Source organism: Kitasatospora sp. NPDC043949 (genome assembly GCF_056435365.1).
Window position 1 is genome coordinate 3,345 of the sequence record NZ_JBWKEQ010000040.1, and the last position, 45,568, is coordinate 48,912.

41 protein-coding genes are annotated in these 45,568 nt (G+C 72.3%); 21 read left to right on the forward strand and 20 right to left on the reverse strand.

The window, feature by feature from the left end; genetic code table 11:
* Positions 1 to 124: 124 nt before the first annotated feature.
* The 7 genes from AC07AL_RS27735 to AC07AL_RS27765 are packed head-to-tail and all read right to left on the reverse strand — an operon-like array spanning position 125 to position 8,408.
* A complete protein-coding gene (locus AC07AL_RS27735) occupies positions 125 to 2,377 on the reverse strand; it encodes an MMPL family transporter (RefSeq protein ID WP_478318569.1) in 2,253 nt (750 codons plus the stop codon).
* The gene (locus tag AC07AL_RS27740; RefSeq protein WP_478318570.1) at positions 2,349 to 3,572 is read right to left on the reverse strand and encodes a beta-ketoacyl-[acyl-carrier-protein] synthase family protein; all 1,224 of its coding nucleotides are present in this window, start codon (positions 3,570 to 3,572) and stop codon (positions 2,349 to 2,351) included. Before AC07AL_RS27740 ends, AC07AL_RS27735 begins: the two co-directional genes overlap by 29 nt.
* Positions 3,569 to 3,841 (reverse strand): acyl carrier protein, encoded by a 273-nt coding sequence (locus AC07AL_RS27745; protein WP_350876141.1) that lies wholly within the window; start codon positions 3,839 to 3,841, stop codon positions 3,569 to 3,571. Before AC07AL_RS27745 ends, AC07AL_RS27740 begins: the two co-directional genes overlap by 4 nt.
* 34 nt (positions 3,842 to 3,875) lie before the next feature.
* Positions 3,876 to 4,871 carry an NAD-dependent epimerase/dehydratase family protein gene (locus AC07AL_RS27750; protein ID WP_363581103.1) on the reverse strand — a complete coding sequence of 332 codons (996 nt, stop codon included), beginning with the start codon at positions 4,869 to 4,871 and terminating at the stop codon, positions 3,876 to 3,878.
* Entirely contained in the window at positions 4,868 to 6,568 is a 1,701-nt protein-coding gene (locus tag AC07AL_RS27755) for an AMP-binding protein (protein ID WP_478318572.1), read from the reverse strand. Before AC07AL_RS27755 ends, AC07AL_RS27750 begins: the two co-directional genes overlap by 4 nt.
* Complete coding sequence (locus AC07AL_RS27760; protein WP_478318574.1) at positions 6,565 to 7,530, reverse strand: 3-oxoacyl-ACP synthase III family protein; 966 nt, start codon at positions 7,528 to 7,530, stop codon at positions 6,565 to 6,567. Before AC07AL_RS27760 ends, AC07AL_RS27755 begins: the two co-directional genes overlap by 4 nt.
* A gap of 53 nt (positions 7,531 to 7,583) precedes the next feature.
* Positions 7,584 to 8,408: an alpha/beta fold hydrolase gene (locus AC07AL_RS27765; protein ID WP_478318576.1), complete on the reverse strand. Its 825-nt coding sequence runs from the start codon at positions 8,406 to 8,408 to the stop codon at positions 7,584 to 7,586.
* Between the two features lie 418 nt (positions 8,409 to 8,826).
* Here AC07AL_RS27765 and AC07AL_RS27770 point away from each other — a divergent pair, with 418 nt between their 5' ends.
* Together AC07AL_RS27770 and AC07AL_RS27775 are read left to right on the forward strand one after the other, a co-directional pair.
* Entirely contained in the window at positions 8,827 to 9,501 is a 675-nt protein-coding gene (locus AC07AL_RS27770; protein ID WP_363581095.1) for a hypothetical protein, read from the forward strand.
* Positions 9,502 to 9,536: 35 nt separating this feature from the next.
* On the forward strand, positions 9,537 to 10,229 hold the full coding sequence (locus AC07AL_RS27775; RefSeq protein ID WP_363581093.1) for a hypothetical protein: 693 nt from the start codon (positions 9,537 to 9,539) through the stop codon (positions 10,227 to 10,229).
* A gap of 225 nt (positions 10,230 to 10,454) precedes the next feature.
* On the opposite strand, the gene AC07AL_RS27780 is transcribed toward AC07AL_RS27775, so the two are convergent.
* Positions 10,455 to 11,501 (reverse strand): DUF4190 domain-containing protein, encoded by a 1,047-nt coding sequence (locus AC07AL_RS27780; RefSeq protein ID WP_478318578.1) that lies wholly within the window; start codon positions 11,499 to 11,501, stop codon positions 10,455 to 10,457.
* A gap of 631 nt (positions 11,502 to 12,132) precedes the next feature.
* On the reverse strand, positions 12,133 to 13,260 hold the full coding sequence (locus AC07AL_RS27785) for an FAD-dependent oxidoreductase (RefSeq protein WP_478318580.1): 1,128 nt from the start codon (positions 13,258 to 13,260) through the stop codon (positions 12,133 to 12,135).
* A gap of 125 nt (positions 13,261 to 13,385) precedes the next feature.
* On the opposite strand from AC07AL_RS27785, the gene AC07AL_RS27790 reads away from it, so the two are divergent.
* On the forward strand, positions 13,386 to 13,979 hold the full coding sequence (locus tag AC07AL_RS27790; RefSeq protein WP_363622051.1) for a TetR/AcrR family transcriptional regulator: 594 nt from the start codon (positions 13,386 to 13,388) through the stop codon (positions 13,977 to 13,979).
* A gap of 22 nt (positions 13,980 to 14,001) precedes the next feature.
* On the opposite strand, the gene AC07AL_RS27795 is transcribed toward AC07AL_RS27790, so the two are convergent.
* Positions 14,002 to 15,393 (reverse strand): sporulation protein, encoded by a 1,392-nt coding sequence (locus AC07AL_RS27795; protein ID WP_478318582.1) that lies wholly within the window; start codon positions 15,391 to 15,393, stop codon positions 14,002 to 14,004.
* Between the two features lie 334 nt (positions 15,394 to 15,727).
* Between AC07AL_RS27795 and AC07AL_RS27800 the strand changes: the two genes are divergently transcribed.
* The 5 genes from AC07AL_RS27800 (at position 15,728) to AC07AL_RS27820 (ending at position 20,844) form a co-directional block, all read left to right on the forward strand.
* Complete coding sequence (locus AC07AL_RS27800) at positions 15,728 to 17,041, forward strand: UDP-glucose dehydrogenase family protein (RefSeq protein WP_400988917.1); 1,314 nt, start codon at positions 15,728 to 15,730, stop codon at positions 17,039 to 17,041.
* A 456-nt stretch (positions 17,042 to 17,497) separates the two neighbouring features.
* The gene (locus tag AC07AL_RS27805; RefSeq protein ID WP_478318583.1) at positions 17,498 to 17,887 is read left to right on the forward strand and encodes a hypothetical protein; all 390 of its coding nucleotides are present in this window, start codon (positions 17,498 to 17,500) and stop codon (positions 17,885 to 17,887) included.
* Between the two features lie 413 nt (positions 17,888 to 18,300).
* On the forward strand, positions 18,301 to 19,599 hold the full coding sequence (locus AC07AL_RS27810) for a glycosyltransferase 87 family protein (RefSeq protein WP_363581079.1): 1,299 nt from the start codon (positions 18,301 to 18,303) through the stop codon (positions 19,597 to 19,599).
* 157 nt (positions 19,600 to 19,756) lie between these two features.
* A complete protein-coding gene (locus AC07AL_RS27815; RefSeq protein WP_363581077.1) occupies positions 19,757 to 19,939 on the forward strand; it encodes a hypothetical protein in 183 nt (60 codons plus the stop codon).
* 332 nt (positions 19,940 to 20,271) lie between these two features.
* Positions 20,272 to 20,844, forward strand: a complete 573-nt coding sequence (locus AC07AL_RS27820) for a hypothetical protein (protein ID WP_478318585.1) — start codon at positions 20,272 to 20,274, stop codon at positions 20,842 to 20,844.
* 46 nt (positions 20,845 to 20,890) lie between these two features.
* On the opposite strand, the gene AC07AL_RS27825 is transcribed toward AC07AL_RS27820, so the two are convergent.
* The gene (locus AC07AL_RS27825) at positions 20,891 to 21,523 is read right to left on the reverse strand and encodes a peptidase inhibitor family I36 protein (RefSeq protein ID WP_363581075.1); all 633 of its coding nucleotides are present in this window, start codon (positions 21,521 to 21,523) and stop codon (positions 20,891 to 20,893) included.
* Between the two features lie 394 nt (positions 21,524 to 21,917).
* On the opposite strand from AC07AL_RS27825, the gene AC07AL_RS27830 reads away from it, so the two are divergent.
* Together AC07AL_RS27830 and AC07AL_RS27835 are read left to right on the forward strand one after the other, a co-directional pair.
* Positions 21,918 to 23,051, forward strand: a complete 1,134-nt coding sequence (locus tag AC07AL_RS27830) for a DUF4185 domain-containing protein (protein WP_363581073.1) — start codon at positions 21,918 to 21,920, stop codon at positions 23,049 to 23,051.
* A gap of 170 nt (positions 23,052 to 23,221) precedes the next feature.
* On the forward strand, positions 23,222 to 23,602 hold the full coding sequence (locus tag AC07AL_RS27835) for a VOC family protein (protein ID WP_363581071.1): 381 nt from the start codon (positions 23,222 to 23,224) through the stop codon (positions 23,600 to 23,602).
* Positions 23,603 to 23,874: 272 nt separating this feature from the next.
* Here the strand turns inward: AC07AL_RS27835 and AC07AL_RS27840 are convergent, their stop codons facing one another.
* The 4 genes from AC07AL_RS27840 to AC07AL_RS27855 all read right to left on the reverse strand — a co-directional run bounded on the left by AC07AL_RS27840 (position 23,875) and on the right by AC07AL_RS27855 (position 28,316).
* A complete protein-coding gene (locus AC07AL_RS27840) occupies positions 23,875 to 24,666 on the reverse strand; it encodes a nucleotidyltransferase domain-containing protein (RefSeq protein ID WP_400988977.1) in 792 nt (263 codons plus the stop codon).
* 310 nt (positions 24,667 to 24,976) lie between these two features.
* A complete protein-coding gene (locus AC07AL_RS27845; RefSeq protein ID WP_478318586.1) occupies positions 24,977 to 25,747 on the reverse strand; it encodes a hypothetical protein in 771 nt (256 codons plus the stop codon).
* 248 nt (positions 25,748 to 25,995) lie between these two features.
* Positions 25,996 to 27,024, reverse strand: a complete 1,029-nt coding sequence (locus AC07AL_RS27850) for an SDR family NAD(P)-dependent oxidoreductase (RefSeq protein WP_363622064.1) — start codon at positions 27,022 to 27,024, stop codon at positions 25,996 to 25,998.
* Between the two features lie 74 nt (positions 27,025 to 27,098).
* Positions 27,099 to 28,316 (reverse strand): UDP-N-acetylglucosamine--N-acetylmuramyl-(pentapeptide) pyrophosphoryl-undecaprenol N-acetylglucosamine transferase, encoded by a 1,218-nt coding sequence (locus tag AC07AL_RS27855; RefSeq protein WP_478318589.1) that lies wholly within the window; start codon positions 28,314 to 28,316, stop codon positions 27,099 to 27,101.
* Between the two features lie 181 nt (positions 28,317 to 28,497).
* On the opposite strand from AC07AL_RS27855, the gene AC07AL_RS27860 reads away from it, so the two are divergent.
* Together AC07AL_RS27860 and AC07AL_RS27865 are read left to right on the forward strand one after the other, a co-directional pair.
* A complete protein-coding gene (locus tag AC07AL_RS27860) occupies positions 28,498 to 29,184 on the forward strand; it encodes a response regulator transcription factor (protein ID WP_478318591.1) in 687 nt (228 codons plus the stop codon).
* Positions 29,181 to 30,581, forward strand: a complete 1,401-nt coding sequence (locus AC07AL_RS27865; RefSeq protein WP_363581062.1) for a sensor histidine kinase — start codon at positions 29,181 to 29,183, stop codon at positions 30,579 to 30,581. Before AC07AL_RS27860 ends, AC07AL_RS27865 begins: the two co-directional genes overlap by 4 nt.
* Positions 30,582 to 30,674: 93 nt before the next feature.
* Here AC07AL_RS27865 and AC07AL_RS27870 read toward each other — a convergent pair whose 3' ends face one another.
* Positions 30,675 to 31,100, reverse strand: a complete 426-nt coding sequence (locus tag AC07AL_RS27870; protein ID WP_363581061.1) for a hypothetical protein — start codon at positions 31,098 to 31,100, stop codon at positions 30,675 to 30,677.
* Positions 31,101 to 31,403: 303 nt separating this feature from the next.
* Between AC07AL_RS27870 and AC07AL_RS27875 the strand changes: the two genes are divergently transcribed.
* The gene (locus tag AC07AL_RS27875) at positions 31,404 to 32,327 is read left to right on the forward strand and encodes a hypothetical protein (RefSeq protein ID WP_478318593.1); all 924 of its coding nucleotides are present in this window, start codon (positions 31,404 to 31,406) and stop codon (positions 32,325 to 32,327) included.
* Positions 32,328 to 32,610: 283 nt separating this feature from the next.
* Positions 32,611 to 33,282, forward strand: coding sequence for a DUF4232 domain-containing protein (locus AC07AL_RS27880; RefSeq protein ID WP_478318595.1), 672 nt, complete (start codon positions 32,611 to 32,613; stop codon positions 33,280 to 33,282).
* Positions 33,283 to 33,355: 73 nt separating this feature from the next.
* Here AC07AL_RS27880 and AC07AL_RS27885 read toward each other — a convergent pair whose 3' ends face one another.
* A complete protein-coding gene (locus AC07AL_RS27885; protein WP_363581055.1) occupies positions 33,356 to 33,682 on the reverse strand; it encodes a nuclear transport factor 2 family protein in 327 nt (108 codons plus the stop codon).
* A 56-nt stretch (positions 33,683 to 33,738) separates the two neighbouring features.
* The gene (locus AC07AL_RS27890; RefSeq protein ID WP_478318597.1) at positions 33,739 to 34,923 is read right to left on the reverse strand and encodes a M20 metallopeptidase family protein; all 1,185 of its coding nucleotides are present in this window, start codon (positions 34,921 to 34,923) and stop codon (positions 33,739 to 33,741) included.
* Positions 34,924 to 35,073: 150 nt separating this feature from the next.
* Between AC07AL_RS27890 and AC07AL_RS27895 the strand changes: the two genes are divergently transcribed.
* The 3 genes from AC07AL_RS27895 to AC07AL_RS27905 all read left to right on the forward strand — a co-directional run bounded on the left by AC07AL_RS27895 (position 35,074) and on the right by AC07AL_RS27905 (position 38,240).
* Positions 35,074 to 36,120 carry an Lrp/AsnC family transcriptional regulator gene (locus AC07AL_RS27895; protein WP_363630853.1) on the forward strand — a complete coding sequence of 349 codons (1,047 nt, stop codon included), beginning with the start codon at positions 35,074 to 35,076 and terminating at the stop codon, positions 36,118 to 36,120.
* Positions 36,121 to 36,360: 240 nt separating this feature from the next.
* On the forward strand, positions 36,361 to 37,209 hold the full coding sequence (locus AC07AL_RS27900; protein ID WP_478318599.1) for a PLL family lectin: 849 nt from the start codon (positions 36,361 to 36,363) through the stop codon (positions 37,207 to 37,209).
* A 176-nt stretch (positions 37,210 to 37,385) separates the two neighbouring features.
* A complete protein-coding gene (locus AC07AL_RS27905) occupies positions 37,386 to 38,240 on the forward strand; it encodes a PIG-L family deacetylase (protein WP_363581047.1) in 855 nt (284 codons plus the stop codon).
* A gap of 178 nt (positions 38,241 to 38,418) precedes the next feature.
* On the opposite strand, the gene AC07AL_RS27910 is transcribed toward AC07AL_RS27905, so the two are convergent.
* Positions 38,419 to 39,174, reverse strand: a complete 756-nt coding sequence (locus AC07AL_RS27910) for an SDR family oxidoreductase (RefSeq protein ID WP_363581045.1) — start codon at positions 39,172 to 39,174, stop codon at positions 38,419 to 38,421.
* Between the two features lie 376 nt (positions 39,175 to 39,550).
* On the opposite strand from AC07AL_RS27910, the gene AC07AL_RS27915 reads away from it, so the two are divergent.
* Together AC07AL_RS27915 and AC07AL_RS27920 are read left to right on the forward strand one after the other, a co-directional pair.
* Positions 39,551 to 40,429 (forward strand): oxidoreductase, encoded by an 879-nt coding sequence (locus AC07AL_RS27915; protein WP_363581043.1) that lies wholly within the window; start codon positions 39,551 to 39,553, stop codon positions 40,427 to 40,429.
* A 195-nt stretch (positions 40,430 to 40,624) separates the two neighbouring features.
* Complete coding sequence (locus AC07AL_RS27920; RefSeq protein WP_363581041.1) at positions 40,625 to 41,452, forward strand: lipase family protein; 828 nt, start codon at positions 40,625 to 40,627, stop codon at positions 41,450 to 41,452.
* A gap of 330 nt (positions 41,453 to 41,782) precedes the next feature.
* On the opposite strand, the gene AC07AL_RS27925 is transcribed toward AC07AL_RS27920, so the two are convergent.
* Entirely contained in the window at positions 41,783 to 42,760 is a 978-nt protein-coding gene (locus AC07AL_RS27925; protein WP_363581039.1) for an alpha/beta hydrolase, read from the reverse strand.
* A 110-nt stretch (positions 42,761 to 42,870) separates the two neighbouring features.
* On the opposite strand from AC07AL_RS27925, the gene AC07AL_RS27930 reads away from it, so the two are divergent.
* Positions 42,871 to 43,929 (forward strand): helix-turn-helix domain-containing protein, encoded by a 1,059-nt coding sequence (locus AC07AL_RS27930; protein WP_478318603.1) that lies wholly within the window; start codon positions 42,871 to 42,873, stop codon positions 43,927 to 43,929.
* Between the two features lie 259 nt (positions 43,930 to 44,188).
* Positions 44,189 to 45,424 carry an epoxide hydrolase family protein gene (locus AC07AL_RS27935; protein ID WP_478318605.1) on the forward strand — a complete coding sequence of 412 codons (1,236 nt, stop codon included), beginning with the start codon at positions 44,189 to 44,191 and terminating at the stop codon, positions 45,422 to 45,424.
* The last annotated feature ends 144 nt before the right edge of the window (positions 45,425 to 45,568 follow it).

The following is a 45,568-nucleotide window of genomic DNA, read 5'->3' on the forward strand; positions in this document are numbered from 1 at the left end:
GGGGGGGGAACCGGGGTGTTTGCTTTTGGTTTCCGCACGCCCCCCCCAGAAAAACACCACCAGTGCTCCGAGCCCGCTCCGCACGCCTCCCAGCGCCAGGCCCGCCCGGAACCCACTCGTACGCTCACTCCACCGCTTCCAGGCCCGGCAACGGCGCCGGACGGGGCCCGCTCGGCGCCGCCGGCCGCCGCAAGCGCGGTGTCCACCAGTTGAGTTCGCCGAGCAGGCGCATGGTGGCGGGGACCAGCAGCATACGCACCACGGTGGCATCGACGGCCACGGCCACCAGGACACCGAGGGCGATCTCCTTCACGGTGACGACGGGGCTGGTCGCGAAGGCCGCGGCGACCAGCACGATCAGGGCCGCCGCGGCCGAGATCAGCCCTCCGGTGCGCCCGAGGCCGGTCACCACGGCGCTCGCGTTGTCCATGCCGCCGCGGTGGAGCTCGCGGATCTGCGCGATCAGGAAGAGTTCGTAGTCGACGGAGAGCGCGAAGACGAACATCAGCATGATGGCGGCCTCCAGCGCGCCGACGTATCCGGTGGGTCGAAGGCCGAGCAGCCGGGCGCCGTGGCCCTCCTGGACGGTCCAGGTGACGGCGGAGTAGGCGATGCCGAGGGACATCGTCGTGGTGATGACGGCCTTGACCGGGACCAGCAGCGATCGGAAGGCCAGGAAGAGCAGGCCGAGCGTGACCACCAGCAGGTACCCGACCAGCGCCGGGAGCCTGGCCCCCAGGGCGTCCAGGACGTCGACGTTGGCGGCGGCCGGTCCGCCGACCAGGACCAGGCCGCCGTCGGGCGGGTCGAGCGCCCGCACGGCGCGCACCAGTTGCTCGGCGGCGGGAGCGTCCGGAGCCTCGTCGGTGGCCACGGTCAGCAGCGCGCTGTGCGCGGTGCTGACCCGCAGCCGGACGTCCTGGGCGTCCGGCAGTCCGGCGAGCCGCTCCTGCCAGCGGGCCAGTTCGGCCTTGCCCGGCTCGCCGCCGATGTCGTCCCGCAGGTGGGCGACGACCTGGAGTTGGTCGAGCGCGGCCGCCGGGAAGTCCTCGTGCAGCAGCTCCTGGGCCCTGCGGCTGGCCGCCCCGGCGGGCAGGGTCCGCTGGTCGCTCGCCGCGAGGTGGAGCCCGACGACCGGCGCGCTCAGCACGGCGATCACCGCGACGGCGGCGGTGAGCCAGGCCCACGGGTGGGTGACGGCGCTCCGGCCCAGCCGGTACCAGAACCCCGTCTCCTGGTCCGCCGCCCAGGCCCGTCCGAGACCGGCCCGTCCGAGGCCCGGCAGCCGGATGCGCCCGGCGTCGACCCGAGGGCCGAGCACGGCCAGCACTGCGGGCAGCATGGTGAGGCTGACGGCGCCGGCCAGCGCGACGGTGACGGCGGCGCCGATGCCGAGGGAGCGGGTGATGGGGAACGGAAGCAGGGTCAGGCCCAGGACGGCGAGCGAGATGGCCGTCGCGGAGTAGAGCACGGTGTGCCCGGCGGTGGCCATGGTGGCGGCGACCGCCCGGTGCCGGTCGCCCCGGTGGCGCAGCTCACGCCGGAAGCGGACGACGACGAACAGGGCGTAGTCGACGGACAGCCCGAGAGCGATCATGACGACGACGTTGCGGGTGACGTAGCTGACCGGCACCAGCAAGGCGAGGAGCCGCAGCACCCCGAAGGCCATGGTGAGGCTCGCGCCGGCCACGGCCAGCGGCAGCAGGGCCGCGGCGAGGCTGCCGAAGAAGAGCAGGAGCAGCAGGAACAGCAGGGGGAAGACGTAGAGTTCGGCCCGGGTGAGGTCGTCGTCGACGGTGCGGTCCAGGTCGGCCTCGAGCGGGACCTGCCCGGCGTAGGTGACGGTGAACCCATCGGCGTGCAGTAGACCGCGCATCCGCTCGTAGGAGGCGGCCTTGGCGTGGTCGCCGGTTCCGGCCAGTCCGACGACCACGCAGGCCGCGTGCCCGTCGGTGGAGACGAGTTCCCGCTTGCCGGTGTTCCAGTAGTGCTGGGCACCCGCCAGCACGGTCCTGGGCACGGTGGCGAGCGCGGACCGCACGGCTTCGCCGAACTCCAGGTCGTCCACGGTGAGGGTTTCGCTGCGGAAGACCACGATCGTGCTGGTCCCGCCCGCGTTGTAGTGGTGTTCGATGGCTTCGAGCGCCCGGCCGGACTCGGCCCCGGGGTTGGTGAAGCCGCCGTGGGACAGTCGCGCGGGCAGCCCGGCCCCGACGACCGCGGCGACGGCCAGTAGCAGGGCGGTGGTCCACAGCACCGCCCAGCGGTGGCGGGCGACGAGTGCGCCGAGCCTGGCCCCGCTGCCGCCGGGCGGCGCCGGGGTGGTTCGGACCGTGCCCGCCCGGGGGTCAGTCCCGGCGCAGGGCGAGGACGACATTGTGGCCTCCGAAGCCGAAGGAGTGGCTGAGCGCCGCGTCGATGCGCTGCCGGCGCGCCGTCCCGGTGACGCAGTCGATGTCGAACTCGGCGATGTCGGGGGTGAGGTTGGCGACCGGCGGCACCAGTGCGCGTTCGATGGTCAGCACGGTGAGCGCCGCCTCGATCGCACCGGCCGCGCCGAGGCTGTGGCCGAGCACGCCCTTGGGGGCGGTGACGCTGGGCCGGTGCGGCAGGGTGCGGGCGATCAGGCCGGCCTCGGCGGCGTCGTTGAGCGGGGTGGAGGTGCCGTGGGCGTTGACGTGGCCGATGTCGCCGGCGCCCAGGCCCGCGCTGCGCAGCGCCGTACGCAGCGCCTGTTCCGCACCGGCGGCGCCCTGGGGCGGCGCGGTCGGGTGGTGGGCGTCGTTGCTGGCGCCGTGTCCGGCGAGCACGGCGCGCGCCCGGGCACCGCGCGCCTTCGCGTCCGCGGCGCGCTCCAGGACGAGCACGGCGGCGCCCTCGGCCAGGACGAAGCCGTCCCGGTCGGCGGCGAACGGCCGGGAGGCGCCCGGCACGTCGTGCCCGCGCGCCGACAGGGTGCCCATCCGGTGGAACCCGGTCGCCACCAGCGGGCTGAGGGCGGCTTCGGCGCCACCGGCCAGGACGATGTCGCAGGACCCGGCGACCAGCAGGTCGTGGGCGATGGCCAGCGCCGTGGCACCGGAAGCGCAGGCGGTGGCGCAGGCGAGCGTGGGACCACGCGCGCCGAACTCCTGGGCCACCTCGCCCACGGCCATGTTTCCGATGACCATCGGGATCACCGTCGGCGAGACGTGGGCCGGCCCGCGCTGATGGAGTCGGCGCAGCTGGTCCTCCCAGTGCGGCGCGCCGCCGAAGCCCACCCCGAGCACGACGGCGACCCGGGCGCCGTCCCACCCGCCGGTGTCCAGTCCCGCGTTCTGGACGGCCTCCCGGGCCGCGAGCAGCGCGAGCTTGCTGAACCGTCCGATCCGCCATGCCTTCTTTCGCCCGACCGCCGTGTCCAGGTCCATGGCGGGGATGCGGCAGGAGAACGTCACCGGGGCGGCGTCGAGGTCCGGGTCCGGTGACGCGGTGGGTGTGCCGGCGCAGACCCGCTGCCAGGTCTCCTCGGCGCCGAACCCGGCCGGGGTGACGAGCCCCAGGCCGGTGACGGCGATCTCGGGGCGGTTCACGCGACGGGTTCGGTCGCGTCGCCGAGTCGGGCCTGGACGATCCGGGCGACGTCGATGAGCGTGCTCTGCCGGTCGGCGTCCTCCTGGCTGATCAGGATGCCGAACTCGTCCTGGAGCACGAAGGCGAACTCGGCCAGCGCGAGCGAGTCGACGTCCATCTCCTCGAACGTGGCGTCGGGGCTGATGACGTCGGCGGATACGCCGAACCGCTCGACGAGCAGGGTCTGGGCGGTGTCGCAGACGTCGTCCACGGAGAGCGTCGTGTCCATCGTGGTTCCTTTCCGGAGTGTGAGGGGGGCGGGCTCAGCCGCCGGTGGTGCGGTGGTGACGGGTCAGCTCGGCCATGGCCTGGTCGAAGGTGGTGGGCGGCTCGAAGCCGAGGTCGCGCCGGGCCGCCGTGAGGTCGAACCAGTGCGGCCGAGTGAGCTGGTGGAGCAGGAACCGGCTGAGGCCGTGGTCGGTGTGGCGGCGGAGCACCGTCGTGGTGGCGTCGGCCAGTACGGCGGCGGCCAGGGCGACGGGGTAGGGCACTGGGCGCCAGCTCGCGCGGCGTCCGGCCGCGGTGAGGAGCCTGGCCACCACCTCGCGCAGCGGCCGCGGTTCGCCCTGGGCGATGAAGTAGGCCCGCCCTGCCGCCGGGTGGCCCGGTCGCAGCCGGTCCAGCGCGAGCAGGTGGGCGTGGGCCGCGGTGGCGAGGTGGCAGGTGTCGACGAGGTTGGTGCCGCGGCCCGGCATCAGCAGTCGCCCGGTTTCGGTCGCCCGCAGCAGGGCGGGCAGGAAGTGCGGGTCGCCGGGCCCCCAGATCAGGTGGGGCCGCAGCACCGTGGTCGCCAGGTCCGGGCCGTTGGCGGCGAGGACGGCCGCCTCCGCCTCGGCCTTGGTGCGGGGGTAGGCGGCCGAGTGGCTCCGGGGCCCGGGCAGGGACTCGTCCGCTCCCGTGACGCCCTCGGGGGTGAAGGCCACGCTCGCGGTGGAGGTATAGACCAGTTGGCGAATGCCGAGGGCGCGGCAGGCGGTCAGCACGTGCCGGGTGCCGTCGACGTTGACCGCGCGGTACGGCCGCTCGGGGCCCCGGACGCCGGCCAGGGCCGCGTTGTGGATCACCGCCTCGCACCCGTCGAGGGCTCGCCGGACCGTATCCGGGTCGGCGATGTCGCCCAGGTGCTGACGGACCCCGAGGCGCTCCAGCTCCGGACTCCAGCGGCGGTTCAGCGAGACCGCCACGTCGCCGCGCCCGGCGAGGCGGCGGCACAGCTCCAGGCCGAGGAAGCCGCTGCCCCCGGTGACCAGGATCCTCATCGCCCGCCTCCCAGCACGCCGCCCGGGCGTCGTCGGCGCAGCCGGCGGCGGGCCCAGCGGGCGAGGCGGTCGCGGTCGACGCGCGAGTTGTGCCTCGGGTCGGTGGGCAGCCGGTGGTGGAGCAGGACGGTGGAAACCCGGTGGCCGCCCGGCACCGCCGACAGGGCGTGCCGAAGCCCCTGGAGGACGGCCGTCGCCGAGTTGGCCCCCGATGGCGCCAACTCCACGCACAGCACCGGCCGTTGACGGCCTGCGGGCCCGAGGCCGATCAGCGCGGTGCGGCCGATGCCGGGCACCGCGTCGGCGATCCGCTCGACCACGGCGGTGTCGAGCGCGAACCCGGCTCCGTGCACCCGGTGCGCGGAGCGCCCGAGGAACCACAGCCGGCCGCTCTCGTCGAGCCAGCCGAGATCGCCGGTGCGGTGCAGTACGTCCTCCCCGGTGCCGACCTTGGCGGCCGCGTTCGCTCCCGGGCGGGCATGGTAGGCCCGGCTGACCTGCGGGCCGCCGACCGTGATCTCCCCGTAACTCCCTTGCGGCACTGTCCGGTTGTACGACACGGGGCCGACCGGCACCAGGACGTGGGCCGCGATGCCGGGCACCGGGCGGCCCAGGCAGACCCCGCGGTGGGCGTGCAGCGGTTCCGCGTGCGCGGCGGCCAGTTCGGCGCTGTCGATCACGCTGACCGGCAGGCATTCGGTGGCGCCGTACGCGCTGAGCAGCGTCGCCTCCTCCGGCAGCGCCCGGCGCAGCGCACGCACCAGCCGTTCGGACGGCGGGGCGCCGAAGGAACAGGCCAGCCGCACCGGGGCGAGCGACAGCCGGCCGTGCTCGCACTCCCCGGCCAGGGCCCGCAGCACCGCCGGGGAGGCACACACCACCGAGGTGAAGTGTTCGGTGACGGCGCGCGCCAGGTCGGCGCCCCGGGTGCGGGCCGGTCTGAGGTGGTCGATGGCCGGGACGACGGTGGTGGCGCCGGTGGCGGGCCCGAACAGGGCGAAGGGCAGGAACCCGGCGAGCAGCACCTCGCCCGGGCCCAGCCCCAGCAGCCCGGTGAGGGAGCGGACCTGGGCGGCCAGCTGCCGGTGCTCGTACTCCACGCCCTTGGGCACTCCGGTGGAGCCGGAGGTGAAGGCGATCAGCGCGAGCGAGGCGGCGGGCGGCGGGCTCGGCCATGACGGTTCCGGCCGCTCCGTCTCCAGCTCCGTCTCCAGCTCCGGCCGACGCGCGCACCACGCGCGCCACGCGCGGCCCGTGAGCAGTGAGACGGTGACGTGCGGGCGGGCCCAGCCGAGCAGCAGCCGGGCCAGCTGGGCGAGCGGGTCGCCGATGAACACCTCGGGCCGCGTCTCGTCCAGACAGGCCCGCAGCGCCGGACGGGGCAGCGCCGGGTCGATCAGCACCGGCACCGCACCGAGGGCGAGCAGCCCGTACACGGTGGTCACCAGGTCGTACGGGTCGCGGGCCATCACCACGGCCTTCTGCCCGGCGCCGACGCCCGCCTCGCGCAGTTCGCGGATGCGCGCCCGGCAGGCGGCCTCCAGCGTCGCGAAGTCGACGGTGTGCCACCGGCCACGTGGAGCGGTCCAGACGAGCGCGGTGCGGTCCGGCTGCAGGCCGGCCCAGCCGGCCAGGTGGGCGGCGAGCGTCTCCGGCCAGGCGTCCCGTTCCTCGGTCGCCCCGGGGACCGCGCTCACCACCGCAGGGCCATGACGCCGAGGCTGGTGCCGCTGGCCAGGCCGAGGATCCCCACCAGATCGCCCTCGCGCAGCCGGCCCCGCTCCTGCGCGAGGACCAGCTGCAGCGGGATGGTGGCGGTGGCGACGTTGCCGTAGTCGGGAAAGGTGGGGATCACGGCCTCGGCGGGGATGCCCGCGGATGAGCAGAGGTCGCGGGTCATGGCCGCCGAGGGCTGGTGGACGCAGAACAGCGCACAGTCGGCCACGGAATCGATCAGTTCGCCCGCGGCCTTGAAGGCCTGTCCCCGCAGCTCCGCGAAGGAGGCCGTCAACGCGGCGTCGTCGACCTCCAACTCGTGCATCCGGCCGGTGGCGTACGGGCTGCGCAGTACCGCGCTCGGCCACGCGGCCGGGTTGGCGAAGAAGCGGCTGCCGAGGATGCCGGGCCGTTCGCTCGCCTCCACCAGCACGGCCGCCCCCATGTCGCCCAGCGTGAGACTGGCCAGCGCCGATGCGAGCCGACCGCGGTCCGGAATGCGCCAGCGGGTCATCCGGCTGGGCACCTCCCCGGTGACCACCAGCACCCGCCGGTAGGAGCCGAGCCTGATCAGCGCATCCACGCTCTCCAAGGCGCTGAGCACGCCGTTGCAGGCGTTCATCAGATCGAAGACCGGTGCCGTGACACCGAGCTTGGCGGCCACCACGTTCGCGGTCGCCGGCTCGTCGAGGTCCTTGCTGATCCCGGTGTAGACGAGCAGGTCGATCGCCTCGGGCGGGAGGCCGGCGTCGCGCAGGGCGGCGGCGCCCGCCCGGGCCGCCAGGTCCGAGGGCATTTCCTCCGGCGCCGCCACGCACCGCTCGCGCAGCCCGAACATGTGCTCCAGCAGTCCCGCCGGCAGCGCGGCCCCGGGGCTCTGCCGGCGCAGCTCCTCCTCGATCTCGCGGGAACTCTGGCGGGCCTCGGGGACATGGACCCGCACGAGACTGATCCTGCTGTGGGGCGAGGGCATGGGCACCTTTCCGTGATGGTTCGTCATCGTGTGGACAGGAAGCGCCGAAGCGGCCTGATCAGGGAATCGCCGGCGTCCTCCAGGACGAAGTGGCCCGCGTCGGCGAAGGCGTGCACCTCGGCGTGCGGGAGTCTGCGCCGCCACTCCCGCAGGACGAGCGGGGTGAACACCGGGTCCCGCAGGCCCCAGCCGATGAACACCGGCAGCCCGGCGAGGTCGGCGCTGTCGTCACCGGGATCGACCAGGGACCAGGCGGGGTCCGCGCCGCTGCGCGGGATCTGCCGCAGGAAGTCCCGTACCGCGCGGCGCTGCCACGCGCCGCGGTACGGCCGCAGGTAGGCGGAGCGGACCTCGGCGGGCAGCGGCCGGACCACTCCGGCGCGCAGCGCCGCCCGGGGGAAGACGTTCAGCAGGTGCGCCGCCTCGCCGAGCGGTCGGACGTCGCGCAGCAGGGCCAGCGAGCGCGGCAGCCGGTAGCCCTCGGGCCAGCGGAAACCCACGCTGTTCAGCACGACCAGCTTCGTGACCAACCCGGGATGCCGCCTCGCCCACGCCAGGCCGATCGGCCCTCCCCAGTCGTGTACCGCCAGGGTCCAGCCCGCCGACGGCGCCCGGCGCTGCTCGATCAGGTGGGCCGCCAGCGCGTCGAGGTGCTCCAGCCGCTCCGCGAGCGGAATCGGACCGGCACCGGTCCTGCGCTGAGAGAGCCCCATGCCCAACTGGTCCGGCACGATGCAACGGAAGTCCTCGTCCAGCGCGGTGATAAGACGCCGCCACAGATATCCCCACGTCGGGTTTCCGTGCAGCATGAGCACGACGTCGCCGGATCCGTGGTCGACGTAGTGCAATCCGGATTCCGCCTCGCGCCGCCAGTGCTCCGCACCCGGAAAACCGGGCAGCCGATCCACGGCCGGAATCCGGGGGCCGCCGGGCGGAAGAGGTGGACTGGGCGGCATTGATGTCTCCCCTCATCCGTCGGGCGACCCGGCGGGCCGACTCTGAAAAGGTCTGCCGCAGAACGTAGCCCGACACCGGCGGAAGACCCGGCAGGCACACGCCGCTATCCCTCGACTGCCGGACATTAAAGGTCGTTCACGATCTTCAGTAGCAAAAAGGAAGCTCCATAGGAGCCCGAGGGCGCACTGCGGCAGTCGGGTCAATGTCGCACCGCAAAGACGAATCCGGCTCCGCCCGGATCGCACAGCGCCCCACTGGCGGTGATTCTGACAGCAGCAGTTCGTATACATAAACAGAAGGAGAGCAACTATGGGCGCTCAGCCCACCGCCCCGGGCACGCCGTCGGGGCCGCACACCAGAAATCTCTCGGTCCGGCGGTGGCGTCTCGCCACCGTTCCGCTCGCCCTGGTCGCCACGGCCGCCGGTGCCGGCCTGCTCTTCCAGCAGGCCGCCCCCACCCGGGCCGCCGCCAGCGAGTCCACCGGCCACCGCGACACTCTCCTGACCAAGCTCACCTGCTCCGGGCAGGCCGTCGGCACCAGCAGCGCGCCGATCACGAACACCGCCGGGACCGTGTCCCTCTCCTGGGTCGGCACGTTCGACGAGTGTTTCGCCGAGAACGGCGGGCCCACGGACGTACTGTCGGCGACGTTGACCTTCGCCGGCACCGGCACGCTCTCGTGTTCCTCCCCCAGTACGTTCAGCGGCACCGAGACCATCACCTGGTACAGCGGACTGAACCAGACCGGCAGCGTCGTCGGAACCTCCACCGTGACCACCAACGGCGCACAGGACGTCGAAGGCGACCCCGCGCGCGGGGACATCCTCAACTCGAGCGACGGCACGGTGTCCCTCGGCAGCAAGGTCCTGCCGCTCGCCGGCGTCCTCGCGACCTTCGAGCCCACCAGCGACATCAGCCACTGCTCCAACGGCCTGAGCAGCCTCACCGCGAAGCACGACGCCCAGTTCTCCGAACTCCTCTGACCCTCAGCCGCCCGACTTCACAGAACAGGAACACCATGCCCTTGCACTCCTGGGACTCCGACCCCGTGCCGACGCGTGAAGCAGCGCCGTCCAGGCCCCACCGGTGGCGCCTGGCCGCCGTCCCGCTCGCCCTGGCCGCCGTGGCCGCCACCTCGGCCGTGCTCCTCCAGCAGCCCGCCCCCGCCTCGGCCGCCGCCGACACGCCGGTCGTGACCGACGGAGCCAACGGGACCGCCGAAACCCGGGCCAACCCCCTGGTCCGGGTCCTGTGCGCCGCAGAGGGTACGGTCAACAGCACCATGCCGATCACGGACACCCCCGCCGCGGTCGACCTGTCCATGAACAACGGCACCACCACGAGGTGCCTGACGAAGAACGGCGGCCCCAACGTGTCCGCCGGAACGATCACCCTCACCGGGTCGGCGACCCTCTCCTGCAAGCAGCTCGGCCAGCTCACCGGCACCATCGTCGTCGACTGGGCCGACGCGAACGGCAACCCGGCCGGCACCTCCACCATCAACGCCGCGGGCATGCAGGACGTCGAGGGCGACCCCTCGAAGAACGAGATCTCCAACAGCCTCAACGGCACGGTGTCCCTCGACAGCTCCGTCCTGCCCGGCGCCACCGTCACCGGCACCCTCTTCCCGGGGGCCGACATCACGGACTGCAGCAGCGGGACCATCTCCAGCCTCCCGGGAAGTCGCATGATCATGCGCTTCAAACTCTGAGGCTCCCTCGACACCCGGCCGGGGCGTGGCACGTGCCGCGCCCCGGTCTCGGATCATCCGGATCAGGAGTTCCGCCCGAAGCAGTCGCCGATCACCGCCGGACGCCCGGCCCGACGCTCTCGACGCCGTTGGTGGACGGGGTGAAACGAGCCAGGTGACGGCGACGGCAGGGTGGTGGCAGGTCATGCCTCCTGCGCAACAGGCTTCGGGGGGAGCGGCCCCGGGTCAGCTCGGAGAGCCGGACCAGATGACGTCCTTGCGCAGCCGCCCGAGACCGTAGTCGAACTGGACGGAGAACCGGTCGGCCGCGCTGCCCGGCAGGGCGTACGCCGTCAGACCGGCGGCCTCCTCGCCCGGGGCCAGCGAGCCCTTGAGGATCTTCATCCGTCCGCTTCCGTCGATCAGCGTGAAGACGAGGTTGCCCTTGGCGTCCCTGATGGTGGGCAGCCCCGACCCGTTGAGCGAGACCTCCTCCGACCCGGTGTTGACGACGGTGATCCTCACCTGGATGATCTTGGCGTTCTTGGGGGTGTCCGACACGCTGTCACTCGGAACGTACGGCGTCGGCGCGGCCATCGTGACCTTCAGGCCGTCCCCGTACGTGTAGGACTGGCCGAACGACAGACGCCGGGCCCTCTCGTCCGCGGCCGCCTTCTCCTGCTCGGCCTCGAACCTCTTCCGCTCGGCCCCGATCCGCTCCCGCTCCTTCGCCGCCCGCTCGTTGGCGGCCTGAGTCTCGGCATCGGCGCGAGCGCGCGCGGCGTTCTCCTCCGCCCGCCGCTCCTCGTCGGCCGCCTGCACCCGCGTCACGACGAACACCCCGGCGCCGACCGAGACCAGCAGACCGGAAATGCCCAGGATCACACCCGCGAGCGCCATCGCCCGGTTGGTCGCCAGGCCCTTGCGGACGTAGCCCAGCCCGATGGCACCGAAGACCACGGCGAGCAGGGCCGGCAGCCAGGACAGCCAGAAGAAGATGACGGCCAGGCTGAGGACGCCACCGACGATCCCGAGCACCATGGCCGCGGTGCCCAGCCCGTTGCGAGGCTGCGGCGCCGGCATCGGATACGCGTACGGCGGCCAGTACGGGCCGTTCGGAGCCGCGACTGGGGGCGCAGCAGGGGCGGGGGTAGCGGTCGGGGCAGGCACCGTGGCCTCGCCCTGACCCCGGGCCTCGTCCTCACCCTGACCCGGGCTCGGTGCCGCCCATGCGTTGGTGTCGGCCGGCTCCTCGGCGGACTGCGGGCTGTCAGGCAGGGCAGGAACGGTCATGCAAAATCCTTCAAGCGCTTGAGACGATGAGCGGCTGTTCAGCCTCGACGCCAAAGGATCACCTGATCCCCCGACGACAGCGACCGGATTTCCGCGAAGCGATCACCACCCCAGGCCGGACCCGCACGTCGACACCCCGGGACGGGACACCGACAGGGTCGGCGGGTGATCAACATACAGGTGCCCGGTGACAGCTCCGACGTCACGGTCCAAGCTCAAACCAGGAACGGCCGAGCCACCTGAAAGGGAAACACCCGCCACGGCCATCAGGACCGCACTCCTCACCGGGACCAGCCGTCCGGCCGGACTCGGCTTCGCCGTCGCCCGCGAGCTCGCCGAACAGGGCTACCACGTCATCCTCACCGCCCGCGACCACTCCACGGCAGAGTCGCCGGCCGCCCGACCGCACCGGGACGGGCACCCACCCCGAGCGACAACGTGCACCCAATCCCCAGTCTCAGTCGCTTCAGTCCCTGCCGCCGCCCTGACCTGCGTGAATACGCAGCGACCAAAGGGCCCGGACAGCCCGTGGAAGCCGACAGTCGCTCGACCCGCCCCGGACGACTCCAGCCGTGAGCGCCCGAACAGCCGGTGCCTGAGCTGAGACAGCCAGAGCGCGAGTGGAGTCGGTTCAGGGGGCCGTCGCGGGAACGAGGTGGTCGAGTCCCTGCGCGCTGCCCGTCGCGGCCTCGATCGAGCGCGGCAGCATGATGCCCTCGTAGGCGCGGACGGCGTCGTCGACGCTGGGTTCGGTGGCGAGGGCGTGAGCGAGGTCGGAACCGTCGAGCATGGCGAGATTGGCACCCAGACCGACCGGGGGCATCAGGTGCGCGGCATCGCCGAGCAGCGTGACGCCGGGGACGTGCTGCCAGGTGTGCGAGGCGGGCAGGACAAACAGGGGCCGGTTGACGAGCCCGCTGTCGCTGTCGCGCAGGACGTGGCGCAGGCTCTCGTCCCAGCCGTCGAACGCCCTCAGCAGGTGCGTCCGCACGGCCCGCTGGTCGCCGAGGTCGATACCGGCGGCCGTGTGCCAGTCCTCCGGCACGCGCAGCGCGATGTAGGCGCGGATGTGGCCGTTGCTGTTGCGCTGGGCGACCAGGGACCTGCCGACGCCCTTCGCCAGCATCGATCCGCTGCCGACCAGCCGCGCGAGGTCGGGGTGACGGGTGTCGCAGTGGTCGAATCCGGTCTCGACGAAGGTGACACCGGTGTAGCCGGGTACGGCGGGCGACAGGGCCGGGCGGACGCGCGACCAGGCGCCGTCGGCACCGACCACCAGGTCGAAGTCCTCGGCGGTACCGTCGCCGAAGCACAGCCGGCAGGTGCCGTCCGCCAGCGGGGTGACCCCGCTGACGGCGCGGTCCCATCGCACCGTGCCCTCGGCGATCGACTCCAGGAGCAGGCCGCGCAGTTGGCCCCGGTCGATCTCCGGCCGGCCGCCGTCGGCGGAAGGCCCCTGCTGCGCCAGGAGCGCGGCGGTGGCGAAGTCGAGCACGCGCCACGCGTCTCCTTCGGGGCGGGCGAGGGCGTGGAACCGGTCGAGGAGCCCCGCCGCGCGCAGGGCGGCCTGGCCGGTGTCGGCGTGCAGGTCGAGGGTGCCGCCCTGCGGGCGGGCGCCGGCGGATGCCTCGCGTTCGAAGACGGTGACGGAGCGACCGTGCTGCTGCAGGACCCGGGCGCAGGTGAGGCCGCCGAGGCCGGCGCCGACGATCGCGATGCGGGGACGGCGGGGATCACGGGGATTGCGGGCAGAGTTCATGGGAGTGCCCCTCAGGAGGTGGGTGGGCCGTTGGGAGGCCCGACACCACCAAGAAAGCACACTCGCTAAATAAGCGCAACGACTAAACTTTTGCAGCGGATGCACTATGTCGGTATGGTGGGCACGTGACCGAACCGACCGGGCGCCGCGAGCGCAAGAAGGCCCAGACCCGCCAGTCCCTGGCCGACGCCGCACTCGACCTCTTCCTCGAACACGGCTACGACCAGGTCGGCGTCAAGGACGTCGCCGAGGCCGCCGACGTCTCGGTGACCACCCTGTTCAAGCACTTCTCCGGCAAGGAAGCCCTGGTCTTCGACCAGGAGGACGACATCGAAGCAGCACTCGTCGCCGCCGTACGCGAACGCACCCCCGGCACGTCGATCCCGCAGGCGCTGCGCGAGCACCTCCTGCTGACGCAGACCCAGTTCGCCGTCCACACCGCGGACCCCCGGTTCGCCGACTTCACGCGCATGGTGCAGGAGACCCCCGCGCTGCGCGACTACGCCCACCGCATGTGGACGCGCCACGAAACCGCCCTGGCACGAGCCATCGCCGAGGCCGTCAACGCCCCCGAGGACGACGTCAGCTGCGCCGCCCTCGCCCGTTTCGCCCTTGAGAGCCGCAGCCTCATCCTGCGGCACGCCGAACCGCGCCGAGCCGCCGACGAGGCCTTCGCCCTGCTCGAACACGGCTGGGCAGCCTCCCACCCGGGCACCTGACCCGGCCGCGCGGCCTCTCGCCCTATGCCGCGACGCCGGGTTCCTTGCCGGTCCGCCGGAGGAACTCGACGACCCGCGGCTCGCGGCGCCAAGGGGTGAGCGCGGTGTTGAACTCGCGGATGTAGTCCTTGGCCCGGCTGGACTGGACACGGGCGAGGATGTCGACGGCCTGGTGGCCGAGCGCGAGGCCCTGGTCCAGGTCCTTGCTCTGGAGGTGGGCGGTTCCGACGATGGCCAGCCGCATCCCGACCGAGCGGGTGAACACCCCGGGCGGCATGGCGGCGGCCTGCGCGTTCCACGCGAGGGCGGCCTCGGGGTGCTTCAGGTCGCGGAAGATCTCGGCGGCGTCGGCCGAGAGCCGCGCGTGGTGGTAGAAGTCGATCCACGCCGGCTCCTCGGCGCCGTCGCGGGCCTGGTCGAGCAGGCTCTCGGAGGCGGCGAGCGCGGCGGAGGCGGCCCGGGCGTCGTCGTCCCGGGCGTGGGCCCGGGCCTCGATGAGCTTGGTGAACGCGAGCACCCTGGGGGCTGCCCGGCCCTTGGCCCGCTCGAAGGCGCCCTGGGTCATGTCGATGGCCTCGCCGGCGAATCCCCTCAGCAGGGTCTGCATGGCCATCGTGGTCAGGACATAGCAGCCGAGCTGGACGTCGCCGCCGGCCCGGGCCAGGCGGAGGGCCTGGATGAAGTGCCGTTGAGCGACCTCGTGTTGGCCGACGTCGAAGGCGGTCCAGCCCGCCAGGCGGGACAACTCGGCCGTCGCGGAGAACAGTTGGCGGCCGACCTCGTCGCCGAAGGAGCCGTTCAGGAGCGGGACCGCGCGTTCCCGGAGGCAGGCGGTGACGGAGTCGGCCTTCCAGTTCCCGCCGCCGTATCTGGAGTCCCAGCGCCGGGCGTCGTCTGCGGCGTCCCGCAGTTCGGCGAGGTCGGCGGCGCCGACCCGGCCGCGGCCGCGGTGGGCGGCGGTGTCGTCGGCGGGGGTGACCAGCCAGCGGGTGACCGGGGTGGTGAACGCGGAGACGGCGAAGCCCGCACCGGTGAGGAAGTCTCGGCGGTTCACGCTGCTCCAGAACGAAGTGGCCGTGCGCACGGCCTCGGCGGGGTCCCTCGGGAAATCCCACCCCATCGCGGCGTCCGGTGTCCCGGCATCGGCCATACCGATCTCGCCGAGTTCCACGGGCCGGCCGAGCCGCTCGCCGATCGCCCGGGCCAGCAACTTCGGCACGGGCCAGTCCGGCACCATGCCTCGCGCCGTCCAGTTCGCAACGGACGTGTGCGTGTAGGTCGTGGTCAGCCCGGCTTCGTGGGCGAGCTGGTTCACCCGGTGGGCCAGCGATTTGTGGCTGGCGCCCTCGCACTTGTCGATCATCCGGGCCAGTGCGTCGTTCGGCGGCTTGGTCCGGCGGGTGGTCGACGCCACAACGTCCCCCTCAGTCGGTCCCCGCACGGGCACGGGGAAGTCGTACGCGGCCCGCCACGAGAAGTCGCGTGTCCGGCACCCGAGGCCGGATCACCGAAGGTAGGGCATCCGTCGCTCATGGTGAATCGGATGCACGATGTGTGAGCCCCCCTGCGAGCCCTCCCCGCACCGGCTGCCAGGCGGTTGCCTGGTGCTCCGGGCCTCCGCCGGGACCTGCGGAAACCTCCTCCCGTCGGGGCCACCACCGATTCACGCTCAGGGGTGACAACCGGATGCGCGGAATCGCAGGACCGGCCGGCGCGGACGCCGCCCGCCCCTTCGGAAGGACACGTTCGTGAAACTCACCGTGATCGGCTGCGGCTACCTCGGCGCGACCCACGCCGCCGCGATGGCCGAGCTCGGCCACCAGGTCCTCGGCATGGACACCGACACCGACAAGGTCGACGCGCTGAACAAGGGCCAGGCCCCGTTCGTCGAGCGCGGCCTGGACGACCTGCTCGCCGAGCACACCGCCACCGGACGGCTCCGTTTCACCGCCTCCTACGCGGAGGCCGCCGACTTCGCCGACGTCCACTTCCTGGGCGTCGGCACCCCGCAGCGGGACGGCAGCGGCGCCTACGACCTCACCCACCTCCACACCGCCGTCCGGCGCCTGGCCCCCCGGCTCGGCGACGGCGCGGTCATCATCGGCAAATCGACCGTCCCGGTCGGCACGGTCGCAGAGCTGCGGCAGACCCTGGACGAGCACCTCCGCGCCGGGGTGAGCGTCGGCCTGGCCTGGTCGCCGGAGTTCCTGCGCGAGTCGTTCGCCCTCCTGGACACCCTGGAGCCGAACCGGATCGTGCTCGGCGTCGAGGACGGTGACACCGGCAGCGAGGCAGCCTTCCGGCAGGTCTACGCCGACATCCTGGCCGCCGGCTCCCCGCTGATCGTCACCGGCATCGCGACGGCCGAGCTGATCAAGGGCGCCGCGAACGCCTTCCTCGCCACCAAGATCTCTTTCATCAACGCGATGGCCGAGCTCTGCGAGCTGGCCGGCGCCGACGTCCGGCAGATCGTCCTCGCCCTGGGCTACGACCACCGGATCGGCGCCGAGGGCATGCGGCCCGGCCTCGGGTTCGGCGGCGGCTGCCTGCCCAAGGACCTGGCCGGGTTCACCTACCGCGCCGAAGAGCTCGGCGCCGACACCGGCCTGCTCCGCCAGGTCGCGGCGATCAACCGGCGCCGGCGCGAGCACACCGTCGAACTCGCCCGCGAAGTCCTCGGCAACGCCGTGACCGGCCAGCGGATCGCGGTCTGGGGCGCCGCGTTCAAGGCCCACACCGACGACATCCGCGACTCCCCGGCCCTGGCCGTCGCCGACGCCCTCCAGCGGGCCGGCGCCGAGGTCACCGTCCACGACCCCGCCGCCATGGACAACGCCCGCAGGGCCTACCCCCGGCTCGACTACGCCGACGACCCCACCCAGGCCGTCACCGGCGCCGAACTGCTGCTGCACCTGACCGACTGGCCCCAGTACTCCGACGCCGACCCGGCCGACCTCGCCCGACACATCGCCGTCCCCCAGGTCATCGACGCCCGCGGCACCCTCGACGCCGCTCGCTGGCGTGCGGCCGGCTGGACCTTCCGCGCCCTCGGCCGCCCCTGAGCAGCTCGGACGACCCGCACGGAGCCCCGGCAGCCACGTGTATCCCGTCCGACTCTCGCGAACCTGCCTTTTGAGCACGGCCGCAAGCACCGCCCCACCCCATGGCCATCACTCACAGCCGACGGCCATGGCGGGCCGACGCCGCACCCGGCAGGATGGGCCCGTGCCGAAGAACCCACCGAAATCGATGCAGCACCACCTGCGTCGGTGCCTGAAGGGCCACGCCCGTGAACGCCGGCCCCACGTGAACGCCGTCACGGTCCGCCTCCGAGCCGGATTCGCCTACGTAGCAGCCGAATTGCCCACCCAGGAGCCCCAGCCTCCGTGGTGCCGGTGCTTCACCACCGGACTGCCCACCGGTTCCCCCGAAGAGGCACTCGGCTGCGCCTGCGGTGTGCACCCGGGCGACCCCGCCGGTCCGCCCCCGTTCGACACGGCAGCCCGGACGACGCGGGCATGATTCCTCTCCCTGCGCTGCCCCCGGGGGCCACGTGGCGCGGCACCGGCACAGGTGTCTTCTACTACGCGGCCCGGGTCGAAGGGCACTGGTGGGTCCTGCGACTCAACGACTTTCCCGAGCATCCCCTCTACACCTTGTTCATCGACGCACGGGTCATCGGTGACGTGGCCGATGATCCGGCCGTCTGGCAGCAGTTGCCGCCTTCTGCGACGCTCCCCGTTCTCTCCGCGCCGGAGCGCACGGAGGTACTCCACCTCATGGCCGGTCTCGGCCCCTACGGCGCCGAGGCCGGCGCCCCGTGCACAAGCGACTGGTGCACCTGCAGCACCCTCACCGACGAATACGCGGCCCAGCTCAACACCCCTCCACCGACTTCTGCGGAGTAGCAGTAGGAGGATCGGCGGCCGCAGGCGCTGTGGGCCGGCGTCGAAGGGTCCGCCCCGGGGCCGGTGTCGTCCGTGCCGCCCGGGTCGGCTCTTCTCCGTGTCCTGACGGTCCGGGGCCAGCAGAGTGCCGGTGGACACGGGCGCCTATGATCGGCCGGGGGCGGATCCGCCCGTTCGCGCACCACCCGCCGGATGCCACCGTCGGGGCCGGCTCACGGGAACGGATCACGGGAACGGATCACGGGAACGGGCCACGGGGGCGGACCAAGGGGTGGGGCACGGAGGGCTTTCGGGTCCGGCTGCCGCCCTGCGGACGGGGCTCCCCCGCGGAGGGCCGCGGTACCGGCCTCGCCGTCCGACCCACGACACGCACCCCGGCCGGCCCACCGCACCGCCGACCCGAATGGAGACCGATGTCCGAGATAACCGCCGAGGAGCCGCGCCAGCGCACGGCCGACCCGACGGTCCTGATTCTGGCCGCGATGGCGGCGGTGATGGCCGCGCTCTCGGTCCGCATCCTGATGCTGGACAACGAGTCGACGGACTTCTACTACTTCCTCGGGCCCTGGTACCAGTACATCGCGAACAACGGCGGGTTCCACGCTCTCAGCGGCACCGGCTTCTCGGACTACAACGTCCCCTACCTGTACCTGATGGCCGCGCTCACCTACCTTCCGGTGGCCGCGCTGACGGGTATCAAGTGCGTCTCGATCCTGTTCGATCTGGCACTGGCGTACTACACGTTCCGCATCGTCTCCCTGCGGTCGCCGCAGCAGCCCTGGCGGGCCCTCGGCGCGGCGGTGATCGTCCTCTTCCTCCCCACGGTCGTGACCAACAGCGGCTGGTGGGGCCAGGCCGACGCGATCTTCACGACCTTCCTGGTCGGCGGCGTCTACCACATCCTGCGCGACCGGCCGTGGTGGGCCTGCTCGTTCTTCGGGATCGCGCTGGCGTTCAAGCTCCAGGCGGTCTTCCTGTTCCCGCTCCTGCTCGTCCTGGTGCTGGCGCGACGGATCCCGTGGCGAAGCCTGCTGGCCCTTCCGGCGGTGTACGTGGCGCTCGACATCCCCGCCGTCCTGCTCGGCTCCGACCCCTGGCAGCTGCTGACGGTGTACGCCCGGCAGCCGGACACGTACAAGGACCTCACGCTCAACGCGCCATCGGTCTACCAGTTCGTCTCGGTGCCGTTCGAGGAGCAGGACGCCGTACGGCACGCAGGTGTGCTGGTCGCGGGCGCGCTGGTGCTGGTGCTGATCGGGCTGGCGGTCTGGGCCATCCACCGCGCCGGCGGGGCGGCGGCGCTGAAGGCCGGGGACGGGCGGGAGGCACCGGCGGTACGGGAGGGGCGGCCCGAGCTCACGGACACGGGGATCCTGCTGCTGGCCGCCGTCTTCGCGATCGCGGTGCCGTTCCTGCTGCCGTCCATGCACGAGCGCTACTTCTACGTCGCGGACGTGATCAGCGTGATCATCGCCTTCCAGCTGCCCCGGCGGCTCTGGTACGTGCCGGTCCTGGTCCAGTTGTCGTCCTTCGGCAGTTACCTCAAGTTCATCGCCCCCAGCGTGTCGCCGTACCTGTCGATGCCGGCCCACGGCGCGCTGATGCTGCTGGCGCTGATAGCCGTACTCCGGGCCACCATCGGGGAGTTCCGGCGCTCGTGGACTCCGGGCGACCTCGAACCGGCCGCAGGGGCGGCGGCGCTGACCGCGTAGGTTCGCCGGATCGCCCGGTCACACGGCTTCGGACAGTGACCTTCCTCCCTCCCACGGCATGATGGCCACCTCTCGCGTCAACCACGCTTGACGCGAGAGGTGGCCATCATGCCGTGGCGGCACGGGAGTTGACCACGGGCGCTCTACCCTTGGGGCCATGAAACAGCAGTACGTCACCATGGTCCTCGCAGGCCTCCTGATCGGAATCCTCGCGTTCGGCGCCGGCTGGTACACGGCCCGCGCCCGGGAGACCGCTCCGGCCCCGACCTACATCACGGTCACGCCGGAGCCGGTCACCGCGGGCACGATCTCCCCTCCCGCCTCGGAAAGTGTTCGGTAACCGATCAACATCGTGGCGTGATGCGCTGGCGGCGATCTTCGCGGCGGGGTGTCCGCGAAGATCACCGCCATGTGTGTCCCTTCGTGCAGACCTTCCTATGACTCGTCGTGGGCGGACGCCCAGTGGGCGGTGATCGAAGCGCCGCTGCCGGTGCGCGATCCGCGGCGGGGCCGCCGGCTGCTGTGATGCGGAAGGAACCGGCCAGCACTGGCCGCGCCTGGCGCCCACGCGGCGACGGCTCCCGCGATCTTCGACTCGCCGCACCAGGACGACGAGGCGATCGGGCTCGCCGGTTCGATCCTGGAGCACAAGGCCTCCGGGCGACCGGTCTCGTGCTGGTGACCCGGGGCGAGAACGGCGGGCTCGCCCAGTACATGAATCAGGGCGCATGCCAGAGCCTGGGCAACAACTGCTCCGCCCCCGGGCACTACCACGCCCTCGGCTGGGCCGAGACCTGGCCGACCCCTGAGGTCGTCGTCGGCCGTACGGCCGAGTTCAAGCTCTCCGCCAAGGCCCTGGGCGTCGACAAGGTCATCAACTTCGACCTCTCCGACGAGGCGAACGGCGACTTCGACGGCTTCGTGCAGAAGGTCATCGCCAAGGTCCGCTCGCTCGCCAAGCAGTACCCGGGCGCCTCGCACAAGTTCGCCGCGGGCCGACTCGACGGGAACCGCACGCACAAGGCATGCAGCGACGCCGCCTCCTCCTACGTCCTCGACATCCCGGACGCCCACATGGCGAAGAAGCGTGCCTCGATCCTCGCCTCCAACACATGGGACCCCAAGCGGAACCTCTACGCCCTCGGCTACCGCAGCGTGCCCGTCTGGATAGAACAGTCGCACGCCGACCCGCGGGAGTTCGTCCACACGCTCCCCTCGGACTACAAGCCGGGGCCGGTGGCGTAGCCGAGTAGCCGGTCGGGGCCACGAGCTCAGCCGGCGCGCGGTAGGGCTACTGACGAACGGCCCAGAAACGGTCGGCCATGTTGTCGAAGCCGACCGACGCGGACAGGGACTCCGGCGGCTCCTTCCAGAGCATCTGCCACTGGCCGTCGCCCGGGTCGTTGTCCACGATCACCTCCAGGCCGCGGGCGGTGTTGACCCAGCTGCTGGTCTGGTCGCGGAACCCGTAGTCGGCGAAGTACACCGGCCTGTCCTCGTGGAAGAGGTTGAACTGCAGCCTCCTACCGCCCCAGTTCTTGTCGGCGTAGAAGCAGTAGTAGGAGGGTTCGCTGGTCGGGGCCGGGCACTTCTTCCAGTCCGCGCCCCTGGCGGACCGACGGTGGTGGTCCCCGCTCCACGGCGGAGCCTGCGCCTCGCCCGGCAGCGGCAGGACCACCACCGCCCCGTCCGGGTACGTGATCTCGTTGGCGGCGGTCTGCTTACCGTCCTTGCTCGCGGTGAGTTGGGCGTCCACCGCCTGCTGCAGCAGGTCGCGGTCACCGCGGGCCAGGTTTCTGATGGCGGGCCGCGCGTCCTCACCCGTACTGGGCGCGGCTGCGGCCCGCGCCCCGAGGGGCGCAGCCAGGAGCACGAAGGCCACGACCCCACGAACGAGGAGACTGCGGACTTGAGAGTGCGTCATATTCCAACGGTAGCGATACGCATACGATATGTGATGCTCGCGTCTCGATCAGGGGGCGTGAAACGGCACGCACGCGCTGATCGATCGAAACCTGCGCCCGGGAGAGCACTTGCTGCTCACCGCGCCCGTCCGGGATCGTCCGGGATCGGGTCACGGAGCGGCCGGTGGTGGGCGGGCCGTCCGGCTGTGGACGTTCGGCCCCACCTCCCGTCGGCTGGTCCACGTCCGGATGCGGAACTTCCGTGTGGCATAGCCAATTTGGGTGAAGGTTTGCCCACCGGTCGACGGGAGGGCGACGGGGCGCCGTAGCCTCGGTGGCGACCCGTCGCCGCCGAGGTGCGCGATCCGTTCGGAGCCACGGGAATTCGTCGACTCGGAAAGGCCATCGACAGAAATGACACTCTCATCGGGCTCATCGGGCGGGACCGACGCGGCGGCCGGCGGGCCCTCCCGCCGGAAGCTCCTCAAGATCGGCATCGGCGTCGCCGTGGGGGCGGGGGCCATCGGCTCGGGTGCCCCAGCGGCGGTCGCCGGCGGTCCGAACGACCCTCCGAGCCCGACGGTCGCGACCAAGGTGAAGAACCTCAGCGGACCGGTCGAGACCGGGCCGTTCGCCTCGCCGTGGACCGACCTCGGCATCCCCGTGCTGTGTCCGGACGGCACCATGCTCTTCGTCTGCGGCGACACCTTCGACGGCGCCCAGGTGGGCGCCGCCGACTGGCGTGCCCCGGTCGGTCTGCGCTCCAGCAGCGCCGACCTGAACAACCTGCGCATCGACGGCAGCGTCGGCGGCAGCCACGCCAACAGCCTGGTCGACGAGCCGCACAACCCGGTCGGCGACAAGGCCACGACGGCGATCCCGTCCGACGTGTTCGTCGTCGACGGCGTGATGTACATGCACCTCATGCGCGGCGTCATCTACGACACCCACCACACCGACTTCTGGCGCTCCACCGACAACGGTGAGACCTGGCAGTACCTGTGCCAGTGGCCGGGCGACCTGTACGGCGGCCAGTTCCAGCAGAAGACGTACGCCGTGGCCGACGACGGCTACTGCTACGTCCTGTCCACGGTCTTCAACCGCGACGTGGAATCGGGAATGCTGCTGCACCGGGTACGGAAGGAGAGCCTCGGCAATCCGGACGCCTACGAGCCGTGGGGCTACGCCGACGGCGGGTGGCGGTGGAACGCGCCCGCCCCGACGACCGTCTTCGGCACTCGCAAGTGGGGCGAGATGTGCTTCCGCGCGATGGACGGCAAGTACGTCCTCACGTGGCTGAACATGGACCAGCTGTCGATCAGGGCGATGGTCTTCGCCCTTCCGACCTCGGACCTGACCACGACGCTGGAGCAGGCCATGATCCTCCCCTGCGCCCCGGGCCAGGAGGTCGCCAACCTCGTCGCCAGCCCGTACGGCGGTTTCGTCATCCCCGGCTCGACGTTCGGCAACTTCCACATCGTCGTCAGCCAGTGGTACGACCCGACGAACTACCGGATCATGCAGTACCGGATCAACATGCTGTCCTGAGCCCGCTCCGGCTTCGGGCCCGATGCCGCCGGCCCGGCGTCGGCCCGGAAATCATGTCGACCGCGCTCGCCTCGTCCGGTACGGTCGCGGGGTTGTTTTCGCTGCCGGGAGCCCGTGCGGTTCGCATGCGGTCTCCCCGGCGGTTCCCCGGCTGAGAGCAGGTATTCGTCATGGCGTGTCGTATCGGTGAGCTGGTGCTCGGTTGCCGCGACCCCGAGGTGCTGGCACGGTTCTGGTGCGAGGTCCTGGACTTCGTCGTACTCGGTCGCGAGGACGACGGCTCGATGGAGATCGGGCCGCGCGAAGGGTTCGGCGGTGCGCAACCGACGATCTTCCTCAGCCGCCGGGACGAGCCCGAGAAGGGCAAGTCCCGCCTGCACATCGACGTGAACCCCACCGACCGCGATCAGGACGCCGAGCTCGAACGCCTTCTGGCGCTCGGCGCGCGCCCGGCCGACATCGGCCAGACCGGGCAGGAGCAGTGGCATGTCCTGACCGACCCCGAAGGCAATGAGTTCTGCCTGCTCAAGGCTCGCATCGACCCGCTCTGATGCTCATCGGCCACGGCTCGGCGCCAGGTTCCGGACGCCCGGGGCCTGCCGCGAAGTCCGGTGCGGCGGGGGTGGCTTGATCGGTCTCGAATCTGACGTGGCGAAAGTCTTGTGCAGATTCGACAAGCTGACCAACCGCGTCCACTTCTGCACGGTGAACCCGAAGGAACGAACCAGCTGATTCCGCCGCCCGGTGGTTCGCTGCTCGCATGATGGCGTGGAGCCGCTGACGGGCCGCCAGGGGCGAGGCGCCCGGTTCGAGGTGTGTGCTGCTACTCGGTGCGGCTCCGGAGCGCGGCGAGGGTCTCCTCGACCAGCAGCCGCGCCTCGGCCACTGTTGCCGCCAGCAGTTCGGCGCTCTCTCCGGGCGCCCCCAACAGGTGGCGGACTCGCGGGCCGAAGCCGGCTGGCGCGGCCGGTAGCGTCTCGGCGGCGGCCAGCGCGCCCTTCTCGTTGAGGCACCAGCGCCGGTCGGCGGCGAACATCGCTTGCACCAGCACGCCAACGGCCCGGGAGAGGCAGAGCGAGACGTACAGCGTGTCCGCCCGTGCCGCGCCCTTCGCTGCGGCGCCGACCAGGAACTCCGCCTCCCAGGCTCCCGCCGTCAGGGCCTCTCGCAACGGCTCGGGGTAGGTCGCGGTCTCCTGTTGAAGGTCCGTCAGCTCGCGGGCTGGGTCGGCCAGGACCTGGCCGAGCGCCACCTCGCCCGCGTAGCAGGGCGACCAGAAGCCGAGGGGATGCCCCGCCTGCACGCCGACTTCGTACCGACCCTCGCGGCAGTCCGCCCACACCTGCTCGACCCGGTCCACGTCCCGCAGGATCCAGTCCACTGCCACGCCGTCGACTCGCAGCCACGCGCCGCCGTTCACCCACGGCCCCCAGCCGCCCGGGCCGGCCACCTCCACCTCGGAGCCGGCCAGCGCGCGCAACGCGGCGAGATCGAGCCCGCCACGGTAGTAGACGCCGAGGTCCCAGTCCGAATCCGGCCGGTGCTCTCCGCGGGCCCGGCTGCCGCCGAGCATGACTCCGACGACGCCCGGCACCTCGGCCAGGCGGTTGGCCATCTCCTCGATGATCGCTCGCACGGGGCGAGTCTGGCATTCACCAACGCGTCGGGCCAGCCGTTTCCGCCGGAGGCCATCGGATGCGAGGGCTTCGAGGGCTTCGAGAGCTTCGAGGGCGGGTGCCCCGGCGGCAGACGATCCACGCGCGTCTGGTGACGAGCGCGGGAGGGAACGGCCGATCCTCCGGAGCCATCGGGCGACGGAGCCGACACCCGTCCCCCGTGTCCTGTGACAGCACTCCAACGCCCCGCTCACCACCCCGAACGGACACGGTGAGTGTGGCCGAGCCACCCGAGCCGTGGGCCGGCTGTCAGACGCAGCGGGCTTGCAGGTCCGCGGCGGAGTACCGCTTGCTGATCTTGCGCCCGGAGTCGTCGCGCAGGAAGAAGTACCACTGCTGATCCCTGTGGTGCCAGATCTTGTCCCGGACGGTGCCGCAGTGGGGGGTGCGGTTACGGTCATCGAGCACCACCTGCGCTCGTTGGCCGTCGTGGAAGGCGGGCGCGGGTATCTCGGCACCGCCCGGACTCAGCACGGCTGCGCGCGCCCGGTCGGTGAGCTGGTCCGCTTCCAGAGCCGAGTGAAGAACCGACCGGGCACACGACCGATCGTGGACGGTACCGAACGGAACCAGCTCATGGAGCTCGAAACGGCGGCTCGGCTCGGCACTGAGCCTGGCGGACGCGTGCAGGAGCATCGGCACCTCGGCCCAGCCCCCGGGCGGAAGCTCCCGATACACCTCACCCGAGGCACCCATGGCGGCCAGAACGTCGGGCGGGACCAGAGGATGACGGACGTAGGCCTCGACAACCGCCAGACGCAGGTGCGCGGCAGGGATTCGCCGGCACAAGGCCACCAGGTCGCCGGGTCTGGTGATCAGGTTGATGAACGTGTGGTCGACGAACCGCTGGGCATCGAGGTGCTGCTCGCCACGTGCGTGGATGATGTCGACGGCGTCGGCGAACGCTGCGGGGAAGAGGTCTTCGTACGCCCATAGCCGGTAGGCGTTCAGTCGGTCGGCGAGCAGCCGGTAGCGTTGCTGGGCCGACAACGACATCAATCCATGGACGTCGATGTCCACTCACCTTCTCCCATCGCGGTCCGTGCCGGCGCTCGCAGTGTAGGACACCCTTTCACCGCACGATCAGTGTCGGCAGCCAACACCTGAAGGAAGGCGGCACGTTCATCGAACGCGCGGCGGTCCTTGAGGTGCCGGTTTCCGGGGTCGTTGGGTCGGCGCCGGTGGTGGGGCTTGGCGCCGGAGCCGACGGGTGGGCTCCGGCACCAAGGCCCCTTCCCCAGGGGGAAGTTGGCCGCAAAGTGGCGGCGTCAGACCTGGTAGCGGTCCGGGGCGAGGAGGTGCAGGTGTTCGGCGACCCAGTCGGAGGTGTGGCGCAGGCCCTCGTCCAGGCCGACCCGGGGCTGCCAGCCGGCCAGGTCGCGCGCCTTGCGGTTGTCGGAGAGCAGCCGTTCGACCTCGCTGCCGCCGGGGCGCAGCCGGGTCGGGTCGACGACGATGTCGGCGTCCCGGCCGGAGGCGACGATCAGGGCCTTGGCCAGGTCGCCGATGGACACCTCGCTGCCGGTGCCGAGGTTGACGGTCTCGCCGAGCGTGCGGTCGGCGCGGGCGATGGCCAGGAAGCCCTCCGCGGTGTCGGTGGCGTAGGTGAAGTCCCGGGTGGGGGTGGTCGAGCCGAGCCTGATCTCCCGTGCACCGGAGTGGAGTTGGGCCAGGATGGTGGGGATGACGGCGCGGGCGGACTGGCGCGGGCCGTAGGTGTTGAACGGGCGGACGACGGCGACCGGCAGTTCGAAGGCGTGCCAGTAGGAGAGTGCCATCATGTCCGCGCCGATCTTCGAGGCGGAGTACGGGGACTGCGGCTGGAGCGGGTGGTGCTCGTCGATGGGTGCGGTGATCGCGGTCCCGTACACCTCGCTGGTGGACGTGTGCACCAGGCGGGCGCCGTGCCGCAGGCAGGCGGCGGCGACGTTCTGGGTGCCCACGACGTTGGTCTGCACGTAGGCCTCGGGGGCCTGGTAGCTGTAGGGGATGCCGATGAGCGCGGCGAGGTGGAAGACGGTGTCGCAGCCGGCGACGGCGTCCAGGACCCGGCCGGCGTCGCGGACGTCTCCGGCGAGCATCTCGACGGGGCTGTCGGGGTCGGCCAGGTAGTGGGCGAGGTATCCGCGCTCGGCGTACGGCTTGTAGTGGACCAGGGCCCGGACGCGGGCGCCGCGGGCGACCAGCAGGTCGACGAGGGTGCTGCCGATGAAGCCTTCGGCGCCGGTGACCAGGACGGTCCGGCCGGTCCAGTCCTGGTGGGCGGCGGGGGTGTTCGGGTGGGCGGGGCGGTTCATGGTGGTCCTCCGGTGGTTCGGGGTGGGTGGTCGGCGGTCAGCAGTCAGGTGGTCGGCGGTCAGGTGGTCGGCGGTCAGCGGTCGTACGGGCCGGGGAGGGGGGCCGGGACGGCGGGCGGCGCGGGCGCCGGGGTCCGGCCGATGACGCGCAGCACCTTGGCGGCCAGCAGGTCGGCGGCGCGCGCGTGGTCGCCCGGGTCGGCGGCCTGCGCCATCGCGGCGAGCCGGGCCGGGTCGGCGAGCAGCGGTTCCACCAGGGCGGCCAGCCGTTCGCCGGTGCACTCGTCGTCCGGCAGCAGCAGGCCGGCGCCGGCGTCGGAGAGGACGCGCGCGTTGTGGGTCTGGTGGTCGTGCGGCGCGTGCGGGTAGGGCACCAGCACGGCGGGCATCCGGAGGCTGGAGAGTTCGGCGACGGTGGCCGCGCCGGCCCTGCACACCATGAGGTCGGCGGCCGCGTAGGCGAGGTCCATCCGGTCCAGGTAGGCGACGGCGTGCGCCACCGGGTTGCCGTCCAGCGCGGCCCGGACCTGCGCCAGCGCGGCCGGGCCGGTCTTGATCAGCAGCCGCCGGTCGGTGCGGTGGCGCCAGCGTCCGGCCAGTTCGACGGCGGCCGCGGTGAGGCGGGCGGCGCCGAGGCTGCCGCCGTTGAAGACCAGCAGCCGGACGCCGTCCGGGACGGCGAAGTGCCGACGGGCCTCGGCGCGCAGCGCCGCCCGGTCGAGCTGGGCGACGGCGCCGACCAGCGGCATCCCGACGGTCTGCGCCGAGCGGCCGGCGGGCAGGTGCTCGCGGGTGCGGTCGAAGGCGAGCGCGATGTGCGGGGTGAGCCGGGCGGCGAAGCGGTTGGCCCGCCCGGGCACCGCGTTCGACTCGTGCACCACGCTCGGCAGCCCGGCCATCCTGGCGCCGACGATCACCGGCGCGCTCGGGTAGCCGCCCATGCCGACCGCGACCTGCGCGCCCTGGGCCCGCAGGATCTCCCGGCAGTCCCGGCCGGAGCGCAGCAGAGCCGCGGGCAGCAGGTAGCGGCGCGCGCCGAGGGAGGCGTCGAAGGGGATCATGTCGACGGTGTGCAGCCGGTAGCCGGCCTGCGGGATGAGGGTGGTCTCCAGTCCGCGTTCGGTGCCGACGAAGGAGATCACGGCCCGCGGGTCGGCTCTGCGCAGCGCCTCGGCCAGCGCGAGGCCCGGGTAGATGTGTCCGCCGGTGCCGCCGGCGCCGATCACCACCGACAGGGGGCGGGCCGGATCGTGGTTGGCATGGTTGCCGTGGTTGCCGTGTTCTGTCCGCATGCCGTCGAGCTTGCTGAGGCCGCCTAAGAGACTTCTCAGAGTCGTTCTGCGGGGCGAGGACGACGGACACGCCCAGGCGCGACCGGCGGCACAGAGGTGGCAACGCCCGGCAGAGGGCCCCGTGGCCGCCGCGAGGACGAGCTAAGAGGCTTCTCAGATTCGTTCTGAGAGGGTTGTCCGCATGAGCAACGGGCAGAGAGTGCTGGTCGTCGACGACGATCCGGAGGTGCGGGCCGCCGTCGAGGACGGGCTGGCCGTCGAGGGCTACCAGGTGCGCGGCGCCGCCGACGGGCTGGCGGCGCTGAACGAGGTGTCCGGCTGGCAGCCCGACGCGATGGTCCTCGACCTGATGATGCCCGTCCTCGACGGGCTGGCCGTCTGCCGCCGGCTGCGGGCCCTGGGCGACCGGCTCCCGATCCTGGTGCTGACCGCGCGCGACTCGGTGAGCGACCGCGTCGACGGCCTCGACGCGGGAGCCGACGACTACCTGGTCAAGCCGTTCGCCCTGGACGAGCTGACCGCCCGGCTGCGCGCCCTGCTGCGGCGCACCGTCCCGGCCGCCGAGGAGCCCGGCTACCGCTTCGCCGACCTGGAGGTCGACCCGGCCACCCGGACCGGGAGCAGGGCCGGACGGCCTGTGGAGTTCTCGCGCACCGAGTTCGCGCTGCTGGAGGTGCTGCTGCGCCACCCCGGCCAGGTGCTCCCGCGCGAGGTGATCATGGAGCGGGTGTGGGGCGCCGACTTCGGCCCCGACTCCAACTCCCTCGCCGTCTACGTCGGCTACCTGCGCCGCAAGCTGGAGGCCGGCGGCGAACCCCGGCTGGTGCACACGGTGCACGGGGTCGGCTACCGGCTGGACCGGGCTTGAGGGCGCACGCGCGCTGGCGGCGCCGGCGCCCGCTGCGCACCCGGCTGGCCCTCGCCTGCACGGCAGCGGTCGCCGTGGTGGCGCTCGGGATCAGCGCGGCCGCGTTCAGCATCGTCCGCTACGAGCTCAACCACCAGCTCGACCAGCACCTCACCCAGCAGGCCACCCTGGTGCAGCAGCAGCACCGCGACCAGGGGCCGCAGGTCGTCTACGGCGAGTGCAACTTCCTGGCCGCCCCGGCCTGCGCCCAGATCGTCTCCGCCGACCCCGGCAAGGCGCCGAACGAGCCGTACCTGCTGCCCGTCACGCCGACCACCCGCCAGGTCGCCGACCGGCAGCGGGCCGGCTACTTCACCGACCTCACCATCGGCGGCCACCCGGCCCGGATGCTCACCACCCCGATGATCGCGGCGCCGCCCGGCGCCCGGCAGGCCGTCCAGGTCGCGCTGCGCGCCGACAGCGTCCAGGAGGGAGTGCGTCAGGCCGGCGCGCTGATGGCGGCCGTCGCGGCGGCGGGCCTGCTGCTGGCCGCCGTACTCGGGCGCACCGTGGCCCGCACCGCCCTCGCCCCGGTCGCCCGGCTGACCCGCACCGCCGAACGGATCGCCGACACCCGGGACGCGGGGCTGCGGATCGAACTGCCGCCCGGGCGCCGCGAGGACGAACTGACCAGGCTGGCGGGCAGCTTCAACACCATGCTGGGCGAACTGGAGCAGTCCGTGGCCGCCCAGCGCAGGCTCGTCGCCGACGCCTCGCACGAGCTGCGCACCCCGCTGACGGCGCTGCGCACCAACGCCGAACTGCTGGCCCGCGCCGACCGGTTGACCGAGGGACAGCGGGAGCGGGCGGCGTCCGCACTGCACCGCCAGCTGCGCGAGGTGACCGGGATGGTGAACGACCTCATCGAGCTGGCCCGCGACGAGGAGCCGCAGCCGCTGCTCGAACAGGTCGCGGTCGGCCGGCTCGTCGGGCACTGCGTCGACACCGCGCGCGGCCACTGGCCGGCGATCGCCTTCGCCCTCGACGACGACGCGGAGGGTGCCGCGGGCCACGGCGCCGCCGAGCGCACCGTCCCCGGCGTGCCGGCCCGGCTGGCCCGGCTGGTCTCCAACCTCCTCGACAACGCGGCCAAGTTCAGCCCGCCGGGCGCCACGGTCGAGGTCCGGCTCACCGCCGGGCTGGAACTGACCGTCCGCGACCACGGCCCCGGCATCGCGCCCGAGGACCTGCCGTACGTCTTCGACCGCTTCTACCGGGCCTCCGCCGCCCGCGCCCTGCCCGGCTCCGGGCTCGGGCTCGCCATGGCGCGGCAGATCGCCCACGCGCACGGCGCCACCCTCACCGCCGAGGCCGCCCCCGGCGGCGGGGCGCTGTTCCGCCTGCGGCTGCCGGGCTGAGCGGGCCGCGACGGTTCGGCGGCGCGGCGGCCAGGCGGCCCGGAGGAGGAGCGGCGGCGCGGCCCCATCGGCGGCTGGTCCGCGCCGCCGGTCTTAGCGGACCTCCACCGTCACCGGATCCGAGGTCCTCTCGCGAACGGGGTGGCGGTCGTCCAGGCCGGTCAGGCCGAACAGCACCGCGCGGTATTCCAGGACGCCGCCGTGTGCTGCCTTGACCTGCGCGGCGACCTCCGCTTCGGTGCCCGTCTCGACCACGGCGCCGCAGGTCATCCGCTCCCACGTCGACCCGCTGCCGCGGCCCTCCAGGCACACCTGCACGTAGGCGGCGCCGTCGTCGTCCCCGTGCCCCGTGACCGTGAAGGTCGTGCCGACCCGCGCCGTGTGCGGAGCCACGACCTCCACCTCGCCCTTGGCGAACGCGGGCCCGGCGGCCAGGGCCACCGAGGCCAGACCCAGCGCACCGATCACGGCGGCCCGGCCGCCCCACGCCTTCGTCCCGGTCCTCTTCGTCCTGCTCATGAACCAACCTCCTCTGGAACTCCCCCACATGGGGGGACCGCGCCTTGCGCAGGCGCCCGGGTGTGCCCACCGATTATCGGGGCCGGCCGCCGCCCCGGCCGGGTTGCGACGCGGCCCGGCGTGGTCGGGACGGGACGGTGGACTGCGGGATCGTCGGGCGGGTCGCTTCGGGAGTGGGCGGCTGCCGGTCCGGCACCACGGAGGGGCTGACCGTGGCCCCGGTTCTGCCCTTTCATCCCTCGTCCAATCGCTCCCGCCGCCCCTAGACTCGGCGGGCGGGGCGGCTGGAAGGACGGGGAGGGCGTGCGCGAGACACGGAGAACCGCGGAGCGGCAGACGACGGCGCCGGCCGCCGCCGAGCGCGGGGCACGCCTCACGGGCCTGGCCGCGCTTCAGCGGCGGGTGGGGAACGCCGCGGTGACACGCCAGGTGCAGCGCCAGAAGGGCGGCCTGGACGAGCACTACGCCACGAGGCCCACCGAGCACCCCGAGTGGGGGCCGTACCAGGAGCTGACGAAGGCCGCGGGCATCCCCCAACCCCAGGCCGACGCCGCCTGGCAACTGCTGCTCGGCGGGGTCGACTCGCAGGGCACGCTGAACGACGAGGCCATGGCGAAGACGAGCGACCGCCAGGAGCAGCGCGAGCTCCGGGCGTCGAACTCCTGGTACCAGGAGTTCGTCAAGCTCGTGGCCGAGCACCTGGAGATCGAGACGCCCACCATGGCCCTGTGGGCGGGCGGCATCGAGACCAGTGACTACGCGTACCGGAAGGGCCACACGCCCCTGGGACGGACCCGGATCGGCAGTGTGCTCAACGTCCTGGAGCTGCACCCGGACTGGAAGCTGACGGGGCCGATGTGGAGCGTCCTGTCCAAGGCCTTCGTGTCCCGCGCGACCGGCCCCGTGCACATCTTCGTACGGGCCTACGCTCCGGAGAGCATCCTCATCAGGCTGGAGGTCCCGGAACTACGGCTGGTCCAGCGGCTGAACCCGGACGTGAAGCTGATCTGGCACCCCGTGTACACCGCTCCCGGCGGGCAGATGAGGGAGATCTCGAAGGACTGCCGACTCGTCGACAACGCGGAGTACGACGGGCGGGACAAGTGCGTGAGCGCCCTCATCCAGTACCTCAGGATGTTCCACGACGACGGCAACACCGAGGCCGCCCCCGCCCACAAGAGCATGGAGCGGCTGCTCGTCGCGAACGGCCACAAGGACGGCGTCTGAGACTGCCTCCCGGGCAGGCGGGCCCTGCCTGCCCGGGCGGTGCGGCTACCGGACGACCACGGTGTCGGGGACGCGGTTCGGCCCGCCGGGGGTGAGGGCACCCGCCGGGGCGAGGGCATGGCGTGGGCGCCCTGCGCGGGTGAGCCGTCAACTGTCCGGCGGACAGGGCCCATCGGTTTCTGGGACAGGATCGGGATACTTCCCGCACCTGCCTGTGAACGACCCCCGCCTACGGTGATCACACCCGGTGAACCTCACCGGTCGAACGACATCGGGAGACCTCATGCGCACGCGCCGCCTCGCCCTCACCGCCGCCGCCGTCGCGGCGCTCGCCGCCACCGCGACGGCCTGCGGGCCGGACAACAGCGACACGGGCTCCACCGCCGCCAGCCCCGCGGCCACCGCCGCCGCGCCCACCAGGGCCGCAACCGCATCCACCGGGGCCTCGCCGACGAAAGCCGCCGCCGCGCCCACGTCGCCCTCGACGCCGAAGTCGTCCTCCACGCCGAAGTCGCCCGACGCGGCCTCCTCCCCCGCCGCCGACAAGACCGGCTACGGCCAGGCCTGCGGCGCCAACGACCTGGTCCTCGGCGCGAAGGCCGAATCCCAGGCCGGCGGCTACCTCCTGATCACGGCCAAGGCCAAGCCGGGCATCACCTGCACGCTCCCCGGCACCCACCCCACCATCGCGTTCGGCTCGCGCGGCATCGAGGCCGCCAACGCCGAACAGGCCACCGGCGAACCGATCACCCTGAGCGGCGCCAAGGTCGCGTACGCGGGCATCATGACGAAGACCACCAAGGACAACCAGGCGGTCCAGTTCACCGACGTCATCGTGGGCATCGGCAACGCCGACCCCAACCCGGCCAGCATCCTCGTCGGCGACACGCCGGTCGACAAGCCGATCGTCACCAACTGGCACACCGTCGCGAAGGACGCCGTCCCCGGCCTCTGACGGCCGTTCACCGACGGGGCGCGGACCGGCCGTACGACGGCGACCACCGTACGGGCCTGCGCTGTTGCGCTGTTCAGCCCAGGAAGTCGACGCGGTCGATGAGGCCTTCGCGCACCCGGTAGGCCACCAGGACGCGGACCGGCTCGTCGGCCAGGCCGTGGGCGACTTCGTGGTCGACCACCCAGTCGCCTTCGCTGAGCCGCCCCACGATCTCCGCCCGGCAGCGGCCCTTGGCGAACTGTCCGGCGTACCTGTCGCGCAGAGCCTGCCGGCCCTGAAGTCGGGTGCCGTCGGCCCGGTGGATCGTGATGTCCTCGGCATAGGTGGCGACGAAGGCGTCGATGTCGTGGCTGTTGTAGGCGGCGAGCTGCTGCTCGACCACCTCGCGCGGTTCGGTCATGTGATTGGTCGTTCCTTCCTCGGTGTACGGGTTACGTGTTACGGGTTCAACCGGGCTCAGGCCGCGAGACGGCGGGTGGCGAGTTCGGCGTAGAGCGCGGCCCCGTCGGGGAGCACCGCGTCGTCGAACTCCGCGTAGGGCGAGTGGTTGACCGGCAGGTCCTCGGGGTCGGTCCCCTTCGGGGCGGCGCCGAGCCACACGAACGATCCCGGCACGGCGTCCAGGACCCGGGAGAAGTCCTCCGACCCGGTCATCGGGTTCGGCATCGACTGGAAGCGCTCCTCGCCGAAGACCTCCCGGACGGTGTCCGCCAGGAAGTCGGTCTCGGCCCCGTCGGTCACGGTCACCGGGTACTGGGGAAGGTACTCGACCTCGGCCCGCAGGCCGTGGGCGGCCGCGATGGCCCTGACCAGCTCCACCGTGGTGTCGGCGGCCTTGGACTGCGCCTCGGCGGAGAAGGTGCGCACGGTCGCCTCGAAGTAGGCGGTCTCGGGGATGATGTTGCGCTGGGTACCGGCCTGGATCAGCCCGACGGTGACCACCACCGGATCGAACACGTCGAAGCGGCGGGTCACCATGGTCTGCAGGGCGGTGACCATCTCGCAGGCCGCCGGGATGGGGTCCTTGGCCCGGTGCGGTACCGAGCCGTGGCCGCCCGCACCGTGGACGGTGACGTTCAGCGCAGTGGAAGCGGCCAGGATCGGCCCGCGCCGGGAGCCGAACTCCCCGTGCCGCATGGCCGACGACACGTGCAGGGCGTAGGCGGCGACCGGGCGCCTGCCTGCCGCGTCGAGGACGCCCTCGGCCAGCATGGCTCCGGCTCCGTCCCACCCCTCCTCGCCCGGCTGGAACATGAAGACCACGTCGCCGTGGAGCTGTTCCCGCCGTGCGGCCAGCAGGTGTGCGGCACCCGCGAGCATGGTGGTGTGCAGATCGTGTCCGCAGGCGTGCATGGCCCCGTTGTCGGCGGCGAACGGCAGCGGGGCCTTCTCGGCGACCGGCAGGCCGTCCATGTCGCCGCGCAGCAGCACCGCCGGCCCCGGTCGGCCGCCGCGCAGCACCGCGGTGACCGAGCTCAGCGCGGAGCCCTGGCTCACCTCCAGCGGCAGTCCGTCCAGGGCCCGCAGCACCCGCTCCTGGGTGCGCGGCAGGGTCAGTCCCAGCTCCGGGAACCGGTGCAGGTCGTGGCGCAGCCGGACCAGGTCCGGGGCCAGAGCGAGAGCGTCGTCGTGCAGGGACACGGGCACCTCCGTCGATCCCGCGCGTGGCGGGAACTTGTGCAGAGCGATCTTGTTCCGTGATTCTGGATCTCTCGGCGGGATTTTCCCGCGATTTCGCAGGATCACGCCACCAGGAGGCCCTTCGATGAACGAATCCACCGGCAGCCGGCCGTGACCGGCGCCGAGGTGACGGTGGACGAGCTGGACCTCGCCCTGGTGAACGCGCTGCAACTGCGGCCCCGCGCACCCTGGTCCCTGCTCGGCCAGACGCTCGGGATCAGCCCGGTCACCGCCGCCCGCCGCTGGCACCGGCTCTCGCAGGCCGGGATCGCCTGGGTGACCGCCTACGGCCTGCCGCACCCCGAGGACCGCGGGTGCGTCGCCTACCTCGACCTCGACTGCGCTCCCGACCGGCTCCGGCAGATCGCCGACGAATTGGCCGAGGACCCGCACGTGATGAGCATCGAGCATCTCGCCCAGGGCTGCGACCTCGTCGTCACCGTGGCCTTCACCGACCTGGCGATGGTCTCCCGGTACACCGCCGAACGGCTCGGCCCACTCCCCGGGGTCAACGCCGTCCGCGTCCACCTGGCGACCGGCTTCTACGCCGAGGGGATCCGCTGGCGACTGGACTCGCTGGACCCCGCCCAGCGCGTGGAACTGCACGACGATCACCCGGCGGGCTACGGGACGCCGTCCGGCGCACGAGCTGAAGTCCGGCAAGAAGACCGGGAGTTGCTCATCAGACTGGGCGTCGACGGCCGCCTCGGCCAAGCCGAGCTGGCCGCCGCCACCGGGCTCAGCCCGTCCACGCTGCGCCGGCGCCTCGACCGGCTGGCCGCCTCCGACGCGATCCGCTTCCGCTGCGAGATCGCCGCCCGCGACGCCGGCCGGCCGGTCCTGGCGACCTTCCGGGCCAACCTCCCCCCGGACCGGCTCGACGAGGTCGGACCCCAGCTCGCCAGACTCCCCGAGGTCCGGCTGTGCGTGTCCGTCACCGGCCCTCACAACCTCCTGCTCTCCGTCTGGCAGCGCTCCCTCGCCGACGTCCAGCGGCTGGAAACCGCTCTCGCCCGCAGGTTCCCCGACCTGCGGGTGGCCGAGCGCCGCGTGTCGCTGCGCACCGTGAAGCGGATGGGCCGGATCCTCGACGCGGACGGACGCGCGGTCCGCGCCGTTCCGCTGGACATCTGGCGGGACCCGGTCCCGGTCTCCTGACGGCCGTTCAGCCGTTCAGCCGTTCAGTCGTTCGGACCGGTCGGCGCCGCAACGCGCCGTCGCCAGGAGCCGCCAGGAGCCGCGGGCCGCCTCGCGCAGGCCCGGCGGCCCGCCCGCGTGTTCCGGCCATTTCCGGGTGTAGGCGCCCGTACCGGTCGCCCTGGTGGGCAGGATGGCCGACGGCCCGCGCCACTGCCCGGCTCCGGGCCCCGCAGACCGATCGGAAGGCAGGGACCAACCATGCCCAGGAGCGCACGGCGACGCACGGCGGCGGCGACCGTCTGCGCCGCACTCATCGGCGCAGTCGGCCTCCTCGCACCATCCGCCCAGGCCCAGGCCCAGGCACGGACCCAGGCACCGGCCCCGGTACAGGCACCGGCGACCGCGTCGTCGACGGCGGACCGGCCCCGGGACACCACCACGCCCCCGGGCACCGAGGGGCAGTCCACCACGGTCACCCGTCCCGACGGCACCCAGGCACGGTTCGCGGTCTTCTCGACCGACTACGCCACCGGACAGACCATCTGGTACCAGACGCAGTCCGCCCCCGGCGGCCCGTTCGGCGCCTGGAGCCAGGTCAACGGCATGAACCTCAACTTCCAGAACCAGGTGCTCACCGCCGCCGCGGACGCCGACGGCGCCCTGGAGGTGTTCACCATCGGGTACCAGTCGTCGGTCCTGGTCCGGATGCACCAGGCCGGCCCGGACGGGCCGTGGTCGGCACCCGAGCCCTTCGGCCCCGCCGGGGCGGGCGTGCCGAGGTTCTTCGGGGCGCCGGTGGCCTTCCAGCGGACGGACGGCACGCTGGCCTTCTTCGAGGTCTACCAGGGCTCAAGCAGCCCGCAGTTGTACGTCAACGAGCAGAGCGCCCCCGGTGTCTGGGGCTCCTGGACCGCCCTGGGATCCGGTCCGCTGCCGTCCGGGGTCGCCACCCCCTCCTCCGTCACCGAGTCGGCCGACGGGACGTTGACCGTGGTCGCGCACATGTGGAACGCCTCCTCGTGGTTCGCCCAGATCTCCGAGCAGGCCCCGGGCGGCGCCTGGGGCCCCTGGCGCGACTGCCGACCCGGCAACTGCACCACCGGCTGACCTCGCCGCCCACACCCCGGAAGCCCCGCGAGGCGGCCGAGAGGCCGAGCGCACCGCCTGGCGGCGCCACCCCGCCGACCTGCCCGGCGGCCTCGACCACCCCGGGCCCGAGCCGCCCGAGGCGCTGGCGCAGACTGGGAGGCGGACCACACCCGACCGACCGGAGGACGACACCCATGGCCGACCGGCCCCTGACGCTGATGGCAGTGCACGCCCACCCCGACGACGAGGCCACCTCGACCGGCGGCGTCCTCGCCCGCTACGCCGCCGAGGGCATCCGCACCGTCCTCGTCACCTGTACCGACGGTGCCTGCGGCGACGGCCCCGGCGGCGCCAAGCCGGGCGAGGAGGGCCACGACCCCGCCGCCGTCGCCGAACTACGCCGCCAGGAACTCGAAGCCAGCTGCCGGGTCCTCGGGGTCGACCACCTCGAACTGCTCGGCTACGGCGACTCCGGGATGATGGGCTGGCCCGCCAACGACGCCCCGGGATCGTTCTGGAGCACCCCCGTCGCCGACGGCGCCGCCCGGCTCGCCGACCTGATGCTCCACTACCGGCCCGACGTCGTCGTGACCTACGACGAGAACGGCTTCTACGGCCACCCCGACCACATCCAGGCCAACCGCATCACCATGGCCGCCCTCACCCAGGCCGCCCTGACGCCCAAGGTGTACTGGACCACGGCGCCGCACTCGATGATGCAGCGCTTCGGCGAGCTCATGCGCGAGTTCGGCGCCGACGGGAACGACGGGGGCGACGGGGACAACCCGGAGCCCACCGGGGAGGCCGTGGAGCTGCCCCCGATCGGGCTGCCCGACGAGGAGATCACCACCTGGGTGGACGCCACCGCCTTCGGCGGGCAGAAGTACGACGCGCTGCTCGCGCACGCCAGCCAGGGCGAGAACATCTTCTTCCTGAAGATGGGCCGGGAGCGGTTCACCGAGCTGATGGGCGTGGAGACGTTCGTCCGGGTCCTCGACACCACCGGCGCGGCGCTGCCCGAGAAGGACCTGTTCACCGGCCTGCGCTGAGCCGCAGGCTGAGCCGCAGGGCAGGCCCGGGCCCCCGGACGAAACGATGCAGGCCACGCCCGGAAGGGCGTGGCCGCTTCCACTCGGGGGCAGTTGGCAAGGGTCCAGACCTGGACCGGAGCCCTGGCTGCCGGTACCCGTGCCCGCGCCGGTGACCGAACCGGTGCGGGCCGTCGGATCAGCGGGTGGTGTAGCCGCCGTTGGCGAACACGGTCTGCCCGTTGATCCACCAGCCGTCGGTGAGCAGGAACTTCACGAGCGGGGCGATGTCCTCGATCCTGGTGAGCTCCCCGTTCATGGAGGACGACTTGTGGTAGGCGACGGAGTCGTCGGTCTCGGCCGGGTAGAAGAACGAGGTGTCCATCGGGCCGGGGGCGACGTTGTTGACGGAGATGTTGCGGCCGAACAGTTCCTTGGACAGGGCGCGGGTGAAGTGCTCGACGGGGGACTTGCTACCGGCGTAGACGGAGTACAGGCCGGTGTAGGCGGCCAGCAGCGAGGTCACGATCGTGACGATCTTCCCGCCGTCCTCCAGACGCTTGGCCGCCTCGCGCATCATGAAGTACGCCGCCTTGGTGTTGACGGCGAACATCCTGTCGAACTCTTCCTCCGTGGTCTCCGTCATGGGCTTCTTGATGACCATGCCGGCCGTGTTGACCATGCAATCGACCTTGCCGAAGGCACGCACCGCGGTGTCGAACAGCGTCTCCACCTCGGCGACCCCGCTCAGGTCGCCCTGATGGACGATGGCGTCGCCGCCGAGCTTCTTCACGTCGGCCGCCGTCTGCTCGGCCTTGTCGCGGGAGGAATCGCTGTTGTAGTGCACAACGATCCTGGCACCGTCCCGGGCGCACTCCTTGGCGATGAGGCTGCCGAGGTTCTTCGATGCGCCTGCGATGACGACGACCTTGTCCTTGAGCGTATGGCCGGGCATGGAACTCTCCTCATCGGGAGCCGGAGGAAGGGGAGGGAAGGGGGGAAGCCGGGCAGGCCCGCCGGCCCGGACGGGTGTGCCTGGCGTCTCGCCGCCACCACCACGCTCACGCTATGGCGGCGTGCCAGGGCCCGCATGTCGAGGTCCCGCGGCTTGCGCCCGTGGCGATCGGCACTCACCACCACGCACGGGGGAAAGGCCCACGGCTTGGTGCCGGCCCGCATCACGCCACGGGCGGGTGTCCCTGCCACGCCCAGGAACACCGGGGTGCCGCCCCGCCCACCCCCGCTCCCCCAGAGTTAGGAATCACGCCGGGCTGTCCACGAGCATCCGATTCGTCGCCCCCGGCCTCAGCGAAACCGGCGAAAGGCACGACATGACCAGCAGCACTCCCGGCGGCACCCTCACCCTGGCCCCCGACCTCACCCTCAGCCGGATGGGCTACGGTGCCATGCAGTTGGCCGGCCCCGGCGTCCTCGGTCCCCCCAAGGACCGCGACCAGGCCTTGGCGGTCCTGCGCGAAGCCGTCGAGCTGGGCATCACCCACATCGACACCAGCGACTACTACGGGCCGTTCGTCGTCAACGCACTCATCAAGGAAGCCCTGCACCCCTACCCGGCCGGACTGCACATCGTCACCAAGGTCGGCGCCCGCCGCAACGAGACCGGCGACTGGATCCCCTCGCAGGAACCCGCGGACCTCAAGGCCCAGGTCCACGACAACCTCCGGCACCTCGGCCTGGAGGCCCTGGACGTCGTCAACCTGCGCCTGGACTCGGTGGAAAACATCTCCGACGCGCCCATCGCCGAGCGGTTCGGCGCCTTGGCCGACCTGCGCCGTCAGGGGCTGATCCGCCACCTGGGCATCAGCGGCGTCTCCGACGCCCAGCTCACCGAGGCGCAGGCCATCGCCCCGGTCGTCACCGTGCAGAACCTCTACAACCTGGCCAACCGGCAGGACGACACACTCGTGGACCGCTGCGCGGACCAGAACATCGCCTTCGCCTCGTTCTTCCCCTTGGGCGGCTTCAGCCCGCTCCAGTCCCAGGTGCTCAACGATGTCGCCGCCCGCCTCGACGCCTCCCCGCAACAGGTCGCACTGGCCTGGCTGTTGCAGCGCTCGGCCACCACCGTCCTGATCCCCGGCACCTCCTCCATCGCCCACCTGCGCGAGAACACCGCCGCGGCCGACCTGGTGCTGCCCGCCGACGCGGTCGCCGAACTCGACACCATCGGCTCGGCGAGAGCGCGGTAGTCCTCACCGTGGTCCTCAACCTCGACCATGGCCGGGCGCCCGTGTCCTGCGGCGGTTCCCTCACCGCCCGCCCGGATCCGGGTCCCGCCGCGGTTGCGCCCGTCCGGGTGGCCTTCCGCGCTTCCGGCTCCCCTCCGTTCGCATGCGGCGCTAGGTTGCTGGGCGACCCGCTGGCCCGCTTCCCGGAGGACACCGATGGCCATCTCCGCTCTGGACCACTCGACGACCCGCTATTCCCTCCCCCACGCCTACTGGATGGCGCAGGCCGCCGGACTGGCCGTGCTGGACCGGGCCGGCATCGAGGACAAGGCCCACGCCTGGGGCTTCGACGAGGTGCGGCACTTCGAGTCGACGCACCAGATGCCGTTCCTGATCGAGGACACCCAGGCCTACACGATGGCCAGCGACCGCATGATCGTCACCGGTTTCCGGGGCACCGAGGTCCTGAAGATCTACGACTGGCTCACCGACGTCAGCACCCCGCCCGTTCCCGGACCGGCGAACAAGGGCTTCGTCCACTACGGATTCCACCAGGCCCTGCGGTCCGTCTACCCCGAGATCCGCGACACCATCCAGGGACTGCGCACCAACGGGCAGAGCGTCTGGTTCACCGGCCACAGCCTCGGCGGCGCCCTCGCCATGCTGGCCGGCGCCTGCTGGTACTTCGAGGAGCCTCGCCAACTCCCCGACGGCGTCTACACCTTCGGCCAGCCCCGCACCTGTGAACGCCTTCTCGCCGCCGCCCACAACACGGCTTTCCGGGACCGCTGCTACCGCTTCGTCAACAACAACGACATCGTCCCCCAGCTCCCGCCCGAGCCGGCCTTCACCCACGTCAGCGCACTCCGCTACTTCGACGCCGACGGAGGGCTCCACGAGGCCATGCCGCTCATCGCCGGGTTGAAGGACCGGGCGAAGGGCTACCGCCAGGACATGTTCGCCCCCGAGACCGACGGCATCAAGGACCACCACCTGCGCAACTACCTCGCCGCGTTCGAGAAGAACCTCGCCACAACCGCCTGATCGCAGGACACCCCGGGCCGGCCGGGTGGCCCCGGCGCGACCAGGTGGCTCAACAGCGTTCGCGCCACTTCACCCTGCTGGGACGTCAAGGAGAAGTCCAACGGCTCCGCCGTACCGGTCGGTGCGGTGCTGACGTTGCCGGAGCTGGATTCCGTCTCCGACACTGCACACCCGGCGCACGCGGATACCGGGGTCACCGCCCGTGCTCCGTCTGGAGCAAGCGGCTGCTGACGGGATCTGCCCGACTCCCCCGCATGGCGGCGTCGATACGGCCGCCGCACCGGTGCCCCGCCACGCCTGTTGACGAGTCAGCCCGCTGTCATTTTCGGATCAGTAGTCCAGGACGCGCTGGAGATAGGCGGTCCTGGCCGCGATGGCGAGTTGCGAGACGGCCGCCTGCGGCGCGGCGGTGGCGAAGGCGTGCCAGGCTCCCGGCCACACGTGCAATTCGACCGGGACTCCGGACCGGGACAGCCGCGCGGCGTAGTCGATGGTCTCGTCCCGGAAGGTGTCGACCTGGCCGGTGTCGATGTAGGTGGCGGGCAGCCCGCTCAGGTCTGCCGCGCGGGCCGGAGCCGCGTAGGGCGAGACCTCGGGCCCGCCCCTGGCCTGCCCGAGCAGGCAGGTCCATGCCGTCAGGTTGGCCCGGCTGTCCCAGAATCCCTCGCGGTCGAGTTCCTGGCTGGACGCTGTCTGACAGCGGTCGTCGAGCATCGGCGCCTGCAGCATCTGGTGGGCCAGGGCCGGGCCGCCGCGGTCCCGAGCCAGCAGCGCCGTCGCCGCTGCGAGCCCACCGCCCGCGCTCGTGCCCCAGATGATCAGCCGTTCGGGGTCGATGGACAACTCGTCGGCGTTGGCCGCGACCCACGCCAGCCCGGCATAGCAGTCCTCGACGGGTGCGGGATGGGGATGCTCGGGAGCCAGCCGGTACTCCACCGAGATTCCGACGATGCCGAGGACGTCCACCCACTCGGCGAGCACGTGGGAGAGCTCCCACTTGTTGCCGGAGATCATGCCGCCACCGTGGGTGTGGTAGACGCACGGGCGTGAGCCCGCGCCGCGGGTAGGACGCATGATGAGCAGCGAGATCTCCGGTGCCCCGGCGGGGCCGGGCACCGTGCGTTCCTCGATCTCGACGGCCCCGTCCCGGCGCAGCGCGGCCGCGTCGGCCCCGCCGGGCACCGTCGCGTTCATTTCCCGGTAAGCGGGGATATCGGCCGGCCCGAGCCAGCCGAGTTCCCGCACCTCTTGCGGATAGGTGGCCAGGATTGCGGCCAACTCGGGGTCGAACGGTGGTCGGGAGTACATGCTCGGGTCCTTCCTTCAGTGGTTCGCCGCCCCAGTGTCCTGGCCGGTCGCCGCCCGATCCACCGCCGGATGGCTCACGTCATCCGCCATGTGGCGGATATGGTCCAGTGGTGGAAGAACTGCTCCAACGGCTCTCGGCACTGGATCCCGCCGCCGGGGACGCGGTGCGCGCCATCGCCTACTTCGACACCCTCGTCGAGCAGCGGGCCGGCCTCGATGCCTTCGTCAGGGCCGGGGCCATCCTCTCGGGCTGCACGGCGGGGCTGGCCGATCCCGACCGTCACGTCCTGGTGCGCATCCATCCCGACGGCCACCGGCTGGAACCGGCCGCGGACGTTCCCTCCTGGCCCGGCACCGCACTACGCGGTACGACCGCAGGCCGGGTCTGGCTCGAACGCACCGGCATGTCGCTGCCCACCGACGCCATCGTTCTCGAACGCCTCGCGGCCGGGGCGGGCATCGTCCTGGACCGAACCCGCGGCCGGGCCGCCACACACGACCCGGCCAGCGTGGAAGTGCTGCTCTCACCGGAGGCCACACCCGCAGCCCGCGCGCAGGGCGTGCGCAGACTCGCCCTTCCCGCAGCGAGATTCAGGGTCGCGGCCCTGCTGGGAAACCCGGATGATCCAACGATCAACCGGTGGAGCACTCGCCTCGGACGCGTGACCGCCGCCATCGTCGTCGACACCACGACCGAGCCCACCGCGAGCCTTGGACCCGGCATCGGGACCGAGCACGGGCCAAGAGCCGGGCTGGGCCCCGCCGTGGAAGCCGGTGGGCTGCCGCGATCATGGCACGGAGCGCTGACGGCGCTGCGGCTGACAGCCGAGACCCACGGTCCGCGCCACCTCAACTACGACGCGCTGGGCGGCCTGGCCCTCGTGGCCGAGCATGTCTCCCCGCACAACGCGTTGATCGAGGATGTGCGCGCGCTGCGTGCGGCGGAAAGAGCCGGCACCGGCGCGCTGGAAACCCTGGCCGCCCTCGAAGCCCACGGCAGCCTGCGCCAGGCAGCCGCCGCGTTGCATCTGCACCACTCCACACTCCAGGCGCGCCTGCCCAAGCTGACCGCCGCCCTCGGCTTCGCCCCCGACACCCCGCAAGGACGCACACGCCTCCACCTCGCCCTGGCCCTCCACCGACTCAACCTCAACGGTCCCCTTCCCTAGCCCCCTTCCCTAGCCACCGAGCAGCAGTCGCAGTCCTCGGGGGGGCGGTCACGTCGAAGACCATGAGGGCGCTCTCCGCTAGATCTAGATAAGGAGTACATCGGCCATCTGGCCGACCTGGCCGGCCGGTTCGACCCGCACACCAGCGGCAGGCACTCGCCGCGTCGCTGCCCGCACTCCTCAGGACGGCCCGGCCCGCCACCCGACCGACCGACACGCCGACGGCACCATTTCCTCCTCCCCGGAAAGGAACCACGCCATGACCGCCCCGCACGCCTTCCCCCTGGAACCCGCCCCGATCCACGTGCCCGACGAGGTCCTCGACGACCTGCGCACCCGTCTCACACTGACCCGTGCCCCGCTGGACGAGGGGAACGAGGACTGGTCCTACGGCGTCCCGGACAGCTACCTCCGTGAGCTGGTCGCCTACTGGCGGGACGGCTACGACTGGCGCAAGGCCGAGGCCGCCGTCAACGCCCACGAGCACTACCGGGTGAGCGTCGGCGGTGTCCCGGTGCACTTCATGCGCAAGCCCGGCCGCGGCCCCCGCCCGATCCCGTTGATCCTCACCCACGGCTGGCCGTGGACGTTCTGGCACTGGTCGAAGGTGATCGGCCCGCTCGCCGACCCGGCCGCATACGGCGGCGACCCCGCCGACGCGTTCGACGTCATCGTGCCGTCCCTGCCCGGCTTCGGCTTCCCCGGCCCGCTCACCGGCTTTCCCGACGTCAACTTCTGGAAGGTCTCCGACCTCTGGCACACCCTGATGACCGAGACCCTGGGATACGAGAAGTACGCCGCCGGGGGCTGCGACATCGGCGGGATCGTCTCCAGCCAGCTCGGCCACAAGTACGCCGACGAGCTGTACGGCATCCACATCGGCTCCGGGCTGCCGCTCGACTTCTTCACCGGCCCCCGCGCCTGGGACTTCGCCCGGAACCGGCCCCTCACCGACGACCAGCCCGCCGACGTCCGCGCCCGCACCATCGAGCTGGACCACCGCTCGGCGTCCCACCTCGCCGTGCACACGCTCGACGGCGCCACCCTGGCCCACGGGCTGAGCGACTCCCCCGCCGGGCTGCTCGCCTGGCTGCTGGAGCGCTGGAACGCCTGGAGCGACAACGGCGGAGACGTCGAATCCGTCTTCACCAAGGACGACCTGCTCACCCACGCCACGATCTACTGGGTGAACAACTCCATCGCCACGTCGATGCGTTACTACGCCAATGCCAACCGCTACCCCTGGACCCCCGCCCACGACCGCACCCCGGTCGTCCAGGCCCCGGTCGGCCTCACCCTCGTCACGTACGAGAACCCACCCGGTATCCACACCGCCGACGAACGCGTCCGGGCGTTCAAGACCGGCCCGCAGGCCGACTGGTTCAACCACGTCAACGTCAACGCCCACGACCGCGGCGGCCACTTCATCCCCTGGGAGAACCCCGACGCCTGGGTGGGCGACCTGCGCCGCACCTTCCACGACCGCAGGCCCTGAACAGCCCTGCCGGCTGGCCCGGCGACAGGCCGGACGAACGCTGCCCGGCGTGGGGGGGGGGGGGGGGGGGGGGGGGGGGGGGGGGGGAGGGGAGGGGGGGGGGGGGGGGGGGGGAGGGGGAGGGGGAGGGGGGGGGGGGAGGGA

Coding starts and splice junctions, on each gene's coding strand:
- AC07AL_RS27735 (WP_478318569.1), bottom strand. CDS start 2,377: ATGTCGTCCTCGCCCTGCGCCGGGACTGACCCCCGGGCGGGCACGGTC.
- AC07AL_RS27745 (WP_350876141.1), bottom strand. CDS start 3,841: ATGGACACGACGCTCTCCGTGGACGACGTCTGCGACACCGCCCAGACC.
- AC07AL_RS27750 (WP_363581103.1), bottom strand. CDS start 4,871: ATGAGGATCCTGGTCACCGGGGGCAGCGGCTTCCTCGGCCTGGAGCTG.
- AC07AL_RS27770 (WP_363581095.1), top strand. CDS start 8,827: ATGGGCGCTCAGCCCACCGCCCCGGGCACGCCGTCGGGGCCGCACACC.
- AC07AL_RS27775 (WP_363581093.1), top strand. CDS start 9,537: ATGCCCTTGCACTCCTGGGACTCCGACCCCGTGCCGACGCGTGAAGCA.
- AC07AL_RS27780 (WP_478318578.1), bottom strand. CDS start 11,501: ATGACCGTTCCTGCCCTGCCTGACAGCCCGCAGTCCGCCGAGGAGCCG.
- AC07AL_RS27785 (WP_478318580.1), bottom strand. CDS start 13,260: ATGAACTCTGCCCGCAATCCCCGTGATCCCCGCCGTCCCCGCATCGCG.
- AC07AL_RS27805 (WP_478318583.1), top strand. CDS start 17,498: ATGATTCCTCTCCCTGCGCTGCCCCCGGGGGCCACGTGGCGCGGCACC.
- AC07AL_RS27810 (WP_363581079.1), top strand. CDS start 18,301: ATGTCCGAGATAACCGCCGAGGAGCCGCGCCAGCGCACGGCCGACCCG.
- AC07AL_RS27815 (WP_363581077.1), top strand. CDS start 19,757: ATGAAACAGCAGTACGTCACCATGGTCCTCGCAGGCCTCCTGATCGGA.
- AC07AL_RS27825 (WP_363581075.1), bottom strand. CDS start 21,523: ATGACGCACTCTCAAGTCCGCAGTCTCCTCGTTCGTGGGGTCGTGGCC.
- AC07AL_RS27830 (WP_363581073.1), top strand. CDS start 21,918: ATGACACTCTCATCGGGCTCATCGGGCGGGACCGACGCGGCGGCCGGC.
- AC07AL_RS27835 (WP_363581071.1), top strand. CDS start 23,222: ATGGCGTGTCGTATCGGTGAGCTGGTGCTCGGTTGCCGCGACCCCGAG.
- AC07AL_RS27840 (WP_400988977.1), bottom strand. CDS start 24,666: ATGGCCAACCGCCTGGCCGAGGTGCCGGGCGTCGTCGGAGTCATGCTC.
- AC07AL_RS27850 (WP_363622064.1), bottom strand. CDS start 27,024: ATGAACCGCCCCGCCCACCCGAACACCCCCGCCGCCCACCAGGACTGG.
- AC07AL_RS27855 (WP_478318589.1), bottom strand. CDS start 28,316: ATGCGGACAGAACACGGCAACCACGGCAACCATGCCAACCACGATCCG.
- AC07AL_RS27860 (WP_478318591.1), top strand. CDS start 28,498: ATGAGCAACGGGCAGAGAGTGCTGGTCGTCGACGACGATCCGGAGGTG.
- AC07AL_RS27870 (WP_363581061.1), bottom strand. CDS start 31,100: ATGAGCAGGACGAAGAGGACCGGGACGAAGGCGTGGGGCGGCCGGGCC.
- AC07AL_RS27880 (WP_478318595.1), top strand. CDS start 32,611: ATGCGCACGCGCCGCCTCGCCCTCACCGCCGCCGCCGTCGCGGCGCTC.
- AC07AL_RS27885 (WP_363581055.1), bottom strand. CDS start 33,682: ATGACCGAACCGCGCGAGGTGGTCGAGCAGCAGCTCGCCGCCTACAAC.
- AC07AL_RS27900 (WP_478318599.1), top strand. CDS start 36,361: ATGCCCAGGAGCGCACGGCGACGCACGGCGGCGGCGACCGTCTGCGCC.
- AC07AL_RS27905 (WP_363581047.1), top strand. CDS start 37,386: ATGGCCGACCGGCCCCTGACGCTGATGGCAGTGCACGCCCACCCCGAC.
- AC07AL_RS27910 (WP_363581045.1), bottom strand. CDS start 39,174: ATGCCCGGCCATACGCTCAAGGACAAGGTCGTCGTCATCGCAGGCGCA.
- AC07AL_RS27915 (WP_363581043.1), top strand. CDS start 39,551: ATGACCAGCAGCACTCCCGGCGGCACCCTCACCCTGGCCCCCGACCTC.
- AC07AL_RS27920 (WP_363581041.1), top strand. CDS start 40,625: ATGGCCATCTCCGCTCTGGACCACTCGACGACCCGCTATTCCCTCCCC.
- AC07AL_RS27925 (WP_363581039.1), bottom strand. CDS start 42,760: ATGTACTCCCGACCACCGTTCGACCCCGAGTTGGCCGCAATCCTGGCC.
- AC07AL_RS27935 (WP_478318605.1), top strand. CDS start 44,189: ATGACCGCCCCGCACGCCTTCCCCCTGGAACCCGCCCCGATCCACGTG.